The sequence below is a fragment of the Loigolactobacillus zhaoyuanensis genome, assembly GCF_003946385.1.
Taxonomy (GTDB): Bacteria; Bacillota; Bacilli; order Lactobacillales; family Lactobacillaceae; genus Loigolactobacillus; species Loigolactobacillus zhaoyuanensis.
Window position 1 is genome coordinate 1 of record NZ_RHOE01000016.1, and the last position, 44,729, is coordinate 44,729.

General features: G+C 42.1%; 36 protein-coding genes and 1 tRNA gene. 27 read left to right on the top strand and 10 right to left on the bottom strand.

Annotated features, from left to right (window positions below; translation table 11 throughout):
- Nucleotides 1-278: 278 nt before the first annotated feature.
- The 8 genes from EKM76_RS05070 to EKM76_RS05105 all read left to right on the top strand — a co-directional run bounded on the left by EKM76_RS05070 (nucleotide 279) and on the right by EKM76_RS05105 (nucleotide 10,060).
- Nucleotides 279-1,406 (top strand): GGDEF domain-containing protein, encoded by a 1,128-nt coding sequence (locus EKM76_RS05070; protein ID WP_125549618.1) that lies wholly within the window; start codon nucleotides 279-281, stop codon nucleotides 1,404-1,406.
- Between the two features lie 208 nt (nucleotides 1,407-1,614).
- On the top strand, nucleotides 1,615-2,277 hold the full coding sequence (locus EKM76_RS05075) for an EAL domain-containing protein (protein WP_125549619.1): 663 nt from the start codon (nucleotides 1,615-1,617) through the stop codon (nucleotides 2,275-2,277).
- Between the two features lie 43 nt (nucleotides 2,278-2,320).
- A complete protein-coding gene (locus EKM76_RS05080; RefSeq protein ID WP_125549620.1) occupies nucleotides 2,321-3,664 on the top strand; it encodes an FAD-dependent oxidoreductase in 1,344 nt (447 codons plus the stop codon).
- A 180-nt stretch (nucleotides 3,665-3,844) separates the two neighbouring features.
- A complete protein-coding gene (locus EKM76_RS05085; protein ID WP_125549621.1) occupies nucleotides 3,845-5,857 on the top strand; it encodes a DHH family phosphoesterase in 2,013 nt (670 codons plus the stop codon).
- A gap of 53 nt (nucleotides 5,858-5,910) precedes the next feature.
- A complete protein-coding gene (gene rplI / locus EKM76_RS05090; protein ID WP_125549622.1) occupies nucleotides 5,911-6,363 on the top strand; it encodes a 50S ribosomal protein L9 in 453 nt (150 codons plus the stop codon).
- Between the two features lie 187 nt (nucleotides 6,364-6,550).
- Nucleotides 6,551-7,957 carry a replicative DNA helicase gene (dnaB, locus tag EKM76_RS05095; RefSeq protein WP_125549623.1) on the top strand — a complete coding sequence of 469 codons (1,407 nt, stop codon included), beginning with the start codon at nucleotides 6,551-6,553 and terminating at the stop codon, nucleotides 7,955-7,957.
- Nucleotides 7,958-8,241: 284 nt separating this feature from the next.
- Nucleotides 8,242-9,525 carry a LysM peptidoglycan-binding domain-containing protein gene (locus EKM76_RS05100; RefSeq protein ID WP_125549624.1) on the top strand — a complete coding sequence of 428 codons (1,284 nt, stop codon included), beginning with the start codon at nucleotides 8,242-8,244 and terminating at the stop codon, nucleotides 9,523-9,525.
- Between the two features lie 67 nt (nucleotides 9,526-9,592).
- The gene (locus EKM76_RS05105) at nucleotides 9,593-10,060 is read left to right on the top strand and encodes a hypothetical protein (RefSeq protein ID WP_125549625.1); all 468 of its coding nucleotides are present in this window, start codon (nucleotides 9,593-9,595) and stop codon (nucleotides 10,058-10,060) included.
- 99 nt (nucleotides 10,061-10,159) lie between these two features.
- Here EKM76_RS05105 and EKM76_RS05110 read toward each other — a convergent pair whose 3' ends face one another.
- Nucleotides 10,160-11,107, bottom strand: coding sequence for a TDT family transporter (locus tag EKM76_RS05110; protein WP_125549626.1), 948 nt, complete (start codon nucleotides 11,105-11,107; stop codon nucleotides 10,160-10,162).
- Between the two features lie 234 nt (nucleotides 11,108-11,341).
- Between EKM76_RS05110 and EKM76_RS05115 the strand changes: the two genes are divergently transcribed.
- The gene (locus tag EKM76_RS05115) at nucleotides 11,342-12,634 is read left to right on the top strand and encodes an adenylosuccinate synthase (protein WP_125549627.1); all 1,293 of its coding nucleotides are present in this window, start codon (nucleotides 11,342-11,344) and stop codon (nucleotides 12,632-12,634) included.
- Nucleotides 12,635-13,345: 711 nt separating this feature from the next.
- Here EKM76_RS05115 and EKM76_RS05120 read toward each other — a convergent pair.
- The 5 genes from EKM76_RS05120 to EKM76_RS05140 all read right to left on the bottom strand — a co-directional run bounded on the left by EKM76_RS05120 (nucleotide 13,346) and on the right by EKM76_RS05140 (nucleotide 16,608).
- Nucleotides 13,346-13,981 carry an ATP-binding cassette domain-containing protein gene (locus EKM76_RS05120; RefSeq protein WP_125549628.1) on the bottom strand — a complete coding sequence of 212 codons (636 nt, stop codon included), beginning with the start codon at nucleotides 13,979-13,981 and terminating at the stop codon, nucleotides 13,346-13,348.
- Nucleotides 13,978-14,643: a molybdate ABC transporter permease subunit gene (gene modB / locus EKM76_RS05125; protein WP_125549629.1), complete on the bottom strand. Its 666-nt coding sequence runs from the start codon at nucleotides 14,641-14,643 to the stop codon at nucleotides 13,978-13,980. The genes EKM76_RS05120 and modB overlap by 4 nt, the downstream gene beginning before the upstream one ends.
- A gap of 19 nt (nucleotides 14,644-14,662) precedes the next feature.
- Entirely contained in the window at nucleotides 14,663-15,430 is a 768-nt protein-coding gene (gene modA / locus EKM76_RS05130) for a molybdate ABC transporter substrate-binding protein (protein ID WP_164507599.1), read from the bottom strand.
- Nucleotides 15,431-15,520: 90 nt separating this feature from the next.
- Nucleotides 15,521-16,318, bottom strand: a complete 798-nt coding sequence (locus tag EKM76_RS05135; protein WP_125549631.1) for a gamma-glutamyl-gamma-aminobutyrate hydrolase family protein — start codon at nucleotides 16,316-16,318, stop codon at nucleotides 15,521-15,523.
- 217 nt (nucleotides 16,319-16,535) lie between these two features.
- Nucleotides 16,536-16,608: transfer RNA gene (locus EKM76_RS05140), tRNA-Lys, on the bottom strand.
- 339 nt (nucleotides 16,609-16,947) lie between these two features.
- On the opposite strand from EKM76_RS05140, the gene yycF reads away from it, so the two are divergent.
- The 12 genes from yycF to EKM76_RS05205 all read left to right on the top strand — a co-directional run bounded on the left by yycF (nucleotide 16,948) and on the right by EKM76_RS05205 (nucleotide 32,008).
- The gene (yycF, locus tag EKM76_RS05145) at nucleotides 16,948-17,658 is read left to right on the top strand and encodes a response regulator YycF (RefSeq protein WP_125549632.1); all 711 of its coding nucleotides are present in this window, start codon (nucleotides 16,948-16,950) and stop codon (nucleotides 17,656-17,658) included.
- Between the two features lie 174 nt (nucleotides 17,659-17,832).
- A complete protein-coding gene (walK, locus tag EKM76_RS05150) occupies nucleotides 17,833-19,713 on the top strand; it encodes a cell wall metabolism sensor histidine kinase WalK (RefSeq protein WP_125549633.1) in 1,881 nt (626 codons plus the stop codon).
- Nucleotides 19,703-21,025 (top strand): YycH family regulatory protein, encoded by a 1,323-nt coding sequence (locus EKM76_RS05155; RefSeq protein WP_125549634.1) that lies wholly within the window; start codon nucleotides 19,703-19,705, stop codon nucleotides 21,023-21,025. Before walK ends, EKM76_RS05155 begins: the two co-directional genes overlap by 11 nt.
- Nucleotides 21,025-21,849 carry a two-component system regulatory protein YycI gene (locus tag EKM76_RS05160; protein ID WP_125549635.1) on the top strand — a complete coding sequence of 275 codons (825 nt, stop codon included), beginning with the start codon at nucleotides 21,025-21,027 and terminating at the stop codon, nucleotides 21,847-21,849. Before EKM76_RS05155 ends, EKM76_RS05160 begins: the two co-directional genes overlap by 1 nt.
- 134 nt (nucleotides 21,850-21,983) lie before the next feature.
- Entirely contained in the window at nucleotides 21,984-22,796 is an 813-nt protein-coding gene (locus tag EKM76_RS05165) for an MBL fold metallo-hydrolase (RefSeq protein WP_125549636.1), read from the top strand.
- Between the two features lie 105 nt (nucleotides 22,797-22,901).
- The gene (locus EKM76_RS05170; RefSeq protein WP_125549637.1) at nucleotides 22,902-24,164 is read left to right on the top strand and encodes a S1C family serine protease; all 1,263 of its coding nucleotides are present in this window, start codon (nucleotides 22,902-22,904) and stop codon (nucleotides 24,162-24,164) included.
- Nucleotides 24,165-24,790: 626 nt separating this feature from the next.
- Nucleotides 24,791-25,273 (top strand): 23S rRNA (pseudouridine(1915)-N(3))-methyltransferase RlmH, encoded by a 483-nt coding sequence (rlmH, locus tag EKM76_RS05175; protein ID WP_125549638.1) that lies wholly within the window; start codon nucleotides 24,791-24,793, stop codon nucleotides 25,271-25,273.
- A 166-nt stretch (nucleotides 25,274-25,439) separates the two neighbouring features.
- Complete coding sequence (locus tag EKM76_RS05180; protein ID WP_125549639.1) at nucleotides 25,440-26,015, top strand: helix-turn-helix domain-containing protein; 576 nt, start codon at nucleotides 25,440-25,442, stop codon at nucleotides 26,013-26,015.
- A gap of 47 nt (nucleotides 26,016-26,062) precedes the next feature.
- A complete protein-coding gene (locus EKM76_RS05185; protein WP_125549640.1) occupies nucleotides 26,063-28,069 on the top strand; it encodes an elongation factor G in 2,007 nt (668 codons plus the stop codon).
- A 97-nt stretch (nucleotides 28,070-28,166) separates the two neighbouring features.
- A complete protein-coding gene (pepI, locus tag EKM76_RS05190; protein WP_125549641.1) occupies nucleotides 28,167-29,045 on the top strand; it encodes a proline iminopeptidase in 879 nt (292 codons plus the stop codon).
- A 366-nt stretch (nucleotides 29,046-29,411) separates the two neighbouring features.
- Entirely contained in the window at nucleotides 29,412-30,713 is a 1,302-nt protein-coding gene (locus EKM76_RS05195; RefSeq protein WP_225417879.1) for an MFS transporter, read from the top strand.
- 563 nt (nucleotides 30,714-31,276) lie between these two features.
- Nucleotides 31,277-32,008: a sulfite exporter TauE/SafE family protein gene (locus EKM76_RS05205; RefSeq protein ID WP_125549643.1), complete on the top strand. Its 732-nt coding sequence runs from the start codon at nucleotides 31,277-31,279 to the stop codon at nucleotides 32,006-32,008.
- On the opposite strand, the gene EKM76_RS05210 is transcribed toward EKM76_RS05205, so the two are convergent.
- Together EKM76_RS05210 and EKM76_RS05215 are read right to left on the bottom strand one after the other, a co-directional pair.
- Complete coding sequence (locus EKM76_RS05210; RefSeq protein WP_125549654.1) at nucleotides 31,994-33,382, bottom strand: MDR family MFS transporter; 1,389 nt, start codon at nucleotides 33,380-33,382, stop codon at nucleotides 31,994-31,996. The two genes, EKM76_RS05205 and EKM76_RS05210, sit on opposite strands and share 15 nt — an antisense overlap.
- Before the next feature lie 35 nt (nucleotides 33,383-33,417).
- Complete coding sequence (locus EKM76_RS05215; RefSeq protein ID WP_125549644.1) at nucleotides 33,418-33,855, bottom strand: MarR family winged helix-turn-helix transcriptional regulator; 438 nt, start codon at nucleotides 33,853-33,855, stop codon at nucleotides 33,418-33,420.
- A gap of 201 nt (nucleotides 33,856-34,056) precedes the next feature.
- Between EKM76_RS05215 and EKM76_RS05220 the strand changes: the two genes are divergently transcribed.
- The 5 genes from EKM76_RS05220 to EKM76_RS05240 all read left to right on the top strand — a co-directional run bounded on the left by EKM76_RS05220 (nucleotide 34,057) and on the right by EKM76_RS05240 (nucleotide 37,865).
- Nucleotides 34,057-34,788: a class I SAM-dependent methyltransferase gene (locus tag EKM76_RS05220; RefSeq protein ID WP_191986906.1), complete on the top strand. Its 732-nt coding sequence runs from the start codon at nucleotides 34,057-34,059 to the stop codon at nucleotides 34,786-34,788.
- Nucleotides 34,789-34,799: 11 nt separating this feature from the next.
- Complete coding sequence (locus EKM76_RS05225; protein ID WP_125549646.1) at nucleotides 34,800-35,444, top strand: DNA alkylation repair protein; 645 nt, start codon at nucleotides 34,800-34,802, stop codon at nucleotides 35,442-35,444.
- Nucleotides 35,445-35,514: 70 nt separating this feature from the next.
- Complete coding sequence (locus EKM76_RS05230; protein WP_125549647.1) at nucleotides 35,515-36,096, top strand: uracil-DNA glycosylase family protein; 582 nt, start codon at nucleotides 35,515-35,517, stop codon at nucleotides 36,094-36,096.
- Nucleotides 36,097-36,179: 83 nt separating this feature from the next.
- Nucleotides 36,180-36,815 (top strand): DUF4767 domain-containing protein, encoded by a 636-nt coding sequence (locus EKM76_RS05235; RefSeq protein WP_164507600.1) that lies wholly within the window; start codon nucleotides 36,180-36,182, stop codon nucleotides 36,813-36,815.
- Nucleotides 36,816-36,935: 120 nt separating this feature from the next.
- Entirely contained in the window at nucleotides 36,936-37,865 is a 930-nt protein-coding gene (locus EKM76_RS05240) for an ADP-ribosylglycohydrolase family protein (RefSeq protein WP_125549649.1), read from the top strand.
- Between the two features lie 388 nt (nucleotides 37,866-38,253).
- Here the strand turns inward: EKM76_RS05240 and EKM76_RS05245 are convergent, their stop codons facing one another.
- Both EKM76_RS05245 and EKM76_RS05250 read right to left on the bottom strand, forming a co-directional pair.
- Nucleotides 38,254-42,189: an MMPL family transporter gene (locus EKM76_RS05245; RefSeq protein WP_125549650.1), complete on the bottom strand. Its 3,936-nt coding sequence runs from the start codon at nucleotides 42,187-42,189 to the stop codon at nucleotides 38,254-38,256.
- A 482-nt stretch (nucleotides 42,190-42,671) separates the two neighbouring features.
- Nucleotides 42,672-43,448 carry a MurR/RpiR family transcriptional regulator gene (locus EKM76_RS05250; protein ID WP_125549651.1) on the bottom strand — a complete coding sequence of 259 codons (777 nt, stop codon included), beginning with the start codon at nucleotides 43,446-43,448 and terminating at the stop codon, nucleotides 42,672-42,674.
- Between the two features lie 213 nt (nucleotides 43,449-43,661).
- Here EKM76_RS05250 and EKM76_RS05255 point away from each other — a divergent pair, with 213 nt between their 5' ends.
- Complete coding sequence (locus EKM76_RS05255) at nucleotides 43,662-44,582, top strand: IS30 family transposase (protein WP_125549652.1); 921 nt, start codon at nucleotides 43,662-43,664, stop codon at nucleotides 44,580-44,582.
- Nucleotides 44,583-44,729 lie beyond the last annotated feature (147 nt).

The following is a 44,729-nucleotide window of genomic DNA, read 5'->3' on the forward strand; positions in this document are numbered from 1 at the left end:
ATCTCACGAATTGAAGACCATCGGTTTTATTTTCAGGCTCAAGGCACCAATAAAAAGACGATGTACAAAAGAACGCCTTCACCGCTAGTATAACGGTAAAGGCGTTCTTTTCATAGATGGTTACGCGCGGTGGCCGCGCGGAGAGTTTTGTTTGCTCTAAAATATTGCTTCACGTGAAACAGATCGGCTGAAAGCTATTGGGTGCAGGTCGTAAATCTGTTAAGATTGAGCTGTTGCAGATAATTAAAATATGGTGGATGAAATTAAGGACGAGATAAATGATGCCAATTGTTAGTCAGATCATTCTCTTTGTAATTGAAATATTGGTCACTTTAGGTGTCGTATTTGGCTTCCAATTGATTGCGGATTATTCGACGACCAAATATTCTAACGAAGTGGTTTGGATCGGAAATATGAACTGGCAACTTAAGTTAAGCGCCATTATTTATTTCTCGGTGGTTGGGATCAGTTTATCGGTTATTGAACATCTGTATTTTTTTAATACGCTTGCGCTAGTTAATTTAAGAATTATGGCCATTCTTTTATTACTTATTTTTTTAGGAACGCAAATTGCGACGATCGTTGTAGCCGTAGCTTTAACTGCCTATTTTTTATTGTGGGGTTTTCAAAGTTATATCGTTGTTTATTCGTTGTTATACGTTATTTTATTTACCTTGATCGTGCTGATCAATCAGAGTAAGCGCCTGACCTTCAACTGGCAGTTACTCTGGTTTGGGGTAACGACTACCTTATTTTGGGCCGCCATCTTTGTGTATAAGAACATAGTTGTTGCTAGTAGTTTGTCAGTTACGAAGCTACTACTTCATTTGATCGGGATGGTATTTCTTTGCGGAATTCCGGTGCTGTTGATTCGGTTTCTGGAGCAAAATCAGTTATTGATCTCTGAACAAACATTAGGCGCCTATATTGATGAATTGACGCAGCTTTATAATTATCATTCATTTAGTTTGAATTTTGAACGTGCTTTTCAGAAAACAGGCAATACTAAAAAAGTGCTGAATCTAATGATCATGGACTTAGATGGGTTTAAGCACGTGAATGATACGTACGGACATTTGGCTGGTAATGCTGTTTTAAAAGAATTTAGTGGGATGTTATCCGCAATGGCAGGAACTAATATTGTGCCTTATCGAATCGGTGGCGAGGAAATGGCTTTGATATTCAACGATGTTACCTCTGAATACGCGCAACAATTAGCTGAACAGTTATTGAAGCAGCTACGACAACATCAATTTATATATGAAAATAGGCAAATTAAGCTGACTTTCTCGGCAGGTTTAAGCCAGGTTAAGCAAACGGATGAAACCTCGCGCGCGTTCTTTCGCCGAGTCGATGATCTAACTTATACTGCAAAACGAGCCGGCGGCAATCAAATTGCTGTGTAACAGGTTACATTTATCTGGGGTACAATTTAATTGCTCGTTTAACTTGGTTTGTGCTATAATTACTTATGAAGTCAAGCAGACTTAATTTATTTTAAAATTTAATGTTAATGATTGCTCAACTCTATTTAACTAATAAATAGAGATACGACCCGCACTTGAGAAAGACAAGTAGCGGGTCTTTTTTATTTCTAGAGGAAGTGGGCTAACTATGTATAAATATTTTGTTCAACCAATACTGAATAAACACAACCAAACTTTGATCAGCTATGAACTTTTGTTAAAAGAAAAAACCGCTGTTGGTTGGCGTGCACCAGCTTCTTTTGCCGCGATCTCACCGACGATCATTGCAACGTTATTGTTAGAGACGACTAGCCAATTAGAATTAAAAATTGGTTCAGTGGCCGTTAACTTAAATCGTACACAGATGATCAATCCAAAGGTCGTATCTGCCTTATTAGCGGCACAAGATCAACTGCGGCCAGTTCGTTTGAAAATTGAAGTTACTGAAGAAGTCACTGCTGCCGATATTACGAATAAGCAATTAATTCCGGTTTTGCGTCAATTTTCTGATCATGGTATGGAAATTTCTTTGGATGACGTCGGTAGTGGTCGCAATCTTTTAGCACAAATTACACAATTGATCCCTTACGCCCATGAGATCAAGTTCGCGTTGCAGAACTTTGACAGCACGATCCATGATCCGCTGATGCAAGCACAAGTTATTTTTTGGCGTAATTTTGCTGATCGTTATAAATTGCGTTTTATTTTAGAAGGTATCGAAAACGCTGATGACGATGAATTAGTTGATCATATGAATATTGATCTACGGCAGGGCTATTATTATGGCAAGCCCCATCCAGTCGCTTGCTAAATGAGAAAATACAGCCCCAAATGCTGAAGGAGGACGTGGTGGTTTGAAAGTAATTGTAGTTGGTTGTACGCATGCTGGTGTTACTGCTGTTACGGAGATTATGAAACAGCATCCGGAAGCAGAAGTCACCGTCTATGAGCGTAATGATAATGTTTCGTTTCTATCTTGCGGGATCGCCTTATATTTACAAGATACAGTCAAACACTTAGAGGATATGTTTTATGAAACACCTGAACATTTAGCGTCCTTGGGTGTCAATGTAAAAATCAAACATGATGTTTTAAAAATTGATGCCAAAAAGCAGCAAATAACGGTACAGAACCTTGAATCCAAAGCCATTTTTACAGATACTTATGATCGTTTAGTTATGACCACGGGTTCAGCGGCGTCAGTACCACTGTTGCAAGGCGTCGATAGTAGCAAGGTCCTAGTATGTAAAAACTATCATCAAGCACAAGCAATCAAGCAAAGTGCGTCAACTAGTCATCAAGTAACAATTGTCGGTGCCGGTTATTCTGGAATCGAGTTGGCAGAAGCTTATGCCAATACTGATCATCAAGTTACCTTATTACAAGGCGATAGTCAGGTGTTAAGTAATTATGTTGATCCAGAAATGTCCGCACGCATCGTTGCTTCATTGCAGCAGCATGGTGTAACGGTACATTTAAATACCCCTGTCACCGCCTTTAATACAAGTGAGCCTAACGCACCGGTACAAATTAAAACACCGCAGGGCGACTTCACTTCTGACTTGGTCGTTGTTTGCACTGGCTTTATGCCAAATACAGATCTACTGCAAGGCCAAGTTGATTTAGATCGGCATGGCGCAGTCATTACTAATGATTGGTTGGAAACTTCAGAACCGACTATTTTTGCGGCTGGCGACGCTTGTGCCGCTAAATTTAATCCCACTAAGCGGCCAATTTTTATTCCCTTAGCAACGAATGCGGTGCAGCAAGGCCGAATCATTGCCCGCAATTTATATGGTCACGTTCAGCGTTATCCCGGCACTCAGGCGACCACAGCTTTACGTTTATTTGCGCAAACGTTGGCGACCACCGGAATCACATTAAAAAAAGCGTTAGCCGCTGGAATCGATGCAACAAGCGTGACTTATTGTGGCCCGTACCGGCCAACTTTTATGCCGCAGACCAGCGAAGTAGTGATCGAACTAGTTTATGACCGGGTGGATCATCGAATATTAGGCGCACAATTTTTTGGCGAATATGATTTGACCCAATCGGCTAATGCGATTTCGATCAGTATTCAAAATCAGAATACAATTGAAGATTTAGCATTCACAGATATGTTATTTAATCCATTTTATGATCAGCCAGTGAACTACCTTAATCAAGTGGCGCAAATGGCGATCGATCAAGAAAATTAAGATTTAAAGGAGGTGTGCGTAAACACAGCTCCTTTATTTTTATCACAGTGGATTTCAACCAGCAGTTAAAAGACGCTAGCGCAGCCTTTAAGACTGCGCTGGAATTGCCGCTGTATATTCAAGAAAGCGATTGTGATAAAATAGGGTTATCATTTTAGGATTTGGTCAAGAGGAGTTATTATGAAAAAATTATTTTCAAGGGACCATTTGCCGGCTTTTTTGCAAAATGATCGGTTGCGTTTAACGACGGTGGGACTGGTTGGATTCGCAGCACTTGGTGTTATCCTGGCTTTCTTTATTAATTTTGTTTTGGGGATATTTTTACTAGTGTTGTTTACAGCCTTGGTCGGTACCGTATTCTATGCTTTAGAGACCGTCACGAAAAATACCAACGCGTACATTTCTGATCTTTCTTATCGAATCAAACGTGGTGAGCAAGAAGCGCTGATCAAAATGCCGATTGGGATCTTACTTTACAGTGAGGCTAATGAAATTGAATGGACGAATCCCTACCTACAAGAATATTTAGGCAAAAAAGAAGTTTTGGGTGAGTCAATTGCGACGATCGACCCTGAATTAGCTAAGCTGATCACGGAAAACGAAGCAACAAGCGAACCGAAAACAGTTCGTTGGGGCGATAATCAGTTTGAGATCATTATCCAGGAAGGTATTCGGGTCGTTTATTTGTTAGACATTACCCGCTATGCTAAAATCGAAGAGCGCTATAATGAAGAGCAGCTAGCGATCGGGCAAATTTTCCTCGATAACTATGACGAAATCACGCAGACGATGACTGATAAAAATATCTCGAATTTGAATAATTACGTGACCAATGAATTAAGCAATTGGGCGCGTCATTATGGGATGTTTCTGAAACGAGTCGATGATGATCATTTCTTTATAATGATCTATGCTAAGACACTGAAAAAAATTGAAGCGGATAATTTTAAAATTTTGGATCGGATCCGTGAGCGGACCTCGAAGCAAAATTATCCGTTGACCTTGTCGATGGGAATCGCGTACGATGATACTGATTTAGCTAAGTTAGCCACGGTTTCACAAAGCAATCTTGATTTAGCTTTAGGTCGTGGTGGTGATCAGGTAGTCGTCAAATCAGAAAACGATCAAGCTCGTTTTTATGGTGGTAAAACTAACCCAATGGAAAAACGGACCCGTGTGCGGGCACGTATGATCAGCCAGGCCTTACAAGAAGTCATGAACCAAACGGATCAGGTCTTTGTTATGGGGCACGCACAGCCGGATATGGACTCACTAGGTGCCTGTCTAGGTATTCGTCGAATCGCGGTAATGAATGGTAAGAAATGCTCGATCGTAGTCAATCAAGAGCATGTGCATACGGATATTCAACGCTTACTGACGCAACTTAAGGCGGATCCAGAAATTGGCCCTGATATTTTGACGCCCGATCAAGCACCAGAGTTGGCGACTGATCAGAGTTTGTTAGTGATGGTGGATCATTCAAAGCCATCGATTTCAACAAGCCCAGTACTTTATCACCGTTTGGCTAACCGGACGATCATTATCGATCATCATCGTCGTGGCGAAGAATTTCCGGAAAATCCAATGCTGGTTTACATCGAACCTTATGCGTCGTCTACTTGTGAGTTGATCACAGAAATGTTTGAATATCAGCCTAAGGAAACCGAAGCCATCAATAAGTTGGAAGCGACTGCCATGTTGGCAGGCATCACTGTTGATACAAAATCGTTTTCGTTACGTACTGGGACACGGACCTTTGACGCAGCAAGTTATTTACGCTCTGTAGGCGCAGATGCTGTAATGGTGCAACGATTATTGAAAGAAAACGTTGATAATTATATTCAAAAGAATCATTTAATTGAATCGATTGAATTCATTCGGCCGAATATGGCGCTGTGTTTAGGTGAGGAAACCGAAACTTATGACCCAGTGATCGCAGCCCAAGCAGCCGACACGTTGCTATCATTGTCGGGGATCGATGCTTCCTTTGTTGTTACCCGGAGGCCAGGTGGTGCGATCGGAATTTCCGCGCGTAGCCTTGGTGAGGTCAATGTTCAAGTGATCATGGAACAACTCGGTGGTGGCGGTCATTTATCCAATGCCGCAACTCAGCTGGAAAATACCACCGTCGCTGCTGCGCGGGATGAGCTGGAGCAAGTATTGGCCCAAACTGAGCAGAAAACAGCAGAATAATTTATACAGGTAGTTCGCAAAAATAGACAGCCGATATGAGGAGGAATTATATAATGAAAGTTATTTTCTTAGAAGATGTTCGTGGTAAAGGCAAGCGTGGGGAAACCAAAGAAGTACCATCTGGTTATGCACAAAACTTTTTGATCAAAAACGGTAAAGCTAAGGCGGCTACTAATCAAGCAATGAGCCAACTTAAAGGACAGCAGCGCGCGGAAGAACGCCGGGCGGAAGAGGAATTAGCTGAAGCTGAGGCATTGAAAAAAGTCATTGAAGCAGATGAAACTGTGGTTGTGATCGAATCTAAAGCAGGTGCCGATAGTCGTTTGTTTGGCTCGATCCCAAGCAAACAGATCGCCCAAGCCTTAAAGCAACAATATCAAATTGAAGTCGATAAGCGCAAAATTGAATTAGCTGAACCGATCCGTGCTTTAGGCTATCGCAATGTACCAGTGAAATTATATGGTGATGTTACCGCTAAAATTCGCGTACACATTACGGAAAAATAAGATATATTTAGATTAAATATCGGAACAATAGGCGTTCGACTGCGGTCATTAGCGAAGCGGAAAAACGTCCTGCGGTTCCTTTTTTAATTTGAAAATAATTCAGTACAGGTTGATTGCTAGCTTGACTAGAACAACGTATAATGATGGCAGTATTTTGACGTTTAGCTTTTAAGAGAGGGTTTTTTGCGTGAATGAATTAATCGATCAAACACCGCCACAGAATATCGAGGCCGAACAAGCGGTTCTCGGCGCGGTTTTTTTAAATCCTGATGCGTTGGTTGAAGCGATGGAATTTGTTACACCAGCTGATTTTTATCGGCGGGCACATCAGCTTATCTTCCAAGCGATGGTTGACTTAAATGATATTTCTGAAGCCATTGATGTGGTGACGTTACAAAATCGCTTAGAAGGTCAGAATCAGCTGGAAGATATCGGTGGCTTGCCTTATTTAGCTGATTTAGCGGTAGCGGTACCTACGGCAGCTAATGTTGCCCATTACGCTAAAATCGTTCAAGAGAAGTCGATTCTGCGCCGTTTGATTCAAGCAGCGACTAATATTGTGACTAAGAGTTATACCGAAGATGACGTGACGGCAATTCTTGACGAAGCCGAACAAGACATCATGAACGTTTCGGAGCAGCGTAATTCCACTGGTTTTAAGTCGATTTCGGATGTATTAAACAGTACGATCGAGCAAATCGATCAGTTATATCAAAATAGTGATGATATTACCGGCTTACCGACCGGCTATCGTGATTTAGATAAAATGACTGCCGGCCTGCAGGAAGATGAATTAATTATTTTAGCGGCGCGGCCAGCCGTTGGTAAAACCGCCTTTGCACTAAATATTGCCCAAAACGTTGGCACGAAAACCGATAAAACTGTGGCGATTTTTAGTTTGGAAATGAGCGCAGAATCATTGGTCAACCGGATGCTATGCGCGGAAGGTAGTATCGATGCGGGCCATTTGCGTACCGGCCAGTTGTCGGAAGAAGAATGGCAAAACTTGATCATCGCCATGGGTAGCTTGTCCAAGGCATCGATCTATATTGATGATACGCCGGGGAATAAAATGTCCGAGATCCGGGCTAAATGTCGCCGTTTAGCGAAGGAAAAAGGGAATCTTGGCTTAGTGGTGGTCGATTATTTGCAGCTGATCGAAGGTAGCAACAAAGAAAGCCGCCAACAAGAAGTTTCTGGAATTTCGCGGCAATTGAAAAAATTAGCTAAGGAACTACGTGTGCCAGTTATTGCTTTATCCCAGCTTTCTCGTGGGGTGGAACAGCGTCAGGACAAGCGGCCAGTGTTATCTGATATTCGTGAATCAGGTTCGATCGAACAGGATGCTGATATCGTTGCCTTCTTATATCGTGAAGACTATTATCGCGATGAAGATAGCGGTGACGACGATGATAACAACAGTAATTTCGCCCAAAATAGTGCCGCTGGCGGTCAGCGTGAGGCTGATCAAGAGGTTGGTGAAGTTGAAGTCATCATCGAGAAAAACCGGAGTGGCGCGCGTGGTACGGTAAAATTATTATTCGTGAAGCAATATAATAAATTTTCCTCAATTGCTTACGTACCGGAAGCGTAATAAGGTGGCATTATGAAAGAAAAATAAGATTTAGTGCCATATTTCTTGCGGTGGTTTTGAGCCGCGGCGCCAACAGCGTTAAAAAAATCGACGGATGCTCTCGTCGATTTTTTTAGTTGCTAGTTTTCTGTTTTATCAGAAATGCGGCGAAAGTTCGCTTTTATGATAATATTTTTGTTTGTTTTCTATACAAATTTTCTAATAAACTATTGAGTTGTTTAAAGAAAGCGGTTATATTTGAGATAGACTGCGGGCATTTAGACTAATTTGGAGGGTAAATAAACATGAATAAAAACCGGATCGTTGGCGCGGCACTTGCAAGTACGCTATTATTTGCGCCATTGTTAGCTCAAACGACAACTGTATTGGCGGATAGTTTCTATGCTAATCAAACCAATGCGGAACGGGCTGATATTACCAATTGGGTGGCTAATGATAGTGAACAAATTAGTAGTAATATTGACGCTCAACATATCGACGTCAATAATTTAAATCAGAATAAGTACATTATTCAATGGGGTGATACGTTATCTGGTATTTCTGAAGCAACGGGAATTTCAGTGCGTAAATTAGCGTATGATAATAACATTAAAAACATTGATTTGATCTATGCTGGCGATAGCTTAGTTTTGAATCGTGGTGGCTATGTTCCTAGCGACTGGTATTATCAGGGTGATGGGACACGAGTTGCGAACACCAAGGTAACCATCAATAATTTTACTGATAATAGCGATAACTCGGTTCATATTGATGTTTCTCCAGTCATCATCAATGATAATTCGACTCAAGAAAATAACGAGTACGTTTCACCAGCTGATGATACCGCCACGTCAAACCCTGCAGACGCTACTGATGCTACCACTAGTTCTAGTGATACAACCACTTCTAGCGAGTCTTCTTCTGCCAGCGAAGCAACGACTTCTGAGTCTTCTAGTGATGCGGCCGATTCAACAAGCATTACTTCTAAAAAGAGCACCAAAGCTGCCCGCACAACTGGTACAACAACTTTAGATGAAGATGAATTTGCTGAAGCAATTAGTGATAAATTAGCTGATAAAATAGGACTTGATGATGACGCAGATCTCACCGTTGATTTTACTGCGCAAACTGATGATACTGAGTCTGATGAATCTAGTGATAGTGAATCTGTAGATGCTGATAGTAGCACAGATACCGAATCTGAATCTACTGATACCGACACTGACAGTGAAGCGTCAGATACACAAACACTTTATGATGAAGATCAGACGATCACGACTAGTAATCAAAAGTTAACGACTAAGAATGCTAATAAATTAGCTAAGCAGATCTATCGGCAATTAAAAACGGATAAACAGTTAAGCGATATTCGTGACGCAGATACGATCGAATTAACTGTGACTGCGACTGATGATGGTTTTGATTTTAACGTCACATTAACTGCAGATGACGCTGATGATAGCTCAGATCCGGAAACCGATACAGATAGTTCAAGTGATGACACTAACTCAGAGTCCGACGAAGACAGTAACAATACGGTGACGACTGATTCTGATGAGGATGTCAATACAGACGTCGAGGACTTTTAGTCTAAATAGATTTAACCAGCCATCTTTTAAGATAGCTGCTAATTAATTGAAAGGAACTATTGGGTCGATGAAAAAGAGAAAATGGGTCATTTTTAGTGTGTTGATCGTCATTATTTTGGCGGTCGGTGGTGGGTTTTATTGGAATATGAGTCATTCAGTGGCGAAGCGGCTCCCAGGGAATACTTATCGTTATCAGAGTGTTTCTAAAGATAAGTCACTCTACGTCACGTTTGCTGAGAATGATAATAAAATCGTGGTCAATCAAAATAAAAACACCGCACTTGCTGCTGCTAAAAGTCAAAGTTCCTTTGACAAAGAATATAAGCTACAATCAAAGGAAGTTACTTGGAACTATAAGGCTGAAGCGGGGACATTAACGCTAGCGCAGATCAAGGATAATAAAGTATCGCAGTGGCAATACAATAAGATCCTTGCGACAAGTAATAAGTTCACTGCGCGTAGTTTTACTTACCAAATTGCACAAGCGGGTCAAGGCCAAGTTAAAAGCAAAACAGTGTTTGAAAAGGTCAATTAAACTATAGCAAATATTAAAACAAGGGAATTACGACAGGTTTAATACGTCGTAATTCCCTTGTTTATTTTTTACCGAGTAGTTGTTCAATGATTAAATTGGTCACTTAGTTGTTTCTGGTGTGGCCAATGAGTTTTGGCGACGTAAATATTTAAGATAACGCAGTGAAATGCAGCCGACCACTACTAATGCGATCAAACTTTCGCCACGAGCTGCCAATTGGAGCCAGACAAGGTGCTGACCACCTTTTTGCAGGTAGTCGACTAAGTAGGTCATGGCCAAGGCGCTGATCACTAACGGAAAGGTGAAAGCTGCATAGCTGGGACAAAAGGGCACTTGTGCTAGTCGTGGCATTAAAAAGAGCACGAATAAGTAGGCTAGTTGTGCCAAAATAACTAAGCCCCACAGCAAGAAAATCTGGGGATGGGCAAAGTCACGCAAGTAGCCGGCTAAGCACAAGGAGCCAGGTGCGGCCATAACGGTGATCAAAGGTAATGTTGCTTCCGGCATTTTCCGAACAAACAGGACGCGCCATATGACAAACGGCAGTAAGACTAGGTAAGCACTTAAGGCTAGCCAGAAGGTAATCTGACCCAGCAACGGATTGAAATTAGCAGCCGTCAAAGGAATAACACCGATACCGACGTAGACAATAAACCAACTAGGATAGATTTGCGTGAATTGTAACTGGTGTGTACCAACAAAGCGCCACGTAAAATAAACTAATAACCCGTATTGCAAGATAACGCCAAGGTACCAAATACTATTAGCTAGTACGGGATAAGCCGTGAAAAAAGTGGCGGCGACCAACAATGCCATCGAAAAATTAGGTGCAACGGAGGCAATGATTGGATCATGCAGATCAGTTAAAGTATCTTGCGGTGCACTAATAATTTTTAACACGATAACGAGAATTAAAGCGATACCAATCATACCTAAAAAATCACCGATCAATAAGTGCTGATAATCCTTAAATAGATTACCCAGCGATACGATTGCTAAAATTAAGCCACAAATTGGCAGTGGAATTGATTTCAAAAATCTAGACAAGTACGGCGCCTCCTACTTTAAAAAATGAAACTGATACCATTTTACGTAACTTTGCTAACTTTTACAACAGCCGGGAAAGATTTAATTAATGTTCGTGTTTTAGTCGATAATTTATATTTTTAAAAAATTTCATTCGGATTTAACTTGAAGTGAACTCTTTTTCTTGATAGAATAAGCCTTGGTGTGTTGTTGCAGTGCAGCAAGACATACACTAATTCAATGAGGTGTTATTATATGGCATCAGTTGTTGTAGTAGGATCCCAATGGGGCGATGAAGGAAAAGGAAAAATCACCGATTTCTTGGGCGAAAGTGCCGACATTATTGCTCGGTCACAAGGCGGCGACAACGCAGGACATACGATCCATGCGCTAGGCAAGGTCTTAAAACTTCGTTTAATTCCATCCGGTATTCTGTATCCCAACAAACTCTCGATCATCGGTAACGGTGTGGTGGTCAATCCAGAGTCGTTGGTAGCAGAATTGGACTACTTAGCTGAAAATGGGGTAACGGCGGATAATCTACGAATCTCCGACCGCGCCCACGTTATCTTACCCTACCATATCGAACTTGACCGCTTGCAAGAAGCAAGTAAAGGCGATCAGAAAATCGGCACCACCAATCGCGGTATCGGCCCAGCTTATATGGATAAAGCAGCCCGTACTGGGATTCGGATGGTCGATCTACTCGATAAGGATGTTTTTGCAGCAAAATTACGTGAAAACCTTGATTTTAAGAATCAGTTATTCACTAAAATTTATGGTGGCCAAGCGTTGAACTTTGACGATATTTTCGAACCATTTTATGCTTATGGTCAACGTTTAAAACAGTTTGTTACGGATACATCAGTCTTATTAAATGACGCCTTGGATGAAGGCAAAAAAGTCTTATTTGAAGGCGCACAGGGTGTGATGCTGGATATTGACCAAGGTACCTATCCATTTGTTACGTCATCTAATCCAGTTGCTGGTGGCGTTACCGTTGGCAATGGCGTTGGTCCAACTCAGATCAACCGAGTCGTTGGCGTTTGTAAAGCCTATACCTCACGGGTTGGCGATGGTCCATTTCCAACTGAATTATTGGATGAGACCGGCGATTTCTTACGTGAAGCCGGCCACGAATACGGCACAGTGACTAAACGGCCACGGCGAATCGGCTGGTTTGACTCCGTTGTTATGCGCCACGCCAAGCGGGTTTCTGGCCTAACTGATTTGTGCCTGAACTCAATTGACGTGTTAACTGGCCTTAAAACGGTTAAAATTTGTACCGCTTATGAACGCGATGGCGAGACGATCTACCATTATCCAGCCAGCTTGGATGAATTAGCCAAATGCAAACCAATCTATGAAGAAATGCCTGGCTGGCAAGAAGATATCACTGGCGTTAAAACGTTGGCAGAGTTACCGGAGAATGCGCGCCACTATGTTGAACGGGTGGCTGCTTTAGTTGGCGTCGATATCGCGACCTTCTCTGTTGGTCCAGATCGTGATCAAACCAATGTATTGACCGATATTTGGCAAGAAATATAGAAAAAGAGTGTTTCATAAGGTGCTCAGCTATTACGTTTCTTTATGAAGTTTGGCTGTAAGCAGAGCTGGTTAGCTTACATTCCAGCGCCAGTGGACGGAACGAGTGCGACTTGAACTTGGCGGTTTTTGCCATAGTTCAATCGACAACGGGAAGTAGGTTCTGCTTAGCGGTTAAGCGCCAGTTCTGATACTTGTCGAACTTAGTTGTTAAAAACGGGCGACAGTGGCGCGTTGGCGAGCTAATTTTTCCTAAATAAACCCAAAAGCAGATGGAAAAATGGATCTCGCCAGCCACGCATAGTTCTAAATGGCATAACCCGCCATCAAGAACTATCGACACATCTGGTCCACTGGCGCCTCCATTCCAGCTGGCAATGGTTGAACATTCAACAATTGATTGTTTAAGCAGTAAAGTTAGTTGCAGTTAGAACGTAAAATGCCGGCAAAACAGCCTTTCAACTGTTTTGCCGGCATTTTTATGCGCATATAACTTACTTTAAAACTTCGAATCACTAATCACTGCCGGTTAATCCTAATTGAACTAGCTAAGGAGATTAAACTAACTAATTAAATAGTGATCTAACGCTGCCAAGGTGGAATGGAGGCGTTCCATACACCAGCGCCGGAATGGAACCGAACTCAATCTAGCATTACAGCCGAACTTCAGAAAGAGCCTATATTACTTATATCGTGGTCCTTTTGGTACAGTGATTAAATTGATAATTGCAAAATGTTCTGCGTAAAGGCAGTGATCTCATCGCGTCGATGGGAAACGACGATGACCTGGGTGCTAGGCGTTTTTGTCAGCACTTTTTTTGTTAGCTCAATGGCACGCCAGCGCAATTGATCGTCGAGCCCAGTGAATGGTTCGTCCAGCAGCAGTAGTTGCGGCTGTAAAATTAGCGCCCGGCATAAGGCGACGCGCTGCCGTTGACCGCCAGAAAGTTGGGTCACTGGCCGGGTTAAATAAGGCTGCAATTCTAGCTCCGTGATCAATTGTTGTTCAAAGTTAGTGGTAACTTTTTGTGGGTGTGCTTTCAAGCGCTGATAAAATTCGATGTTGGCTTGCGCGCTTAAATGCGGAAATAGCGCCAAATTTTGGAACATAAAGCCTAATTGGCGCGCCGCTGGCGGTAAATTGATCTGTTGTTGAGCGTCAAACCAAACTTGCTGGTTACAACTAATTCGGCCAGCTTCAGCCGTAGTTAAGCCCGCGATGATCCGCAGCAGCGTAGTTTTACCAACACCAGAAGGACCCATTAAGCCATAGATCTGGTTAGTAAGCGTCGCTTGAAAATTTAATTGACGCTCATTCATTTGTTTGTGAATATCGATGTTGAGCGTCATAGCGGTTGCTTTCTCCTTTCAATTTGCTGGTTAAGTAGGTGGATCAGCAATAAAGCCAGTACGCCGATCAAAATGTTGACCCCACTTAAAAACAAAGCCGTCTGCGTGTCGCCGCCTTGAATTGAAAAATAAATACTGGTGGCGATGGTATCGGTTTTGCCTTCAATATAGCCGGCAACCATCAATGAAGCGCCAAATTCACCTAGTCCGCGGCAAAAGGTTAACAATAGGCTGATGATCAAACCTTGGTAGGCATTGGGTACGACAACCAAACGCAGCGTTTCAAGTGGTGTGGCACCCATAACGGTTGCCGCTTCGATCAAATTAGGGTCAACACTTTGCAAGGCGGCTTTTAAGGCTTGATACATGATCGGCAGGACCACGATGATCGTAGCTAGCGTCGCGCCGCTTAAGGTGAAAATTAGACTATAGTTATGAAATAATGCTAAAAAACGGCCACCTAAGCCGAATTTACCGAATAATTGCAATAAAAATAAACCGACTACGGTTGGCGGCAGCACCAGTGGCAGCAGTAACAGACTTTCTAGTAACCAGCCAAAATGGGTTCGCCGGCGTAATAAATAATAGGCCACGGGTAAAGCAATCAAGAAGGTAGTTAGGGTGGCACTAAAGGCGATAAGTAGTGAATGAATGATCGGCATCGAGGCACCTACTTTATAATTAATTAGCCATTTTAAAGCCAGCTTGTTTAAAAACTTTCTGGGCAGATCGACTTGCTAAATAACGATTGAATTTTTTGGTGGCGCGTTTTTTAGCGGCGTCGGTCGCACTGACACCAACATAGTAGCGAATTGGGCTGTGCGTTTTTGCGGGTACTTTAGCGCTGATACGGACTTGGTCACTAATTCTAGCATCAGTGCGGTAAACGAAGCCAATTTCAGCATTGCCACTGGCAACAAAGGCCAGCACCTGACGAACATCATTGGCGTAGACAAATTTATCGGTCAATTGTAGTTTCAGACTGGCTAAACTTTCCGTCGCATAGCGGCCAGCCGGCACTAATTTAGGTTCACCCAGCGCGATTTTATTGGCTGCTTGTAATTGCTGCTTTAACGTTCCTTTTAAAGCACGCGCCTGCTTATTTTGAATCACGACTAGATCGTTTTTCAACAAAACCTTACTATTAATAGCTTTGTCAGCTTGCGTCAACGCCTGCATATCCGTTTTACTAGCGGTCAGTACGCCATCGATCGGTGCGCCGCTTAATACTTTTTGTTTAATTTGGCCAGAACCGGCGAAGTCAAGGTCGATCTTAACCTTAGGCTGCTTGGTTTGATATTGTTGAGCAATTTCAGTTAGGCTGTCTTTGAGGCTAGCTGCCGCAGAATAGTGGATCGTGACGGCCTGGGCGGGTGCTGTATGTGAGGTAAGTAGACCAAATGAAACAATAAGGAATCCGCTTACAAATAATAATAACTTTTTAATCAAAAAATCAGCTCCTTGCATTTAATGATAAATCAAGTTGGGGGTGAATTTTACTGATTGGTCCATACTCGAATTATAGCAAAGAAAAAAAGGTTAGCCAAAGTATTCCTTTGGGTAACCTTCGCCAATTTTATGCACGATTTTTATTGATTGTTGTGGTGCCTGGGTTGCTAATTTTTCACTACGTTGAATGAAGTCTTTGAACAGTTCTTGCATCTCAGTGTAATGTTTGTACATATTTTCTGGGTGCCATTGGACGGCTAAAATCTGGTCGCTGTCAATCGACTCGATTGCCTCGATCACGTGATCATCGGCGTGGGCCACGCTGCGTAAGCTTGGTGCCAACTCCTTGACCGCTTCGTGGTGCCGCGAATTAACGTAAGCTCGTTCACCTAAAAGCGTGTTCAGACGTGAATCTGCTTCAACCGTAATATGATGTGTCGGTAAATTACCAGGCGAGGTTTGTGCGTGCTTCATTTGCGCTGCTGGGTCTTCAGAAAGATCTTGATATAAAGTACCACCTAACGCGACATTGATCACTTGCATGCCGCGGCAAATACCAAAGATACTTTTGCCAGCAAGCAGTGATTGCTTGACCAGCTCAATTTCAAATTGATCACGTGGGATGTAAGTTTGACCCAATTTCATATGCGGTTCTTCATGATAAAAAGTTGGATCGACATCGAAACCGCCAAGGAAAAGGACGCCATCAAAAGTATCGATATAATCAGTAACGTTTTCTGGAGCGCTGTTAGGTAAGATTATTGGGATCCCACCAGATTTCAGAATCGCATTAACTGCCATTCGTGGCGCAAAATCAGCGTTTCGTTCGTTGATCACCTTTGTAGCTTCGGTCAGTGTATCGGCAGGTATTGCGATTCTCGGTCTCATTAATGAGTCCCCTCTCATTGGAATTTAATAGTAGCCACACTATAGAGCAAAATAGCTAGATTAGCAAGTAGCTTGTTCGATTACTTAAGAAAATATAAAAAGTTGGACTACAACCACTGCTACAGTTACATTTTATGTCATCTATGTTAAACTGAGCTCTCAGATGGGTAATAAAAAATACCTTAATCCACTGAAGTGGATTAAGGTATTTATATGATGGAGCGCCAGGGGATCGAACCCTGGACCCACGGATTAAGAGTCCGTTGCTCTGCCAGCTGAGCTAGCGCTCCATGTCATCAACGAATATTAGTATAGCAAAAATACGACAGCTGCGCAATGGTTTTTTATGAGATTTTTTGCAAGTTGGATTTTTAAGATCGTGGCTGCTAAAGGCATACGCTTTCAGGTGAACTTTGCCAATTTTGTTCGTTATGAGTATAATTGAAATGAGCTGCAGCATAATAGCCGCTGTTTTCAGCGCTGATCGAGCGCCAGATAATTTTAACTGGTACACAGCACTATGTGTGAATAAGCTTAAGCGCTGGTGTGGAAAATTTAAGCACAAGAATAAGTACGCTGAATTAGTGAAGTAACTATTTAACGCTTCACCAGGGAGGAACAACCGATTTATGGCAAAAAAAATATTAGTTGTGGATGATGAAAAACCGATCTCAGACATCGTTAAGTTTAATTTGACTAAGGAAGGCTATGAAGTTATTACCGCCTATGATGGCGAGGAAGCCTTGGCTAAAGTCACTGAAGTTGATCCAGATTTAATTATATTAGATTTAATGTTACCCAAAATCGATGGTCTCGAAGTTGCTCGTGAAGTGCGAAAAGACCATGATATGCCGATCATTATGTTGACGGCTAAGGATTCTGAAATCGATAAGGTTCTAGGTCTGGAAATGGGTGCTGACGATTATGTGACCAAACCATTTTCAAATCGTGAATTGGTGGCACGAGTTAAAGCTAACTTGCGGCGGCAAGGGACGATCAATAGTGCCCAACCAGAAGCTGATGAAAATAGTGAAATTGAAATTGGCGATTTGACCATTCATCCCGATGCTTATATTGTTTCTAAGCGTGGCGATAAAATTGAGTTGACTCATCGTGAATTTGAATTATTACATTATTTAGCGCAGCATATTGGCCAAGTTATGACCCGCGAACATTTGTTACAAACGGTTTGGGGTTATGATTATTTTGGTGACGTGCGGACGGTTGATGTCACTGTCCGTCGTTTACGGGAAAAAATCGAAGATAATCCTAGCCATCCAGAATGGTTAGTTACCCGGCGTGGTGTCGGTTATTACCTACGTAATCCAGATCAAGAATAGTGTTTAACTGAGTTCGTGCTTTTGCCGAACTCTTTTTCTGTATGTGGTGGGTCGCACAACGCACCTAGACAAAATTTGCTTTAAGAAAAGGACAGGTGTGGCTAATTAGCAAGCACCAAGGTCCTTTTTTATGGTGTACGTTTTACTTCGATGTGATTTGGGGATAGTAATGTAATGAATAAGAAAATCCGGTTCTTTCAGTCGATCAACTTTAAAATTGCCATCGTCTTTATTTTGCTACTAATGATCACGTTAGAAATCATTGGGGCTTATTTTGTGAAGCAATTGGAAGAACAGAATATTGAAACCTTTAAACAGCAGGTGCAAACGCCGGTTTACGTGAACAATCAGCTCAGTAATCAATTGTTGAAAAGTGACACGGCGACTGCCAATAAATCAATTGCGAATATTTTGTCGGATTTAAATAATTCGGCGGATATTCGTGTAGTTGATAGTAAGAGTACTGTCCGTGGTACTAGTGATTTAAACGATCAGCGCGTGATCGGTCAAAAGACGACCGATAATAATATTAAGAATGTGCTGTATAATAATCGTTCTTACGAAACGTTGTCTTATGATGAAAAAAGCCACGCTAGTTATTATGTCAGTATTGTGCCCTTAGTTAATCCTAACAGTGATAGTAGCAGCATTGTTGGGGTGATCTATGTGCGGGCTAACATGCAAAGTGTTTACCGCAATATTAACAATATTACGCTGATCTTCTTAACTGCATCGTTAGTGGCCGCACTATTTTCTTCGATCATTGCGGTGGTGATCTCACGGGCGATCACTCGACCGATCGATGAAATGAAAAAACAAGCGATTCGGATGGCCCGTGGCGACTATTCCGGCCAGGTCCGTATTTATGGTCGTGATGAGTTAGGTCAGCTAGCGGTGGCGGTAAATAATTTATCGGTGCGCGTTGAGGAAGCACAGGAGGCATCTGAAGCGGAACGGCGGCGGTTAGATAGTGTCTTATCACATATGACCGATGGTGTGATTTCCACCGATCGGCGTGGTAATGTGATCATTATCAATGAAGCGGCGGCGGAACTACTGAATCTCAATGATGAAGCGGTTATCGGTCAATCGATTTTAAAAATACTCAAAATTGAATCTGACCACACGATTCGTGACTTGCTGGAAAATCAGACTGAGCTGATGCTGGACTTTTCTGGGGCTGAGCATAATTTGATTTTGCACGCCGAATTTTCACTGATCCAGCGGGAAACAGGCTTTATTAGTGGGATCGTTTGTGTGCTGCATGATGTTACCGAGCAGCAGAAAAATGAACGCGAACGGCGCCAATTTGTTTCCAACGTTTCGCACGAATTACGGACACCGTTGACGTCAATGCGTAGTTACCTAGAAGCGTTAACTGATGGTGCCTGGCAGGATCCGGAAGTTGCACCAGACTTTTTACACGTAACTCAGGAAGAAACTGAGCGCATGATCCGCATGATCAACGATCTATTGAGCTTGTCGCGGATGGATTCAGGTACCGTCAAGTTAGATATGGAACTCGTTAATCTCAATGAATTATTCAGTTATACATTGGATCGTTTCGATATGATGATCAAGTCTGACGCTAATAGTGGGGACAATAATCGAACCGAAAATAATACAACTAAGAAGTATTCACTGAAACGCGAATTCACGAAACGTGACTTATGGGTCGAAATCGATACGGATAAATTTATGCAGGTCGTGGATAATATTATCAATAACGCGATTAAATATTCACCAGACGGCGGTGTGATCACTTGTCGATTGTTGGAAACTAATAATCACGTCATCCTTAGTATTTCTGATCAAGGATTAGGGATCCCACGGAAAGATCTGCCGCACGTTTTTGATCGCTTCTATCGAGTTGATAAGGCGCGTTCACGGGCACAAGGTGGTACTGGGCTTGGTTTAGCAATTTCCAAAGAAGTTGTTGAGCGCTTGAATGGTCGAATCTGGGTGGATAGTAAAGAGGGCAAAGGATCGACGTTCTACATTTCTTTGCCATACCAAGAAGCCTATGAGGAGGATGATCTCTGGGATGAAAATTAGTCACTTATTACTGAAAATTAGCTTATTGCTGATGATCGGCGTCAGCATTGTGCTGTCCTGGCTGATTTGGACCAATAATGCTCGTTTTCAGCGTAATACCATTGATGTCACCACACCAAAGACACAGACTGAAACTAAAAACGTTGAAGAAGTCTATTTGCCAACCCAAATTATCACAACTGATACTAGTGGTAATCGATTGATGGTTTACAACAATAAAGAAAATATGGTTGATGCGCTGCATAAAAAGCTCTCCAAGTGGCGCTTTTCTGATCCGAAAAAAATGACTTTAAATAGTAAAAATTATTTAGCCACGATCAATCAGAAAAGCACGCTGAGTTTGCTTTATCCACGTAATATTACTTACGCTATTTTCAGTAAAACCTTTAAACAAAAAGTTGCTAAGGCGGATCGGCAGCGTTTGTTCAATCGGATCATTATTCCGACTAAGCGCAATGGTGTCGCTTATTTCATAGACGATTACCATAAGACTGGCTTTAGCGTCAAAATTGATCAAGAAAATCTAGCGGCGCTGCAAGCGCGCTTGAGTAAAACAACGATTCAATTGCCGGTGACCGAAAAATTGTTTAATGATCAGCCAGAGCTATACTATACGAATGCTGTGCAGGTGACGCAGTATAGCTATCTTGTGACCAAGCAGAATCCAACTGATTTTGTGACGTCATTGTTAAGCGGCAGTGATCCTAGCGCGCTTGAAACTAAAGAGCAAGATCACATCACTACCTATAACGACGGTACGTATAAGAGCCTACAAGTCGATCAAAAGAATGCAACAATCGAGTTTGAAGATTATTCCAGCGATGTTTCCAGCGCGACGATGACGGCTATTTTAAATGGTGGTTACAAAACTTTATCTAAAATTGGCAATGCCCCTGGGAATATGCGCTATTTTGATTACGAACATAAAACGCGCACCGTGATTTACCGCAGCTATGTTGAGGGTCTGCCTGTGTTTAATCAAACTGATTTTGGCGCCGTAAAAGTGCAATTACTGACAACCGGGGTCAAGCTGAATTTTTCAGTTTATACCTTACAGGTGCCGCTACCTTCTGATACTGTTGCAACGCCGTTACCAACCACGCAAACGGCGTTGGATAATCTAGCAGCGGCGGGTTACGATATGGCGGATATTAGTTCGTTTAAGTTAGGTTATCATTGGTCAGTTAACGCTAGTTCGGATTCAGTGATTGATTTAACCCCGACTTATTATTTTAAATATAATGGTAAGTGGTTAAGTTATGAGCAATTATTAAATACGACGCCAAATACTGACGAGGGGAGTGGCAGCTAATGGATTTTAAGCGGATCGAAGTTATTTTCCTGATCGTTTTTGGCTGCCTAAACATTTTCCTGTTTGCATCATATAAGCAAAATCAGCATGTTGAAACGGTTAATAATGACGATGTAAGCCAAAATACAATGATTTTAAGGGAAATGCACAATGATCAAATTACTGTCCCGACCTTAGCAAATAAGGTTCAATCAGGCTATTATTTATCCAGCCATTCTAGCCAAGCGTTGCAAACGGCTAGCCAGCGGTTGCAAAATCAACGTTACAGTTTTAGCGATGACCGTTTATATAGTCGGTTAGTTCGGCCGATCAGCGCGAAAGATGGTAAATATACTGAAGCATTGAAAGAGATTTTAACGAACCCGCGGATGATTGCATTAGGGACCCACTATCGCTACTCTAAGCTGTTTTCGACCACTGATCGCATCGTTTATACGCAAAAATTACCAGAAGGTGACTTATATGATGCGCAGGGCGAGATCATTTTCCAAGTCACTAACAAGCAAATTGTCAGCTATGAACAAACTTATATCAATAAAGTCACGACTTTGCGGGAAAAAGAACCGACTATTACTGAAAAACAGGCGGTGTTGTCCTTGTACAGCAATAACGCGATTGCCAATGGTGCCACGATCAAGTGGACCACGCTAGGGTATTCACGTTTGTTGGACGCAAATAATAGCTCCGTTTATATTCCAACTTGGTTTATTGGTGTAGAGAATAAAAATAGCGGCAATATTCAGATCAAGCGCATCAACGCCTTTTCTAATGCTTTGATGAAAGCCAGTGACGATGCAAATTTATCTAGTTCTGTCAGTAGTTAAGCGACAGTAAGCGTGCATTGTGCGTGAAAGTAAGTATAATAGACTTGATTAGGGCATGTTAATGTAAATGTGTAAAAAGCAGGTTATGGCATATAACTTGAGTGCTTTTTTACACGCTGGAATGGAGAACAATAATGGTGCAAAATGACGATCAGATGAAGATCAGTATTTTAAGTAGTGGTAGCACCGGTAATGTGACGTACATTGAAACGCCGCAGCGTAAAGTGTTAGTCGATGCCGGCTTAAGCGGTAAGAAAATTGAAAGTTTGATGCAGTCAATTGGTCGCGATATGACTCAAGTTGATGATCTATTGGTGACCCACGAGCATACTGATCATATCAAAAGTGTCGGTATTTTGGCACGGCGCTACCCCCAGCTCAACGTTTACGCTAATCAGCCGACTTGGGATGCTATGTTGCCAACGATTGGCAAAGTACCAATGGCGCAACGGCGTATTTTTGAAATGGGGACGCTGAAAAGCTTTGCTGACCTTGATATTCAAAGTTTTGGTGTTTCCCACGATGCGGCGGCACCACAATTCTATGAATTCCAGCATAGCGGTAAAACCTTTGTTATTTTAACCGACACCGGCTATGTTTCCGAGCGTTTAAGCGCACAGATCAGCGACGCCGACGCCTACTTATTTGAATGTAATCATGATGTGGAAATGCTACGGATGGGCATGTATCCATGGCCGCTGAAACAGCGTATTCTTGGTGATAAAGGACATTTAAGCAACGAAGCTGGCGCGGATGGCTTAATGGATGTGATCGGTAACCGGACGAAGAATATTTTTCTTGGTCACCGGAGCCTGCATAATAATATGAAGGAACTCTGCCATTTAACGGTTGCTTCAATGCTGAAACAACATGATTTCGGTGTGGACCATGATTTTAACTTATACGATACCGAGCCTGATGCAGCGTTACCGTTGTTAAACCTTTAAATTAAAGTTAAGCCTGTTATTTAATCGCAACTTGTTCAATATTTTTTCAAAACTTTGCGCTATTCTAGTAACATAAGCAAATTCTGAAAAAACTGGAGGTTTGTTATGAAACAGTCAAATAGTTTAGTTAAAACAGCAGTTGTCGCTTTGGTGGCCGCTGTTATCGGTGGGGGCGTCGTTTATGGCGGCGTAAACTTATTAGATAACGACAGTAGCTCTAACGGCAGCGTCGTCAATACAAATAAATCTGGTACCACCCAAGTTAGTAACGTTAAGGTCAGCACTAATTCCCAAGTCAGTAACGTGTTCAAGCATACGAAAAATGCCGTCGTTTCAGTGATCAATCTACAAAGTCAAACCAGTACTGACGATAGTGGTTTAAGTGAATTTTTCGGTGGTAGTTCAGATTCGTCCTCTAGTTCTTCTGGGAGTTCAGCAAGCGGCAGTCTGGAAGAATATAGTGAAGGCTCAGGTGTTATTTACAAAAAATCGGATGGTAAGGCCTACATTGTCACTAATAACCACGTTGTTTCCGGCTCACAAAAGCTGGAAGTGATCCTAAGTGACGGTACTAAGTTGACCGCTAAAAAAGTTGGTACGGACTCCGTGACTGATTTGGCCGTATTAAGTATTGATGCTGATAAAGTGACCCAAGTCGCCAGCTTTGGCGATTCTGATAAGGTTAAAGTCGGTGAACCGGCAATCGCAATTGGTTCACCACTGGGCTCCGAATATGCCACTTCAGTTACCCAAGGAATCGTTTCTGCTAAGAATCGGACTGTTGCGGTAACTGATGAAACAACTGGCCAAGAAACTGGCGAAGCGACCGTTATTCAAACTGATGCAGCCATCAACTCTGGTAATTCCGGTGGCCCATTGTTGAATATTCAGGGCCAAATTATTGGGATCAACTCAATGAAGTTAAGCAGTTCTGGCAGCTCAACGACAGCTACAGTTGAAGGCATGGGCTTTGCTATTCCAAGTAACGAAGTGGTCAAGATCATTGATGAATTGGTTAGCAATGGTAAGATCGTTCGCCCTGCTTTAGGTGTATCGATGGCCGATTTATCTAATATTTCAGCCACTCAGCAAAAATCAATTTTGAAATTACCAACCGACGTTACCGGTGGTGTGGTTCTGATGTCAGTTAAAAGTAGTTCACCAGCTGCCAATGCTGGCTTAAAGAAGTATGATGTTATCACGTCACTCGGTGGTAAGAAAGTCACTAATAGCGCTGACTTACGAACTGAATTATATAATCATAAAGTCGGTGATAAAGTAGCGGTTGAGTACTATCGCGATAGTGCTAAGAAATCGGGCACCATTACCCTAAGTGAAAATACAAGTCAATTAAGCGTCACTGAATAATAAAAGGAATAAAACGCACTATTTAGTGGGTTTTATTTTTTTGCTTAAATTTAGCGCGAAAGTTCAGCGTAGTCTGGGTTAATTTTAGTGCTGAGAACCTGAACGTTCGGTAAATATAAAAATGGTCTAGTGCGGCGTAAACGGATACTCATTAAGTAAATACCGCTATAAAGCGAATTAGCCTAAACCAAGAATTAAAGGAAATGTTAAGAAATAGAATTGTCAATGTTCACAAAAGTTGTGAACAGCCTTTTGCACAGCTGTGGATAACTTTAAATTGCCTAAATGACGCAAAATAGGCGGCTAAAGTTATCCACATATCGAAAAACAAGCTGTGCGTAACTTTATAATTAAACTTAATATTTTCTGCCGTAAGTTTGATATAATAGGAATCATAGCGAATTAAGCGCGTTTTAACGAACAATAAATAAAATGTGGATAACTAAATCATAAAAAAATCGCGATTTTTTTATTTAGCTGATTTAGTACGCGAAAAAAAGTTCGCCCCAACATTTAGAACTACAAGTTGTCAACATGTTGATAACTCTTGTGGACAACTTGTGCATGTTGGTGCATTACTGTGAATTTAAAATTGGCGCTCAGCGCGCTAAACTACGGAGGTAATTATGTTAACGGTAAAAATTATTGGTGTTGGTAAGTTGAAGGAGAAATATTTGAAGCAAGGGATCGCTGAATACGCTAAGCGCCTCGATACCTTTTGCAAGTTAGAATTGGTGGAAGTCGCTGATGAGAAGGCGCCAGAAAAGTTAAGCGCCGCTGAAATGGCAACGGTCAAGGAAAAAGAAGGGACGCGCATCCTAGCCAAAATCAAGGATCGTGAGTATGTTTATGCACTGGCCATTGAAGGCAAGCAGCGCGCTTCTGAAGAATTTGCCGCTGAGCTAGATCATTTAGCCACGTACGGCCATTCAGCCATCACCTTTGTCATTGGGGGCTCGCTAGGCTTAGCGCCGGCGGTGATGCAGCGTAGCGATGACCAATTGAGTTTCGGTAAACTCACACTGCCGCACCAATTGATGCGCCTAGTACTGATCGAGCAGGTTTATCGTGGGTTTATGATCGAGGCCGGGCGTCCTTATCATAAGTGACACCTAGCAAAGAATTTATTTCTTAAATCGTTAGCATAAAATTGTGATATTAAATGCGGTGAATTTCGCTGTCAAAATGTTTTGACAAAGATTTCCGTTGTCTGTCGGGTTATTTTGATGGTATGTTGGCAGTGTTCCTGAGACAATCTATGTGGAGGTGTGAGAAATGAACCTTAGTAAACAGATTCAATCTTATCGTAAAGCGCATGGGCTGTCACAAGAAGATCTAGCCACAAGAATATATGTGTCACGACAAACCATTTCGAATTGGGAGACAGGTCACAGCTACCCCGATGTAGAGAATTTGTTATTGTTAAGTGTCCTTTTTGATGTCTCTTTAGATGAATTAGTCAAGGGAGATGTGACAATAATGAAGCGTAAAATTATGCAAACCAGAATGGATCAATATACAAAAATAATGCTGCTATTTATGGTACTGGGACTAATTTCTGTCGGACCATCATTATTTTTACCAGATTACTGGTGGTTGGTTATGCCAGTTGTTTTGTGGTCTAGCGGTCTGTTTTTTGCGTTTAAACTTGAAAAAATTAAACACGAAGAAGATATTCAAAACTATCAAGAGATTATTGCCTTTATGGCTGATAAAAATCTTGATGTGATCAGGGCAAAGAGAAAATGGGCTAAGGATCGGCTGCATAAGACTTTAATTGTAACCATATTTATAATGATAAGCGGGTTGATTGTATTTTTTAGTGCATTACCATATTTGATGACTCATTAAGACAATCACCATCGTACAAATTTATATCGCCAAAGGAGGATGCAATCATGAAAAAAATCGTAGCTGGCATTGTTGCTCATGTTGATGCAGGTAAAACCACATTGTCAGAAGCCTTGCTTTATCGAGCGGGAGAATTGCGTCAGCTTGGGCGGGTTGATAATGGGGATGCCTTCCTTGATTCTGACAAACTTGAAAAGCAGCGGGGCATTACGATTTTTTCTCACCAAGCTGGTCTGCAATACCAGAACCTTGAGTTGACGCTATTGGATACGCCGGGACACGTCGATTTTGCGACTCAGACTGAGCAGGTACTGGATGTGCTTGACTACGCAATTTTAGTGGTTTCGGCGCTGGATGGTATTCAAGGCTATACACGAACACTTTGGCGCTTACTTGAACGTTATCACGTGCCAACGTTTATTTTTGTGAATAAAATGGATGCAGCTGGCGTACAGCCGGAACAAATTATTAGTCAGTTACAAAGTGGCCTTGATCAAAGTTGCATTTCCTTCGCGCCACAAGCTACGACTAAAACAACTGATATACCAGACGCATCATATGAAGAAATCGCCTTGCGTGATAACGTGGTACTAGAAGAATATTTGGATTCTGGGCAGCTGGCTGATGATACGGTTCGACAAATGATCAGCCAAAGAAAAATTTTCCCCTGCTATTTTGGCGCTGCGCTTAAAGTGACTGGCGTTGATACTTTTCTGGCTGGCCTTGAGCGCTGGACTAGCGTCACCACGTACCAGCAAGACTTTGGCGCGCGCGTATTTAAAATTTCCCATGACGAAAAAGGTGAGCGTCTAACCTGGCTGCGGGTAACCGGTGGCATTTTGCAGACCAAGGCGGTTTTGCTAAACGAGCAGAAGGTCAATCAATTACGGGTCTATAACGGTACAAAATTTGTGGTTCGGTCGGGAATTTTAGCTGGTGGTATTTGCGCTATTCCCGGATTAACCGGTACCTATCCTGGTCAGGGACTGGGGAATAGAGCCGATGGTTGTGCGCCGGTGATCCAGCCGGTACTTAATTATACGTTGAACCCGCATGATTATGATATTCATGTTTGTTTGACCGCCTTGCGCCAGCTTGAAGATGAAGATCCGCAACTGCACGTTTCGTGGTCAGAGCAACTGCAAGAAATTCGGGTCCAAATTATGGGCGCGGTTCAACTGGAAATTTTACAACAGATTCTATTGGAACGTTTTAACTTGGACGTTGATTTTGGTGCGGGCAGTATTCTCTATAAAGAAACGATCACGCAGGCGGTTGAAGGGGTGGGTCATTTTGAACCGCTACGTCATTACGCCGAAGTTCATTTATTGCTGCAACCAGCACCACGAGGCAGCGGATTGACTTTTGCCGCTGACTGTCCGATCGATGTACTTGGTCGTAATTGGCAGCATCAGGTGCTGGCTAATCTACGCGCAAAAGAACAGCTTGGCGTGCTTGTTGGTGCGCCGCTTACTGATATGCACATTACTTTGGTGGGCGGCAAAGCTAGCAACGTTCATACAGTAGGCGGCGATTTTCGTGAAGCAACTTGGCGCGCGGTTCGGCAAGGGTTGATGATGTTACAAGCGCAAGATAACTGCCAGCTGCTGGAACCATGGTATCGATTCCGATTAGAAGTTGAGCAAGACCAAATTGGTCGCGCGATGACTGATATTCAGCGTATGAGTGGTAGCTTTGATCCGCCTGCAATGACTGCTGAAGCTTCTCGTGCAGGGCTGACACTATTAACGGGCGTTGCGCCGGTTTCAGAAATGCAAGACTATGCGCCGGAGGTCTACGCTTATACGCATGGGCAGGGACAGTTAGCGTGCATTATTGACGGTTATCGACCGTGCCATAATACGGAGGTGGTGATCACCGCGCAGAAATACGACCCAGTGGCTGATCTGGATAATACGCCAGGCTCAGTTTTTTGTGCGCATGGTGCCGGTTATCCAGTGGCTTGGGATCAAGTACCACAAATGGCACATGTTCCGTACGTTTATTCGGCGCCGGAGTTAATGGATCTAAGCACACCAGTAGCGCATGACTAGCGGTTTTGAACTAAGATTACGGTGAGCAGTAAATTAGATTTAGGCGTACAATTAAGTTGAATCACCATATTTTTTATAAAAAGGACTGATTTTGCTTATGAAAATTGAAGAAGGATATATGCCATTTCGCGGCTACAAAACTTATTACCGGATCGTTGGCGAGCCAAATCCAGATAAAGCGCCACTATTATTGATCCATGGCGGTCCAGGTTCTTCGCATAATTATTTCGAATTATTGGATGATTATGCAAATACAGGCCGGCAACTGATCATGTACGATCAAGTCGGTTGCGGTAAATCTTCGCTACCTGAAGACGAAAGTGTTTACGTTAAGGAGACTTGGGCAGAAGAATTGATTGCCTTACGCGAGTACCTGCATTTAGACGAACTTCATATGCTGGGCCAATCGTGGGGTGGGATGTTAGAAATGCTCTATCTGACCCAATATGACCAAAAAGGTGTTAAAAGTGTGATGATCGATGGTTCACCGGCTTCGATCAAGTTATGGACCAAAGAACAGCATCGGTTGATCTCATATTTAAGCTACGAGGACCGCGAAGCTATTGCGGAAGCTGAGCGTACTGGTGATTTTACTGGGCCTAAATATTTGGCGGCTAACGATCGCTATATGGAACGTTACTGTTGGGATGATCCTGATGAAAATTCGCCTGAACCATTGCGCCGACCAACTAATGGGAAACGCGCTAGCTTGATTGCTGAAGGACCGAATGAATTTACCGAAAATGGTACGATCAGTGACTTTGAAGTGACTGATCAGCTGAAAAAAATTCACGTGCCAGTTTTGGTGACTAATGGCACCGATGATTTGTGTACGCCGCTGATCGCCAAATCTGTCTATGATCATATTCCAGGCGCAAAATGGCATTTATTTGCGAACAGTCGCCATTTAGCGCTGCTAGATCAGCATGACGAGTTTATTGACGTTCTTGATCATTGGTTGACGGCTAACGATTAAGTCGAAAAATCTAAAAACAACGCTCAATTTTGAGCGTTGTTTTTTATTTTAAATCAAGATAGTCGATATTTTATTTATTGAATATAAAAAGTTTTTGGTTTTATAATTAACGATTAATTTCTAATTAAATTTTAATAATAAGAAAATTTAGATAGTGATTTAGTTATATTTATAAAATTAGTCAACTTACTTTTGTAGAAACGATTTATTTTAAAATACTATATTATAGGCTTTTAAATCTTTAAAAAAACTGATATTACCTTAAATAAGGTTGCCTAAATTAAGCTAAACCGTTATAATTAATTTTAATTTAATTCTAATCTAATTTTAATAATCATGGAGGGGTAGCTTATGCAGCAAACACCGATTCGCAGTGAAAGAAAAATTGCCGCCAATATTTTTAAGGGTTCGCTAGGTAATATGATCGAATGGTTTGATTGGTATGTCTACGCGTCGTTTGCAATTTATTTTTCAACGGCTTTTTTTCCATCAGAAAATAAAACGGCTGAGTTATTGTCGACCGCAGCCGTTTTTGCAGTTGGATTCTTGATGCGACCAATTGGTTCGTTTGTCATGGGGCGATTTGCGGATAGGCGTGGCCGGCGCAGTGCATTGACCTTATCCGTAACGATCATGGCTGTAGGTTCTTTAGTTATTGCATTGACTCCGACCTATCACACGATTGGCTTGTGGTCGCCAGGGATTCTAGTCGTAACGCGTTTGTTTCAAGGACTATCGCTAGGTGGTGAGTATGGGACCTCGGCAACTTATTTATCAGAAATGGCATCGCCCAAGCGGCGCGGTTTTTATTCTTCATTTCAGTATGTCACTTTAATTTCGGGCCAATTGTTAGCTCTTTTAGTGCAGATCATTTTACAAAATACGCTGACTAACGCGCAATTATATGCTTTTGGATGGCGCATTCCCTTTGTGATTGGCGCTATCGGTGCAGTTGGTGTATTGTGGTTACGACTTACAATGGAAGAATCCGATCAATTTACGGCAATGAACGCTAGTAAGCAGAAAAAAGCGGGGACCTTAACCTTATTGCTACAATATCCAAGACAATTTTTCACTGTCGTTGGCTTAACTTTTGGCGGCACGATTTGTTTTTATGCCTATACGACCTACTTACAGAAGTTTATGATCAATACGACTGGTTTGGACCCTAGGGTAGTCTCCTTGATCAATTTTGCTGCCTTGCTGATCATGCTGATTTTACAACCTATTTTTGGACATTTATCGGATAAAATCGGGCGTAAGCCGTTACTGATTTGGTTTGGTGTCGGCGGTACCTTGTTCACGGTACCAATTTTTACTGCGTTAGCACATACTAAATCAGTCTGGGCGGCGTTTTTGTTAATGTTGTTCGGTGTTGTCATCGTTTCGGGCTACACATCGATCAATGCAATCGTCAAAGCCGAGTTATTTCCAACTGAAATTCGTGCGCTGGGTGTAGGCTTACCTTATGGCTTAACCGTAGCTATCTTTGGTGGAACCGTGGAGTATGTCGCGCTGTGGCTGCGCTCGATCAACTTTGAATCACTATTTTTCTTCTATGTTGCGGCAGCCAGCTTTGTTTCGTTAATTGTTTACTGGAAAATGTTGGAAACTTCAAAGACAGGACATATTGATGCTGAAATTATGCTTGCTGATGGTGAAAAATAATAGCATAAAAATACATGTTAAATAAAACAACCCCAGAAAGTTTTGCTTTTTGGAGTTGTTTTATAATGGATCGATGATATCCACAATGTGGCGCGCATCGTTTGTAGATAATCGTCCGATATAAGTTAGTTTTGTGGTTGCGATAGGTAATTTATATATTTTTATGGTATCGATCCATGATTGCTTCGGTAATCCGGCTGCTTGCCAATCAGTAAGTTTAATATATTTTTTCTGTTTAGCGGCTGATTTGTTGCTGAATTTAGAAGTTAACCGAAAAACAATATAGTCAGTGTCTAATTGGCGGATGTATAAAACTGGGCGCCGTATTTTAGTCTTAACGTTCTTTGCTAGGTAGCTGGGAACGCCAATAAAAGGGTTATGGATTGCGGCTAGCTTAATTTATTCGAGTAAAGAACGGATACCTAATCAAAACTCGAAACGGCCCCTTAAAGTCAGATCAAAAGCCTAACTTTAAAGGGCCGTTTTTATATGATTAATTTGGTTCGATCATGTGGGTTTGTTACAATGGATTGAACGAGATCAGATCAGATTGGAGCAAATAAATGTCGCTACTCTTAATCATTTTAATTGCGCTGTTCGGGGCTTTAGTGCGGACCGTTTTCGGCTTTGGCGAAGCGCTGGTGACAATGCCTTTACTAGCACTAGTCGGTTTTGATCTACAATCCGCGACTGCGTTGATCGGCGCTTTAGGTTTATTGGTGGCTTTACCGGCGACCATTAAATTTCGGGCGCAGATTGATTTTGCGGTAGTCCGTCGTTTGGTGCTCGGTTCGTTATTTGGTGTGCCACTCGGGATTTTTTTGATCAAAACAGTTGCCAGTCGCTTGATTCTACACCTACTTGGTTTATTTTTAATTAGTTATGGCGGCTACAGTTTGTATAAATTATGGCGGCAGCAACCGGGCAAAGCGCGATTACACGCTAATAGTTGGGACTATCTAGCCGGATTGATCTCCGGTGCTTTAGGCAGTGCCTACAATAGTCATGGCGTGCCAGTTGTAATTTATGGCAGCTTAAAACGCTGGCCGGTTGAGCAGCTACGCGGTATTTTGCAAGCTCATTTTGTGTGCGTTGGGATGATCGTGGTTGCCAGCCAGGTTGTCTCCGGTTTTTGGACGATGAAAGTGATTCAGTTGCTGGTGATCATTATCCCGTTATTATTCGTCGTGATTCCATTAGGTAATTGGCTGAGCACTCATATTGCCCGTGAAACGTTGGTCAAATATATCTATATGCTTTTAATTATTTTTGGTGGCTTATTATTTTACCGCTAATAAGTCGCGTTTGCGGAAACTTAAAGTCAGTAGGCCGCTGATCAAAACGCAGACGGCAGCAATGAGGTAGGTTGTTTTGATTGCTTGTAAAGAACCTAGTTGAGTCGCTACTTTTAAGCTATGGTCAGTGACCAGTTGCGCGATATTATTCTTTTCCAAGACGCTCATAATACCGATCAATAGCGCCGTTCCAAATGAGCCGGATACTTGGCGAATGGTCGTGTACATGGCTGACCCATCGGGAATGAGTTTTTGTGGTAGTGAATTGAAGGCTTCAGTTTGAATGGGCATCGTGACCACGGATAAGCCTAATTGGCGCACTGCTTGTGAAAGGGCCACCCACGCAAAGCTGGAATTCAGGCTGACTCGACTCAGCATTAAGGTACCGATCAGCAAGACGATCACACCACTAAAAGATAAATATTTAGCGCCCCATTGGTCATACATGCGGCCGCTGATCGGCGACATTATTGCAATCACTAAGGCTCCTGGTAGCATTGCTAAGCCAGAATATAGCGCGCTATAATGCATTACATTTTGCATATACAGTGGCAGCAGCAACATGCCACCATATAACGCCATCATTAAGAAGACATTGACAATAACGGCAATAATGAAGTTGTGGCTTTTAAAAACGTTGAAGTTAAGTAATCGGTTGGTAGTATGGGTTTGTTGGTAAACAAAAATTGCGACTACGATCAAGCCAAGTAAGCTAAAGCCAAGCACTTTGCCAGACAATAGTGGTAGGCTGCCGGCATTACTAAAGCCTAGCAAAAGCGCGCCTAAGCCGACACTAGAAAGAACGACACCGCTCCAATTTAGTTTGATTTTTTCATTAGTACCAAGATTGCGTAGCATAAATGCGGCAAAAATAATATCCAAGATGATCAAAGGTGCGATTGAAAAGAAAAGCCAGCGCCAGCTATATTGTTCAACTAAATAGCCGGAGATCGTTGGGCCAAGCGCAGGAGCAAAATTTAGTGCTAAACCGACCCAGCCCATTGCCGTGCCGCGTTTGTTGGCGGCGTACATGTTCATGATCGAAACGTTCATCAGTGGCGCGATCACACCAGCACCAGCAGCTTGGATCATCCGGCCAGTGATCAAGAGAAGGTAACTAGGCGCGATACCGGCGATGATCGTACCAAAAGCAAAAACCGACATCGCTGCTAAATAAAGTTGGCGCGTGGTGAAACGCTGAATCAGAAAAGCAGTCAGCGGCACCATGATCCCGTTAACTAACATATAGCCGTTGGATAACCATTGACCAGACGCAGCAGTGATATTGAATGAACGCATGATACTAGGTAGGGCCACGTTCATTAAAGTTTGGTTCAAAAAAGCCAGAAAAGTTCCCATGACTAAGACCAGCATGATGCGTTGATTATTATTTTTTGTTTGTTTTGCCACTATTTGATCCCTTCTAACTTTTCTAAAAGTTCTGCTTGGATGGCCAATAACTCAGTCAATTTAGTTTGATCAATAGCATTGACTGGCGCTAACTTTTCCCAATAATCGGCGTAAGTATCAGCGTATTTTTGGCGGCCTTTATCGGTGGGGCGAATATTGATCCGTCGCTTATTATTTTCATCGCGTTCCTTTGTGACTAAACCATCGGCAATCATACGATCAACGATGCCTGAAGTCGTACTATTGCTCAATTGGAGCGCGTGGGCTAATTCGTCCAGCGAACTGGGATCTTTGCGAGTCAGCGCGCTTAACGCAATGATCCAAGTCTCAGTTAACTGTTGTTTCTTAGCCTGATAAGCAAAAATTCGCCGAGTCTCTTTACGTAACGAACGCAAGGAAAAAATTAGTTCTTTGATCTGAGTTTCATCTGTAGTCATTAGTGACTCCTTAAGTATTAGGGTGATTTCTGTTAATTAAAAAAAACTTGCCACAACTGGTATTGCGTGGCTAAGACTAAAATGCGATAGTGTTGGTATAACGTTATTACTATTGTTCGTACACGAATATTTCGTATACGAATTATGTTACGCGTATTATCCGTTGATTGCAAATTATAAGAATAGTTAAGCGGGAGGTTTATGATGACTGATATTTACGATGATGCCGCCTTTTTCAAGAAATATAGTGAAATGAATCGGAGTAAGCTTGGGTTGGCTGGCGCAGGCGAGTGGCCAACATTGCAAAAATTATTGCCGGATTTTACGGGCAAAACGGTTTTAGATTTAGGCTGTGGCTATGGTTGGCACTGTATTTATGCGGCTGAGCATGGTGCCAAGGCCGTTACTGGTGTTGATCTGTCAGCGCAAATGTTGCAAGTGGCGCGGCAGAAAACAACCGCGGCTAATGTCACCTATCAGCAGGCTGATATTGCCCAGGTTGATTTTCCGGAAAATACTTTTGATGTCGTGTTGAGCTCGCTGGCATTTCATTACTTAGAATCTTTTACGGAGATAGCGCAGGCGGTACACCACTATCTCAAGCCTAACGGTAAATTTATTTTCTCCGTTGAGCATCCTATCTTTACTGCTGCCGGTACCCAAGACTGGGTCTACGATGCTAATGGTAAAATTAAGTATTTCCCGGTCGATCGTTACTTTGACGAAGGCCAGCGCACAGCTAATTTTTTAGGTACGCCGGTCACTAAATATCATCATACATTGACGACGTATATTGAAGGGTTGGTCAATAATGGGTTTACGCTCGATCATGTGCAAGAACCAATGCCACCGCAAGCTATGCTCGAACTACTGGGGATGCGTGACGAACTACGGCGGCCGATGATGCTGATCATTGCCGCAACCAAGCGTTAACGAGGAGACTTATGGAAAAGCTAAATTTCACATTTACTGGAAATCCAGAAAACGCGCCAGCAATGGCTCATTATATGAAAAATCGGTTTATATTTCTCGGCGTCAAGTCGCCGGAACGTAGAGCGCAAAGTAAACCGCTGCTGCAAACTAGTCGTCAAGTTGACCCGGCCACATTACATAGCTGGATCGTGGAATTATATGCGCGCCAGCAGCGCGAGTATCAGTATTTAGCGCTTGATCTAGCCGAATATAATGTTAAAAAATGGCAATTAGCAGATATTATTATCTTTAAGCAATTTATTACGCAGAAAAGCTGGTGGGACAGCGTTGATCACTGGTGTACGATTTTTGGTAAGTATATTCAGTTACATCCCGAACAAACGGTAGCAGTTTTTCAACTTTTTTTCAAGAGTCCCAATATGTGGGAACGTCGGATTGCGATCACGTTGCAACTGAAAGCAAGGGATGCGGTCGAGACAGATTTACTAACACAAGCCATTTTATTTGATCAATACACCGAGGAATTTTTTATTCAAAAGGCAATTGGTTGGGCGCTGCGGCAGTATAGTAAATTCAATCCTAGTTGGGTGATGCAATTCTTAAATGAGTATCAGTTGAGTAATTTAGCGGTGCGTGAAGCGAGTAAATATTTGTAAATCATGGATTTAAAACCAGATTACTGTGACGACTATATTAAGCATAAATAATTTTAAAGAAGGACTGACGATGCAAACGGCAACAGAAATTTTCAATGCAATTCAGGCTGATCCGCAAAACCAGCTTTTTACTGCGCAAGGAATTCAGCCACTGTACCATGTGATCCCAACCGCAGAGATTTTGATAATTAGCCAGGCACCAAGCAGAAAGGCCCAGGCATCAATGGTTTTTTGGAATGATCCTAGTGGTGACCGGCTACGCGAGTGGATGGGCGTGACCAAGGATGAATTCTATAATTCCGGTAAAATCGGTGTTGTGCCACTGGATTTCTATTATCCAGGCAAAGGTCCGCACGGCGATTTACCACCGCGCAAAGGTTTTGCTGAAAAATGGCATGAACCATTACTGGCGCTAATGCCTAAGGTACAGCTGACGTTGTTGATCGGTCAGTATGCGCAGAAATTTTATTTGCAGCAGCGCCGTCAAAAAACGTTAACTGAAACGGTTCGTCAATATGCGGACTATTTACCGGACTATTTTCCGTTGGTCCATCCCTCGCCATTAAATTATGGCTGGATGCACAAGAATACCTGGTTTGCAGCTGATGTGGTGCCGGCTTTACAACAAGATATCAGACGAATTCTAGATTGAAGTTATTTTAAATGGGCAGGACTAAGTTAATTAAAAAAGGTGATCCACGATTTGCTGGGTCATCAAAACAGGAGGAAAAATCGATGCAGCAAAAATTATGGGGTAGTTTATTGTTATTAGGTACGTTAGGTATTTTAACCGGTTGTGGCCGTTCTGCTGACCAAGCAGAAAATCATTCAAGTCAGACAAGTTCAAAATCAGCTAATTTAGCCAGTTTAAAAGCCGAAAATTCATCATTGAAACAGCAATCAAGTAGTAGTTCTTCGGTTGCTAAAGCAGAATCGAGTTCGGCGACTCCGGCCAGCTTGTGGAATCAAGCTAAGGCCGCACAATTAGCTGATTTCATGGATTCTTGGGGTACAACAATGAATCAGCAGTATGAGTCATACGGCCCGGGAAATGATACGAACTATTACGGCATTGCGTTTCCTAGTGAGTTTGATAAAATTGCGCTGAATATCGATAATCAAAAATATAGTGCTGCCTGGTCAGATGATGGCAACGGCACAGCGGATTATGACGTGGTGGCAATTTACTGTAATTCAGAAACAGCTCACGCAATGGGCGAAATCTTGTATCTATTTGCTTATGTCCAGCAAGAACCAGTTGTGCTAGTGACGCAGCAAACTAATGGGGATGTGACCAACGAAGGGGTACATTTCCGCGCGACGGAAAATCAAGATTTAACGGCTGGCTTTAAAAAAATCGCTGAAAAATAGAGAATTTTGTACTTAGATCACAAAGTATCAATGATAAATGACGCTGATTCTAAGTTGTACTTTTATTGATCACTATTTTTGAGGATAGATAAATGTATGTAATCAAGGAGATGTTAGCCCATGCAACTAACTCAACGGCAACTCAAACAATTTATTTACGCTGGACTAGTTGGTGATGCCCTAGGTGTACCGGTAGAATTTAAGCCGCGTGATAGTTATCGAATCGACGCGATGTTGGGCTTTGGGACTTATGATCAGCCTGCTGGAAGTTGGTCAGATGACTCGTCATTAACGCTATGTTTAATGGAAAACTTAACTGAAAATGGCTCAATGGTAACGCTGTTTGATAAAATGCTGGCTTACATGACAACGGGAAAATATACACCCAATCATGAATTGTTTGATATTGGCAATGCTACTCGCCGCGCAATTTTGAACTACAGTAAAGGTGTATCTCCGCTAGAGTGTGGTGATCGCTCTGAATTTGCCAATGGGAACGGCGCGATAATGCGAATTGCGCCATTAGCTATTATTCTATTAACGGAAAAAGACTTTAAGAAGCGATCAACAATGATCCGCGAATATACAATTTTAACTCATGCGCATGAGCGCTCAGTTATTGGCAGTGTTATCTATGTTGAATTATTGCGTGAGCTATTATTAGGTACTGAATTAACAGTTGTATTGGGTACATTGCAGCAACGATTACAGTTAGTCGGCTTCACTGAAGTTGAATTAGCCAAGTATCAGTGTATTTTTGATCGGGGCTTTGGAAAATTACCGCGCGCGGCGATCAAGTCTAGTGGCTACGTTATTGATTCGTTGGCGGCGGCAATTTGGTGTAATTTAGTCGCGCACGATTTTCAAGAAGTTACTTTATTGGCAGTAAACCTCGGCGAAGACACCGATACTGTCGCACAATTAGCAGCAATGATCAATGTCAGCCAAAAACTAGAAACGGTCATACCAGATCAGTGGCAACAAGCGCTGATCATACCGCCAGAAATTCACACCATCATTACTGATTTTACAGAAAAGTTTGGCGATTAACTTGTGATTTCCAAAAAATAGCAAAAAAAGGCTGTGACATAAGTAATATTATGTCGCAGTCTCTTTTTTATTACCGAACATTATAGCTTAAACGTGTGACATAAGACACTGTCGCTCGTTCTAAACAACACTGTTTGGCAAGTATTTAATTTAGTGCTTATTCACTAAACAGAACGTGCTTCCCGTTGTCGATTGGACTATTGCCGAAGTGCGGCAAGTCCAAGTCGCAGCTCCCTCCGCCTGCCATGTTTTAACTTGGCGGTCTTCGCCTTAGTTAAATGGTCAACGTCCGTAACATCAAAGATTTTCGGTATGAAAATCATCCACTATTGCGGAGTAGTAGGCTAATGCTCAGGAGCTAACCGTCTTATGGCACACTCTTTTTGGCTTAATGCTTACGTTTCTTAATATTGTCATTTAACTTATCACTAAGCGGATAAGTTAAACGAATTGCGGCGGAGATCACTACCGGTAAGATGATCACTAAGATCACTAAACCAATGATGACTGCCATTGCGACTTGGATCAGTGTTAGTACGCCAGATGGAATCAGCGCAGCAAAAGTACCACTGAGAATGATCGCGGCGGAAATAACCACTGCACCGATAACTCCGGAAGCGGCAATGATTCGTTTGCTTGGGGTGCCATCGGTAAGACCAAATTCACGATATTTCATCATCAGGAAGATACTGTAGTCAACGCCCAATGCCACTAACATGACGAAGGAGAAGAATGGTGTATTCCAAGTCAACATATTTTGGCCGAGTATCGCAGAACTGAACCAGCGCGTCAAACTTAACGAAGTCACGTAGGCTAGCAGTAGGGTACCTAAAATATAGAACGGCTGTAAAATTGACCGGGTGATCACCATTAAGGCTAGTAAAATACCAATGAGCATGATCGCTGCTGTTCTTAAGAAATCGCTGCTGGCAATATGATGCGTGTCAGAAATCGAAGCTGTTTGGCCACCGATCGCGACTTTAGCACCAGATAATGGTGTTCCTTTCAACTCATTTTGGACTTCACTTTGCAGTGAATCGATCCGCGCCATTGATTTGGCGGAGCTAGGATTAGAATCCAAAACGATCGTCATCTTAGTCGTGTGCTTGTTAGCTGACATATAGGACTTGATCGCGGCATTGAAAGTTTTACCGTGCAAGACATTAGCCGGGATATAGAAATTCTTCGCTGCGGCTGAGCCCTGCAAACCGGTTAAATACTTATCTGCGCTAGTAACACCTTTGCCAATCTTAGTAAGACCGCCGCTAGCGTCGACTAAACCGTTATGCAATGTCTGCATTTGGCTAACTAGACCTTGCAAAGTGGTGTACATCGTCCGTTGACCGTTATCGACTTGAATCAAGCCAGCCGTTAACTGAGGCGATTTAGCGTTTAATTGATTTGCGCCAGAGGCCAATTGCGTGGCACCGCTGTTTAACTGACTAATGCCGCTGGTCAAGGTTGGAACTTGATTATTCAGCGTGCCGAGACCACCCGCTAGTTGTTTAGTCCCACTAGTTAGCGCCGCTGAGTTAGCATTTAATTGCGCGGCGCCGCTGGCTACAGAATCAACACCACCAGTATATTGCTGCAAGCCGGCAGCTAGTTGATTGATTTGGCTCAGCATTTGCGATTGATCGATCGTTGCGTTGATCGTATTTTGGTCGGTGGTATTCACACCAGAACCATTAACACCAGCGTTCAATTGTGTGGCGACGCTAGAGGCTTGATTGGCGGCTGTTTGCAGCTGCGCCAATGATTGGGTCAATGTTGCCATTTGATTTTGTAAGTCACTTAGGCCGCTAGCTGCACTGGCAAGGTTACTAGTTTGATCTAACAGTGAGTCGGCATTATCAAGCATTGTTTGCATGCCGCTTAATTGTGATTTCAAGCTACTGATTTCGCTGTCACTAGGCAATTGATCAGCCAATGTTGTTAAGCCAGATAAATCAGGTAACTGAGTTTGACTAGCTTGCTGTTGTAACTGTGTCAACGTATCTCCGTTGGCGGCTAAGTTATTAGTTAAACTAGCGTTGGCAGTTTTGATGATCGCTTGTGCTTGCGTTTTAGAAGCTGTTGTTGCCGTGGAATCATCCAAGATCGTTTGCGCAGCAGCGATAACTGACTTATCGGCCGTTGCAGCGGCGTTATCGCGTTCACCAATTTGTTGTAAATCAGTTTTCAAAGTTGCCTGCGTTGATTCAAGCGCGCTTGCTTTAGTTTGTAGCGCGCTGATATCTGTTTTAGTGCTTTGCAGACTATCTAATAAAGTGAGCATTTTAGATAGTTGCGGCTCGATAGTTTTAGCGGCGTCAACTTCTTTTTTCAAATTAGCGCTTCGACTACTGAGATCTTGTAATTGACTTTGCGCACTACTTAAGGCGGCTAATTTTGATTGATTGGCGGCTAGCGCGTTATTGATTTCACTGACGCCGCTGGCAATGCTGTTATTATAGGCGGTTAATCCGGCGACAGCTAAAGGTAACTGCCGACTTTGGCTAACCAAGCTTTGGACGCCGTTAGTTACTTGGTCGGAACTGCCGGCTAATTGTGATAAGCCGCTATTCAGTTGGCTAACACCATTGGTATATTGACCAACGCTGTTTTGCAAAACATAGGCGCCACTAGTCAATTGATTAACACCGCTAGCCAATGTTCCAGTCGAACTATTTAATGTACCTAAACCGTTGCTTAAAGTAGTCGCACCACTGGCAAGTTGGCCGGTACCACTGGTTAATTGTTTGCTACCAGTAACCAGTTGGTCGGTGCCGCTGATCAACTGTTGCACACTACTGAGACCACTAGCCATATTGCTTTGGCCCAGTTTGTCACTAGCTTCATTTAAGCCACTATTAACTGTTTTCAGTCCTTTACCAGCCGTTTTCATGCCACTAGTGACAGTGCCTAACTGATTATCAGCGTACAATGCTTCAATTTTACTGCCGCCAGGTTCAGTAACTGAGGCGACGGTTTTAACGCCGGGTTCTTTTTGTAATTTACGCGTGATTTGATCGATCACTTTCAAGTATTGTTCTTGATCCAACTTTTTATCGCCCTGAATATACAAGGTCGATGGTTCGGCAGTCCCCTTGGAGAAATGCTGCTGGACTACCTTGAAACCTTGCTTAGCCGGTAAACTATCGCTTAATTCATCCAACGTATCGTAGTTTAGCTGACCATTGTAAGTGAATAAAAAGGGTAAGGTGACCAATAAAACCAACCCCAGCGCGATAAAGGGATGGCGTACCGAGTTCTTTGATAAGCCATGCCATAATTTACTATTGCTGTTCCCTTTAAACGTTTTAATCGGCCAAAACATCCGACGGCCTAACGTAGCCATGAAGAATGGATTTAGCGTTAACAAAACAAGTAGTAAAACAGCGACCCCAACCGCCACTCCAACCGCGGAACGGTAAACGGAGAATTTAGCCAAAGCTAATGCAGTAAAGCCGATTAAAATTGTGGAGCCACTATATAAAATCGTCCGCCCAGCGACGCGGCGTGCATTTCGTGTTGCTGCCACGGAATCCAGACCTTTGCTGAGCTCGGCTTTAAATTGATCATACAGTAGAATATTGTAATCCGTCCCGATCCCGAAAAGCACCACCACCATGAAGACTTGCGTGAACGATGATAGTGGAAAGCCGAAATGAGCAACTAAGTTCATGACGACGCTTAGGGAGGTCACAACGGAAATACCAACGGTCAGTAGCGAAATAACCGGCACAATCGGTGAACGGAAAACGATGATCAACACAATGAAAATAAAGATTGCGGCGATTACTTCTGTTTTCTTGATTCCTTCCTCAGTGGCCTGACTAAAGGAATCCGTTAAAATATCACTGCCAGTAATGTACGTTTTAACGCCAGCTGTTTTAGCTGCCTTGGTGATATCCGTGTTCATTTGCCGGACCGTATCTTTTTTACTGACCATTAATTGTACTAATTGTGTGGATTTATCCTTAGAAATTAGTTGTTTGCGAGTAGCGGAATTATCCGTTGCTGCTGTAACTGACTTAATATGATAATGTTGCTTGTTAGTGCGCAAATTTTTAACCGTCTGCGCAATATTGTCCTTTTGTGCAGTGGTTAATTGATGCTTACCGTTATTAAAGACCACCACGACTTGGCGTGTATTACCTTGGCCACGGCCCCAATGATCTTGCATCACCGAAGCAACTTGGCTTTGCGCCGCCGCCGGAATCTTGGTTTGACCGTATTCGCGAATCAGCCGTGTTGAGTCAGGCATCGCAACTAGCGCAACGATGATCACAACTAACCAAGCAACTAACGCGCCCACATGTCGTTCCCAAAAGCGTTTCATTTTACTTACATCTCTTCCTCATCTAATTTACTTTGTTAGAGAGTGTCTAAAAAAGGCATTCACATTTCTACTCCGCAGTAGTGGATCATTATTAAAAATAATCTGAATGCCGTGGTATCTATTTTGTAGCTAAGTATGTATCGCAAAAAGAGATATCGCAGCGAAACCTACCAAATATGATCTAATAGGTTAAAAAATCATTGCCAATGAAAACGCTTGAAACCTCACTTTCCATAGGTATTGTATGCAACTATCTTACTCATTTTTTTTGATTTGTCAATTACTTTTAATGTCCATTATAGAGTTGGATAATATTTTATACTGATCGTCGGCTTTTAGATGAATTGAGTCAGACCACACCCCTTGTTGTTGATATTTTCCAAATTAGTAATAGCAAAAAGTACGGTATTTAAATTTTTGAATAAAAATAGCGATGGCAAAAAACGCCATCACTATTTTGGTTATCCAGTTTATTTACTGGGCTATGGTGTTTCCAAATTATTTTTTGAATAAATGTTATCAACATAATATCTAAACAAAGCATCTACAGTTAATTCTAATGCAGCAAAATAATTGTATTCGAGATTAGGATTATCAGATAATTCAATTTTAGTGGTTTGATAATAAAGATTATAAGTGGTTTTAGTTGAAAGTGAATTTTTCGTTAACGGAGTGATCGAAAGTGTAGGAATACTTTTTAATTTTAGCTGGTTAGAAATGTGATTAAGCTCTACATCTTCACCGCTAAAAGAAATTAAGATCAATAAATCGTTTTCCGTCATAAATTGTACGGTCCAATTCAATTCGGTAATCGAAGGAATAATGCTAAAAGGTTGGTTACAACCTAGAAAATTACGGGCTAGCGTTTCAGCAGCACGCTGTTCACCCCAGTCGGTTCCAAAGACGTAGATGCGATGTGCGCTAGAAATCGATTGAGCAATTGGGTAAAGATCAGTTTGTGCGATCAGTTTAAGCGTTTGTTGAATATCGTTTGTCAGTAGTTTGCTATAGTTCTGCTTAGCATGCTTAGTTTCAGATAATTCTTGGGCAAGGAAAAAACGTAATTCCGAGAATCCAGAGAAACCTAGACGTTTTGATAAGCGAGTCAATCCAGCTGTTGACGAATAGGTTAACTCGGCTAGTTCACTAGCTTTAAGCGCAATACATTTTTGCTTATTTTCAATAATAAAATGTAGTATTGAAATATCTGTTTGGGTCAAGCGTTCAATATTGGTATTAATAACTTCTTCAAACCGCATATTTTAGCCTCCTAAAAGAATGTGAAACTAGTTTTAACTAATAAAACAGTTTTCATTATAAGTAATTGAAAGCGTTATCAAAGAAACGGACAATAGACCTTTATTTTTATATGGTAGATTGTAAAATTTAAGTTGAACATATTAGTGGACAGAAAAACCCATCAAGGTCTTTAATGGTGTCACCACAACATTCCATTAGAAAGAAGGACCTTTATGGGCACCACTATTTTATCATTTGAAGACCGCGTTGTCATCGAAACACTTCATCATGAAAAGCACTCACTTCAATATATTGCCGATTATTTAGGCTTTAGTAAAACCACTATCTTTAATGAGGTTCATCGCTTAGCTGGTGAGTATCACGCAGTTAAGTCTCAAACTGACCATGAAGTTAAACTTAGTCATCGTGGTCGTAAAACCATCTTAACGACTAACCTAAAGCGATTGATTGAAGAAAAAATCAAGATCCAAAAATGGTCAATTGAACAAGTGGCTCATGTAGTTAGAATTGCCTACAAAACCATCTATAACTGGATTGATCAGGGACTACTGGATATTAATGTGACTGATTTACCTGACCATGGTATTCGTCGCAAACGATCTAAAGAAACCCGTGGTAGTTTTAGTCATGGACGTTCCATCGAAGATCGTCCAGCTGAAATTTCTGATCGTAATACTTCAGGTCACTTCGAAGCTGATACAGTTTTATCTGGAAAACGTAAAGGTCAAGCAGTAGCTACGTTTGTCGATCGTAAGAGTCGGCTTACCATCGTTAAACGGCTTAATGGACGAGATAGTACTTCAATGACCAAGGCTATTTTAGAATTGGCTAACCAGTTAGGAGATAATCTCAAGACCCTTACTGTTGACCATGGGAAAGAATTCGCCAACTACAATTTGATTGAAGAACAGGCCGGTGTTCCGCTGTACTTTGCGCACGCTTATTCGCCACATGAACGAGGCAGTAATGAAAATCGCAACCGAGTACTACGCCGCTTCATTCCCAAAGGTCAACCGATTGATGAGATTACCGATGATGAATTGATTCAAATTAACTGGTATTTGAATTCCCGACCACTCAAATGTTTAAATTGGCGAACACCGATTGAGATCTTTTTGCGTAATCTGCGTTAGCCGGATTTACAATGTAAGTGCAACACCAAAATAACTAGACCAAAAAGGCCATGAAGCCTTAAACTTATAAGTGACAAAACCAATAAGTTAGGACGGACTTCATGACCCAATCTAAAGATACCATCAAAAAATCTTATAAGCAACTAT

Bases quoted from the DNA above. Each gene is read 5' to 3' on its own strand.
- EKM76_RS05070 (WP_125549618.1), top strand. From the start codon at position 279: ATGATGCCAATTGTTAGTCAGATCATTCTCTTTGTAATTGAAATATTG.
- EKM76_RS05075 (WP_125549619.1), top strand. From the start codon at position 1,615: ATGTATAAATATTTTGTTCAACCAATACTGAATAAACACAACCAAACT.
- EKM76_RS05085 (WP_125549621.1), top strand. From the start codon at position 3,845: ATGAAAAAATTATTTTCAAGGGACCATTTGCCGGCTTTTTTGCAAAAT.
- rplI (WP_125549622.1), top strand. From the start codon at position 5,911: ATGAAAGTTATTTTCTTAGAAGATGTTCGTGGTAAAGGCAAGCGTGGG.
- EKM76_RS05100 (WP_125549624.1), top strand. From the start codon at position 8,242: ATGAATAAAAACCGGATCGTTGGCGCGGCACTTGCAAGTACGCTATTA.
- EKM76_RS05105 (WP_125549625.1), top strand. From the start codon at position 9,593: ATGAAAAAGAGAAAATGGGTCATTTTTAGTGTGTTGATCGTCATTATT.
- EKM76_RS05115 (WP_125549627.1), top strand. From the start codon at position 11,342: ATGGCATCAGTTGTTGTAGTAGGATCCCAATGGGGCGATGAAGGAAAA.
- EKM76_RS05120 (WP_125549628.1), bottom strand. From the start codon at position 13,981: ATGACGCTCAACATCGATATTCACAAACAAATGAATGAGCGTCAATTA.
- modB (WP_125549629.1), bottom strand. From the start codon at position 14,643: ATGCCGATCATTCATTCACTACTTATCGCCTTTAGTGCCACCCTAACT.
- EKM76_RS05135 (WP_125549631.1), bottom strand. From the start codon at position 16,318: ATGAGACCGAGAATCGCAATACCTGCCGATACACTGACCGAAGCTACA.
- yycF (WP_125549632.1), top strand. From the start codon at position 16,948: ATGGCAAAAAAAATATTAGTTGTGGATGATGAAAAACCGATCTCAGAC.
- walK (WP_125549633.1), top strand. From the start codon at position 17,833: ATGAATAAGAAAATCCGGTTCTTTCAGTCGATCAACTTTAAAATTGCC.
- EKM76_RS05155 (WP_125549634.1), top strand. From the start codon at position 19,703: ATGAAAATTAGTCACTTATTACTGAAAATTAGCTTATTGCTGATGATC.
- EKM76_RS05160 (WP_125549635.1), top strand. From the start codon at position 21,025: ATGGATTTTAAGCGGATCGAAGTTATTTTCCTGATCGTTTTTGGCTGC.
- EKM76_RS05165 (WP_125549636.1), top strand. From the start codon at position 21,984: ATGGTGCAAAATGACGATCAGATGAAGATCAGTATTTTAAGTAGTGGT.
- EKM76_RS05170 (WP_125549637.1), top strand. From the start codon at position 22,902: ATGAAACAGTCAAATAGTTTAGTTAAAACAGCAGTTGTCGCTTTGGTG.
- rlmH (WP_125549638.1), top strand. From the start codon at position 24,791: ATGTTAACGGTAAAAATTATTGGTGTTGGTAAGTTGAAGGAGAAATAT.
- EKM76_RS05180 (WP_125549639.1), top strand. From the start codon at position 25,440: ATGAACCTTAGTAAACAGATTCAATCTTATCGTAAAGCGCATGGGCTG.
- EKM76_RS05185 (WP_125549640.1), top strand. From the start codon at position 26,063: ATGAAAAAAATCGTAGCTGGCATTGTTGCTCATGTTGATGCAGGTAAA.
- pepI (WP_125549641.1), top strand. From the start codon at position 28,167: ATGAAAATTGAAGAAGGATATATGCCATTTCGCGGCTACAAAACTTAT.
- EKM76_RS05205 (WP_125549643.1), top strand. From the start codon at position 31,277: ATGTCGCTACTCTTAATCATTTTAATTGCGCTGTTCGGGGCTTTAGTG.
- EKM76_RS05210 (WP_125549654.1), bottom strand. From the start codon at position 33,382: ATGCTGGTCTTAGTCATGGGAACTTTTCTGGCTTTTTTGAACCAAACT.
- EKM76_RS05215 (WP_125549644.1), bottom strand. From the start codon at position 33,855: ATGACTACAGATGAAACTCAGATCAAAGAACTAATTTTTTCCTTGCGT.
- EKM76_RS05220 (WP_191986906.1), top strand. From the start codon at position 34,057: ATGATGACTGATATTTACGATGATGCCGCCTTTTTCAAGAAATATAGT.
- EKM76_RS05225 (WP_125549646.1), top strand. From the start codon at position 34,800: ATGGAAAAGCTAAATTTCACATTTACTGGAAATCCAGAAAACGCGCCA.
- EKM76_RS05230 (WP_125549647.1), top strand. From the start codon at position 35,515: ATGCAAACGGCAACAGAAATTTTCAATGCAATTCAGGCTGATCCGCAA.
- EKM76_RS05235 (WP_164507600.1), top strand. From the start codon at position 36,180: ATGCAGCAAAAATTATGGGGTAGTTTATTGTTATTAGGTACGTTAGGT.
- EKM76_RS05240 (WP_125549649.1), top strand. From the start codon at position 36,936: ATGCAACTAACTCAACGGCAACTCAAACAATTTATTTACGCTGGACTA.
- EKM76_RS05245 (WP_125549650.1), bottom strand. From the start codon at position 42,189: ATGAAACGCTTTTGGGAACGACATGTGGGCGCGTTAGTTGCTTGGTTA.
- EKM76_RS05250 (WP_125549651.1), bottom strand. From the start codon at position 43,448: ATGCGGTTTGAAGAAGTTATTAATACCAATATTGAACGCTTGACCCAA.
- EKM76_RS05255 (WP_125549652.1), top strand. From the start codon at position 43,662: ATGGGCACCACTATTTTATCATTTGAAGACCGCGTTGTCATCGAAACA.